Consider the following 56835-nt stretch of genomic DNA (forward strand, 5'->3'; position numbering starts at 1 on the left):
TCAACTGCTTCAGGTGCTGCGTAGCCGGCGCCTGTTGGTTCCCCGACGCCGGGCTTACCACAAGACCACGCACAGTCATCACCGCTTCCGACGTCACCCAAACCTGCTCAAGCCGGGCCCGGAGCAAGTCGTGGCCTGCCGGCCTAACCAGATCTGGGTGGCGGATATCACCTATCTGCCGACACGCTCCGGCATGAGCTACGTGAGTCTGGTGACCGATGCTTACTCCCGTAAGATCGTGGGTCATCATGTACATGAAAGCTTGCGTAGCGAGGATGTGGAACAGGCCTTGCGCAAGGCTCTGCGTGAACGGCCGGGGCGGCAGCCATTGATCCACCACTCCGACCGAGGTGTCCAATACTGTTGCGACAGCTACCAGAAACTGCACCGTCAACACGGCATTCAATGTTCGATGACCGACGGGTATGACTGCTATCAGAATGCGTTGGCGGAACGGGTGAACGGGATCTTGAAAACGGAGTTCCTGCTGATGCGGCCAGGGAATCTAGGGCAGGCTCGAACGATGGTTGATGAATCCGTGGATATTTATAACCGAGAGCGGCCTCATCTGGCCCTGAAATACAAAACGCCCGACGCAGTGCATCGGGCGTTTGAGACGAAATAGGTGTCAGCCTATTTCAGGACTAGACACTTTGCTCACTCGTCCTTACGCCGCACGAAGATCGACAACGCCGCCAGTCCGCCGGAGCCCGCCATCAATAACAGAGACACCGCGTTCAACACCGGCGTTGAACCTTCCCGCAGGCGGTCGAACATGGCGATGGTCAGAGGCGCGTCCGATCCCACCAGCATCAGAGTGGTGTTGAAGTTTTCGAAGGACATCAGAAAGCTGACGATGCCGGCGCCGACCAGCGCTGGTTTCAGGAACGGCAGCGTAATGGTGCGCAGCACGTCAAAATGGGACGCCCCCAGATTCAGCGCCGCCTCTTCCAGACTGACGTCGAACTTGCGTAGGCGCGCGGAGATCACCAGAGTCGCGATTGTCGTGATGAACGCAAACTGCCCGATCACCACCAGAACCAGCCCCGGACGGAGCGCTTCCAGGTCATAGGAAAAGGTTTCCTCCACCCAGTTGGCGATACTGCTGCTGAACACCAGCACCGACACCCCCAAAATCACTCCAGGAATCACCAGTGGCGTCAGCATCAACACATACAGCAGATTTTTACCGGGAAAGTCATGTCGCTCAAACAGGAATGCGTTACAGGTGGCCAGCGCCAGGCTGACGACAGTGGTGCACACCGCCACCTGCAAACTTACCAGGATGCTTTCCAACAGCTCAGTATCGTGAAAAATACCGAGCTGGGGCGATTTTTCTCCCAGAAACCAGCCCAGCGTCGCGCCTTTCCAGGGCATCGCCGGAAACAGGGAATCATTGAACGCAAACACCGCCACCACCGTCAGCGGGGCAGCCAGATAAACAAAGAACGCCGCCACATAGGCGTGATAAGCGCCGCGAAAATAGCGACTGGACGGAATTGAGGCCAGCATAAAAAGGCTCCTTAGCTCATCACTTTGGTGAAGGACTGCCGCGACAGACGCAACCCAATCCAGACTATCAACGAAGACAGGATCAGCAGCAATATTCCGAAAGCGGAACCCTGCTCCCAGTTAAATCGAGTAATGAACTGGGTGTAGATCTGTTCGGTGAACCAAAGGCTGTCTTTACCGCCCAGCAGGGTTGGCGTCAGGTAATTGCCCAGGGTGAGCATGAACACCACGATACAGCCGCTGACGATTCCCGGCGCCGCATGGGGAATCACCACATCGCGCATGACCCGCCAATGACTGGCGCCCAGGTCATAGGCGGCCTCAATCAGACTGTCGTCGAGGCTGTCCAGCGTCGACACCAGCGGCACTACCATAAACAGCATGGAGGTATACACCAGCCCGACCATGATGGTGGCGTCCTGATAAAGCATCTCCACCGGGCCGTCCACCCAGCCCAGCCATTGCAGCAGGGAACTGAGCACGCCGGTTTCCCGCAACAGGATCATCCAACCGTAGGTTCGCACCAGTTCGCTGACCCAGAACGGAACCAGACACAACAGAAACAGCAATGGCCGCAGTCTGCCTCGCGCCACCTTGGCGATGTAAAAGGAAATCGGAAATGCGATCAGCAGGGTCAAAGCGGTCGCCATAATCGACATCACCGCCGTACGCATGAAGGTGCGCCAATACAGGGGCTCCGTAAAAAAGGCGGTGTAATTACTCCAGCTGAACGCATAGGTCCCGGCGGACACGCGTTCACGCAGAGAGATCATCGCCATGTCCACATGAGGCAGCGCAATCAGCAGCGTCAGCCACAACAGAATCGGCGTCAGCAGCAACGCCAGTCCGAATTTGAAGTGTTGGGGTTTCATGGCGCCCCCTACACTGGAAAACAGCTACATTGGCCAGCCGCCCAGGACAACAGCACTCGCTGCCCTTTGCCAATATTGTGGAACATTGGCGTTTGCGGCAGCGCCACGGAAATGGACTCGCTGCTGTGATCCAGGCTCACCTGCACCTGACTGCGGGCGCCATCGAACAACACTGCGTCCACCACGCCGCTGAAGCAGTTTTCGCCTCCGCGGCCAGCTCCCGCATCGCCGTGAGACGATGCAGAGGCCAACTCAATTTTCACCGCCTCAGGCCGTAAGTAGACTTGCGCCTCCTGTCCCTGCTGCAGATTCTCCAGCGCGCCCTCCACACGAAACTGCAGCCCGCTCGCCGTGCGAATCGCCGCGCCTTCTGAGTCACGACTGACCAAGGTTCCGCGCCAGCAGTTGCTATCGCCGACAAAGCTGGCGACAAAGGCCGTATCAGGCTGGTAATACAGTTCCTGCGGCGTGCCGACTTGCTCAAAACGCCCTTTGTTCATCACCGCAATATGGTCGGACATCACCAGTGCTTCGGATTGGTCATGGGTGATATAGACAAAGGTGGTGCCGAATTTTTCCTGCAGGTGTTTCAGCTCTACTTTCATCTGTTCGCGCAATTTCAGGTCGAGCGCGCCCAGCGGTTCATCCAGCAGCAAAACATCCGGTCTCAGCACCAGGCAGCGGGCGATGGCGATACGCTGTTTTTGTCCGCCGGACAACTGGTCAATACGCTTGCCGCCGGAATCCGGCAATCCAACCCGCGCCAGCATATCCTTCACCGCCGTCTCAATCTCATGACGCGGCGCTTTTCTTCGCCGTAAACCATAAGCCACGTTTTCCGCCACCGTCATATTGGGGAACAGCGCCAGATGCTGAAACACCATATTCACCGGTCGCTTGTTCGGCGGCGTATCCAACACCGAGCGCCCCTTGATGAGGATATCCCCCGCATCAGGCTGCTGAAAACCCGCCAACATGCGCAACAAAGTGGTCTTGCCGCACCCGGAAGGGCCGAGGATGGAAAAAAAACTGCCTTGAGGTATTTGGAAGGAGACGTCGTTCACTGCGGTAAAAGCGGCGAAATTCTTGCGGACGTTGCGACACTCAAGGTCGAAGGAAGTCGTGACTGGATCGGACATAGGCGTACTTACACACTGAAGTTGGTCGGCGCATGGCGACAGCGGGCGCGCCCAACGACCATGTCATCAACCGGGCTCGCCTTTGTCGACCTCGCCAGAAAAAAAGCAACCCGCCACGATACAAACGCATCGTGGCGGGAGTTTTGTTATGACGACAGAGTAACGGAAGTTACAGTCTGGCGGCTTTCACCCGATCCAGAACTTTGCCTTCCATCTCTTCCAACCCGGGAGGAACCGGTGGATACCATTTGATGTTATCCACGGCTTGCGCAGAAAAGCTTTCCTGGAACTGCTTTTTGAGGGTGGCGTTGACATATTCGTCGCTGCCTTTGGATGCCGTGAAGTTGCCGGCGGATTCGGTGATTTTCGCCGCGATTTCCGGACGCATCACGAAATTGATCCACTTATAGGCGGCGTCTTCCGCTTTGGTTTTACGCGGCAGCGCAAAGGTGTCGATCCAGCCCAACGCTCCGGATTTCGGCGCTACGAAAGTGACGTCCGGTATTTCGCTGTTCAGTTTCCAGCCGCCGGAATCCCAGGCCATGGCCGCTTTGACTTCGCCGGAGCGAATCAAGTTGAGCAGGTCGTCGCCGCCGCTCCAGTAGGTTTTCACCGCGCCTTTGCAGGAAATCAGCTTTTCTTCGACTTTATTCAGAATGGCCTGATATTTGTTTTTGTCGTTGTAGGCGGAGAACGGGTCCTCGCCCATCGCGAAGGCGAATCCGATCAGCGTTGGACGCTTCAGGCGGTAGGACACGTCGCCGTTCAGGCCGGCGGCGCAGAGGTCGGTGTAGTCCGCCACCGCAGGCGCGCTTTTACGGTTGACGATCAGACCGCTGGTGCCCCAGACGTGAGGAACGCCGTACACTTTGCCGTCCAGCTGCGTGTTCTTGCGGGTCGCTTCCAGCATGGAGGGAATGAATTTGTCAGCGTCGATTTTAGACAGGTCGATGGGTTTGTAGATGTTGAAGTCCGCTTGGGCGCTGGTGACGCGATCCTGGCTCGGCTGCGCCAGATCGAATCCGGAGCCGCCGGTGGCGCGCAGTTTGGAGATCATATCTTCATTGTTGGATTTGGTGACTTCCACGTCGATGCCGGTTTCCTTCTCGAACTGCGCCACCACTTCATCCGGAGCATAACCGCCCCAGGTCAGCAATCGTAAAGCTTCAGCATTGGCGACACTACTTGCCAAAGCGCCGATTAATAACGTCAGGGATGCTCTCTTAAATACTTTCTTCATGATCTTTCCTTATTTCCCAGTAAAGCGCGGGACAAAAGACCCCGTCGCCGATTCAGGTCAGCAAACCACGTCAACCTAACAGTGTCATATGACTGAAATATGACAATTTATAGATGCTCACCCACTGACGCAATCCCTGAGGAAGCGTGCTAAAATTATACGTTTTGTGATACTGCGATCTTTTATTGATCGCCAACACGATTGTTATGCTCAGCGAAGACTTCGATATTATCAGCGCCCGCCTCGCCGCCGACGCACTCAAACAGGTGCTGGCTGCGCGCACCCACAAGAAAAAAGTGTGGGGCCAGGTGATCGTCAGGCCCGGGCAATTGGGCGACGCGCTGCGTCTTCCCACCATCACCTCCGAATTAAACAGCAAAGTCGCCGTTCGCCGCGAACGCGGTCTGGAAAATTTTCAGGCGCTTTGGGACACCCTTTCCGAGCATACCCGTCAGGCCGTGCTGCACAGCATCGGCTGGTATGATCCGAAAAATCTCAGCTGGGACGACAAACGCTCTAACCGACGCCCGGTCAACAGCAACGAGACGCCGGAAGGCGCCGGCAACAACGACGCAGGATAGTCTCCACCGCGCCGCCGGATACTGGCGCCTGAACGCATTTGCGGTTATAAACTTCATGCCGCCGATGCATCGCTGCATAACCAGAGCGGCGTTTCAATTTCAGATCAGGTTGTCAGGAGCCATTCATGTCCCTCGCCATTGCTTCAACGCCCACGCCCGCCGTCGCCGCGAATATTGCTTCGCCGCTGACCTTGCCCTGCGGAGCCGTGATTCCCAACCGTATCGCCAAATCAGCGATGACCGAGGGACTGGCGGACGGCGATGATCTCCCGACGCTGCAGCATAACCAGCTTTACCAACGTTGGGCGGAAGGCGGAGCCGGACTCCTGATCACCGGTAATGTCATGGTGGATCGCCGCTACCTGGAGCGCAGCGGCAACGTGGTGCTGGAGAATGCCTCCTCCCTCTACCGCTTTCGTCTGTGGGCGGAGGTGGTCACCGAGTGCGATATTCATCTGTGGATGCAGCTCAATCATCCGGGACGACAATGCTCCCGATTCAGCAATAGCAAGCCCGTCGCGCCCTCCGCCGTGCAATTGCGCATGGCGGGTAATTTCGCCATGCCCCGCGCCCTGCCGGGCAGCGAGATCAAAGCAATCGTTCGGCGCTTCGGCGTCAGCGCCGCCCTGGCGCGAGAGGCGGGCTTCACCGGCGTGCAGATACACAGCGCCCATGGTTACCTGGGCAGCCAGTTCTTATCGCCCCTGACCAACCAACGCAAAGATGAATGGGGGGGCTGCCTGGAGAATCGCGCCCGCTTTCTGCTGGCGACCGTGGCGGAAGTCAGAGCGCAGGTCGGCGCCGATTTTCCCGTGGCGGTGAAACTGAACTCCGCTGATTTTCAGCAGGGCGGCTTCGCGATTGAAGAATGTGTAGAAGTCGCGCGCTGGCTGCAACAGGCCGGCGTGGATTTACTGGAGCTGTCGGGCGGCGCTTACGAGAACCCTGCGTTCCTGGCCACAGAAAGCGACAAGCGTCCCGCCGGAGCATGGCGTCGGGAAGCGTTTTTTCTGGAATACGCGGAAGCGGTCGCCAAAGCAGTGACGACGCCGCTGATGGTCACAGGCGGCTTCCGCAGCCGTCCCGKCATGAATGACGCCATCGCCGCCGGCGCCACACAGATGATCGGCGTCGCCCGCCCCTTCTGCACGGACCCGGACTTCCCCAGCAAGCTGTTCGCCGGCGCCATCGCCCGGACGCACCCGACGGAGAAAGAGCTGGCCCTAGCCGGTTATTGGGGACCGCAAAGTCCGTCCAAACTAATACGGGCGCTCAACAATCAGGCTCAGGCGGCCTGGTATTATCAGCAGATTCTGCATCTGGCCAACCGCCGTCAACCGGATCTCAACCTGGGACTTGTCGGCGCGCTGCGCAGTCACCTGCTGAATGAAATGCGCCACTCGCTGCGCCGCTCAAGGTAACCTGCTTAGCCGCTGTAATTTAACGACTTTCAACCGCTTTTCCGATCCAGATCATGGATGAAAGCGGCATATTGGGCTAGATTGTTGTATTAGAGCGACAATAATAACCCCCAATGACAAGCGAGCGTTCAATCCCGGTGCTTTCCAACATACGGTGTCGCAGCGCATCCGTGGCGCCCAAAATTCTCGCCTCTGGAGTGCTCTGTCTCGCGTTGTGCGGCGACGCCCTCGCAGCGCCCAAGCTCTCGGAGGAAACCGTCTCCTATTGGTTGGACGGCGAGTTTTCCGTTTCCACTCTCAGCCGGAAAGAGCAGGCTGCGGAACTGGCCTGGTTTCATCAGGCGGCGGAGCCTTTTCGAGGCATGACCATTTATGTGGTGTCAGAAACCATCGACACGCACTGGTATGAAGCCAATATTCTCTCCAAAGCTTTCGAAGACGTCACCGGCATCCGCGTCGTGCATGAAATCACAGGGGAGGACGATCTTGTCCGCAAACTGCTTTCGCAAATCGAAACAGGCATCAATATTTACGACGCCTTCATCAGCGATTCCGATCTGATCGGCGCTCACTATCGCAGCGGCGCTGTCGTCGCGCTCTCCGACTATATCCAGCAGGACGGGGCCGCCGTCACTCTACCGACGCTGAATTTGCAGGACTTCATCGGCCTCAATTTTACCACGGCGCCGGACGGCAAGGTTTATCAGCTACCCGACCAGCAATTCGCCAATCTGTATTGGTATCGCTATGACTGGTTCAACCGCAAAGACCTGCGTGAGCGTTTTAAACGTCTCTACGGCTATGAGTTGGGGGTGCCGGTCAACTGGTCCGCCTACGAGGATATTGCGGAATTCTTCACCGTCCATGTCAAAGAGTTGGACGGCCATCCGGTCTGGGGACACATGGATTACGGCAAAACCGATCCCTCCCTGGGCTGGCGCATCTCCGACGCCTGGCTCTCCATGGCGGGCATGGGGGATCGCGGCATTCCCAACGGCGTTCCCGTGGACGATTGGGGCATCCGGGTGGATGGCTGCCGCCCGGTGGGCGCCAGCGTGCAACGAGGCGGGGCGCTGGACAGTCCGGCGGCGAACTACGCTATCCGCAAGTTCGTCGATTGGTTTAAATACGCACCGCCTCAGGCGGCGAACCTGACATTCACTGAAGCCGGCGGCTGGGTCGGCACGGGACAGATCGCGCAGCAGATTTTCTGGTACACCGCCTTCGTCGCCCAGGCCACGCAACCCGGTCTCCCCATCGTCAACGCCGACGGCACACCCAAATGGCGCATCGCCCCCTCCCCGGTCGGCGCTTACTGGGAGGAAGGCATGAAGTCCGGCTATCAGGACGCAGGTTCCTGGACCCTGCTGAAAAACACCCCCGCAGACCGTCGTCGGGCGGCCTGGCTTTACGCCCAGTTCACGGTATCCAAAACCGTCTCTCTCAAGAAAACTCTGGTGGGGCTGACGCCCATTCGTCTGTCGGACATCAACTCGTCAGTCATGTCGGAGAAGGCTCCGATGCTGGGCGGGCTGGTGGAGTTTTATCGCTCCAACGCCCGCAATTACTGGACGCCGACCGGCTCCAATGTGCCCAATTACGCCAAGTTGTCCCCTTTGTGGTGGAAATATATTTCTCTGGCTCTGGAAGGCGCCCGTCCGGTGGATGAGGTCATGCAGGATCTCGCCCGGGCGATGGACCGAGGCCTGGACGCAGTGGGACGGGAAGAGCCCGGCGTCTGTTCGCCCCGCCTGAACCCAGAGTCCTCCCGCGAATTCTGGCTGAAGGCGCCAGGAGCCCCCAAACCGGAACGCAACGAACATCCTCCTGGAAAGACGTTAAGCTATGAAGAGTCAATCAAAGTCTGGAACTAGTCCCATGACGCGACTGCTGGCCGCTTGCGTAACCTGGGTCCTGCTTCACTCCGTTCCAGCTCTTGCGGAGGGAGAGAAAATTCAAGTGCTGGCGTATGCGCAGCCGCCTTTTATGGAGCTGCGTCATGATCGGCCGGCGGGGCTGGCTATCGACATTCTCAACATGCTGTTCCAGCGCGCGGAGGTGGACTACAGTATTCTGTTTCTGCCGCCGAAGCGCGCTTACGTCACCGCCTTGTCAGAACCCAACAACTGCGTGCTGGCGATCGAACGCAGCCAGGCGCGGGAAGCCTTGTTTCAATGGGTCAGCCCTATTCTCATCACCCGGCACGGTTTCTATTCCAACCAGACGGACAATTACAATATTCGCACGCTGAACGACGCCAAGCCTCTAGTGATAGGCAGCTACCTGGGGAGCGGCGTGGGCGAATATCTGGAGAAGCTGGGGTTCAATGTGGATCTCACTTCCAGTAACGATCTGAACATCCGCAAGTTGCAGCTCAAACGGGTGAACCTGTGGGCCAGCGATACCGTTTCCGCCGCGGTGATCATCAATCAGAGCAACCTTCCCATCAAGCTGGAGCATGTCTTCCTCACCACGCTAAGGGCGATGGGCTGCAACCTGAGTACGTCGCCCACCCTGGTGGAGCGACTGCAAAACGAACTCAAGAGCATGTATCAGGACCAGTCTATTCGGCAGCTGTATCGCAACTACCTGGGCCAGGATGCTGACTGGCTGAGCAACTGACGCCGTTTTCAGGCGGCGTCTTCGCGTAGGGCTTGTTTGGGACGGAACAGCCGCTTCAGATCTTCGATGACCACGTAGTTCACGGGCACCAGCAGCAACGTCAGGAAGGTGGCGAACAGTATCCCAAAGCCCAGTGACACCGCCATCGGAATCAAAAACTGCGCCTGGGTGGACTTCTCGAACAGCAACGGCATCAATCCAATAAAAGTGGTCAATGACGTCAGCATGACCGGGCGGAAACGGGCCACGCCCGCATTCAGCACGGCGGTCATCAGATTACCGCCGTTCTCCCGATCATTGCGGTGCTTGTTAATGAAATCCACCAGTACCAGACTGTCGTTCACCACCACCCCGATCAGCGCCAGCATACCCAGCAAACTGGTCAGGCTCAGATCCATCCCCATGACCCAATGGCCCAGCACCGCGCCAATGCCGCCGAATGGAATCACCGTCATGACAATCAACGGCTGAACGTAGGATTTGAATGGAATCGCCAACAAGCTGTAGATCATAAACAGCACGAACAACAGCCCCCATTTAAGACTGCCGAAGGACTCCCTTTGCTCTTTCGCCTCGCCTTCCCAGCTGTACTGAATGTCAGGATGTTGCAGCATCAGATCGTCGAGGAAACGGGTCATGTCTTCCTGCAAGGCCAGCATATTGGTGTTCTGCTTATCGATATCCGCACGCACGTTCATGGTGCGATAGCGGTCTATGCGATAGATCGTGGTGGGGCTCAGGCCCGGCTTGAGTTCAGCGATTTCGCCCAGCGGAATCAAGCGCCCGTCAGAGGCGGCGATACGCAGGCTCTGCAAATCGCTGACGGACTGCCGATCGGAGCGTGGATAGCGCACCATGACGCGCACGTCGTCACGCCCCCGCTGGATACGCTGCACCTGATAACCATAGAACGCCTGACGGATCTGATTGATGACGTCTGACCGGTTCAACCCCAGGGCGTAGGCTTCGGGCTTCAGTTCCACCTGCAGTTCTTCTTTGCCGTCGGACAGGCTGTCGGTAATGTCGAATATCGTGGGATAGCTCGCCAAACGCGCTTTCACCTGCTCTCCTACCGCCTCCAGGGTCTCGAAATTATTACCGGAAAACTGGATATCGATAGGGTCGGAGACCCGCCCTATCTCTGCGCGGAATGTTAACGACTCAGCGCCGGGAACCACGCCGATCAGGCGACGCCACTCATTGACCAGTTCATTGCTGGTGACCGCCGTGTCGCGCTCCTCCGGGGCCACAATCTCGAAGATCACTCGCCCGACATGGGAACCGCTGGAGCCGCCGCTGGTAGCCAGCACATCCAGGATCAGGTCTTCTCCAGTCTGCGGATCGCAATACTTCTCCTTGAGCTTGAAGGCGGCGTCCGCCATTTTGGAGACATAGCGATCCGTCACCTCAAAAGGCGTGCCCTGAGGCATGGTCAGCGACGCCCTGGCGATCTCGCTCTGTACTCTGGGGAAGAACACAAAGTTGATCCAGCCGGACGCCACCAGCGTGCTCAGCAGGATAAAAGAGCCCACTGCGAACGACAAAAACAGATAACGATTGCGCAGGGTCCAGTGCAACACCGGGTGATAATAGCGCAGAATCGCGTTTTCAAATCCGTCCGCAAAAGCGCGCTGCCAGCGCTCCAGGCGCGATCCGGCGTTGGGATCGGGATTGATGCGTACATGCTTCAAGTGTGCGGGCAATATCAGTTTGGACTCGATCAGCGAGAACACGAAAATCGGCAGCACCACCACCACAATCTGCGCGAATAACTGACCGCGTACGCCTTCGATAAAAGCGATGGGCATAAAGGCGGCCATGGTGGTCAGTACGCCAAACGTAACTGGCGCCGCCACTTCCTGGGTGCCCTGAATCGCCGCTTGCAAGCCGTTTTCCGCACGCCGCAAGTGGGTATAAACGCTTTCGCCGGTGACGATGGCGTCGTCCACGACAATCCCCAGCACCAGAATAAAAGCGAACAGGGTAAAAATGTTAAGGGTGACGCCAAAGTACGGCATCACCAGGAACGCGCCCATAAATGAGATAGGAATGCCGCAGAAAACCCAGAACGCCACCGACGGCCTCAAGAACAGCGTCAACAGCAGCAACACCAGAATACCGCCCTGAATCGCATTGTCCGTCAGAGTCTGCAGACGCTTTTTCACCAGCTTGGAAAAGTCGCGCCAATAGGTCAGTTCTACTCCAACTGGCAGGCTGCTCTGCTTACGTTCGATATACTCTTTAACCTTGTCGGCGACGCCAATGGCGCTTTGATCTCCCACCCGGAATACATCCACAAACGCCGCCGGCTGGCCGTTGAAACGGGTGAGCACGCGCCCTTCTTCAAACCCGTCAACGACGGCGGCCAGATCTCTGACGCGCACGAAACTGCCGTCGCGCTGGGTCAGCACGACGATATCTTCAAAGTCATCGCGACGGTAGGCCTGACCTTTGGAGCGAATCAACACCTCGCCGCCATCGGTCTGGATATTGCCCGCCGACACGTCCAGGGAGCTTTTACTGATGGCCTGGGCGATGGTTTGCAGCGTAATGCCGTAGCGTTGCAGCGTCGCTTTGGGCACTTCAATGGAGATTTCATAGTTGCGCACGCCATCCAGAGCCACCTGCGTGACGCCGTCCAGACGCAACATGTCATCGCGCACATGCTCCGCCAGCGTGCGAATTTCCGACTCGGGATACGGCCCGGCGATAGCGACGGTAATCACCTCCCGGGTATGCTGCGCCAGACTGATAACCGGGTTTTCCACATCCCCTGGAAAGGAGTTAATGGAGTCCACCCGGCTTTTCACATCCGCCAGCAGCTCACGGGGATCGTAGTCGCTGTCCACTTCGACCGTGACCGATGCGCTGCCCTCAGAGGAACGGCTGACGATTTGCTCAACGCCCTCCAGGTCCTGCACCGCTTCTTCAATTTTGACGCTGACGCCCTCCTCCACTTCTTCCGGGGTGGCGCCGCGAAGCGAGACGGAAATCGAGATGGTGGAGGGTTCAACAGAGGGAAATACTTCCAACGGCAGACGCTGACTCAATGATCCCAGGCCCAAGGCCAGGATCGTCAGCATCAACAGGTTGGCGGCGACATGATTACGAGCAAACCAGGCGATCACTGCACGTCTCCAGCCGCTGCGTCAGCAGGCTTTTCTCCATTGCGGCGCGCCACCTTTTCCGATTCGTTCTGCGCGCGTTTGATACGCACGCCGCTATTAACCTGTCCCAATGGGGTGAGAATCAGTTCGTCGCCCGCCTGCAGCCCTTCGCTGATCAGCGCGGACTTCCCGCTCTGCCAGCCGATCTCAATGCTCTGTCGGTGCAACACCTCCCCTTTGGCGATGTACACGTAACTGCCCTGATAAATGGATGAAACGGGCACCACCAGGGCTTCCGGCAAGCGCCGCCCCTGAATTTCCGCACTGACGTACTGACCTATTTTTAAAGGATATCGATTTGTGTCCTGAAGCCCGAAAGGGTCATCGATCTGAGCGACCACATAAAGCTGCTGGGTCGTCGCGTCAATGGCGCCTTCCGTGCGCACGATTTTGCCGCGCCATTTTTCTTTTGAGCCGGCAAGGTTATTGAAAATCGTCACTTCTGGCGGCTCACCTCCCCGACGCTGCTCGGGCAGGTCAATAAATCCCAGATCGGTATTGTTCAGTGGCAAACGCACTTCGACATAATCCGTGGCGTAGATTTCCGCCAGTGTGGTCTGCGGCGACACGACTGACCCCAGGTCCACCTGTTTCTTCAGTACGCGGCCCGCATAAGGCGCTTTGATTTCGGTCCGCTCCAGATTGATGCGCGCCTGCGTATGCTGGGCGATCGCCGTTTGCACCCGGGCCTGAGCCGCGGCCAGCTGCGGCTTGCGCAACGCCAGATCCGAGGCGTTTTTGACGCCGCCGATTTTTTCCCAGTCCTTCTTCGCCTGCCGCACTCGCGCCTCTTCCTCCGCCAACGCCAACTTCGCTTCCGTTACGGCGCCTTCAGCAATGCGCAATTGCACTTGATAGTCCACAGGGTCGATTTTCATCAACACCTCGCCTTTAGCGAAAAAGCCCCCATCACGAAGATTTGGCGACACCTCGATCACCTGACCAGACACCTGGGCGACAATGGCGCTTTGCGTACGCGGTTGCACGATGCCGAACGTGGAAATACGCACTGGAAACACTTCGGTTTGCAGCGTTTGGGTTTCAACACTGATAGCGGGCTGCGGGTGCTCTTTCTGAGGTTTCGCCTGAGGTTTTAACTCAGTGGCGAGATAAGCAACGCCAACAAACAAGGCTAATACCGCTAACGGCAGGACTTTCTTTAACATCTGACTTCCGGGCAACTGTCTGGTCGAGGGGGACTAGGCCTATTTATACGCCGAGGCGCAAAGCGGCGTCCACCGCGAACGCAGAATGGGCGATTAACTTTGGTTAATTAAGTGTAGTGGGTTGGAACTGAATGGGTGATGAACAATGCTTCATGGATATTATGAAGAATCGCAGAGCGGTCTCTGTCAAACCGTAGCAGACTCATAAGAATGACTCTAAGATAAGCTCTTTCGAGGCGAGTTTTAAATTCATATTACTATAAATTGGCGCATTGAATATGACGGATGTTTGGATAGCATTCACAAAAAGCAGACCTTTATCAGGATGCTCCATTGATGTTGATGGCTGTGAATTTTATTTTGCGGAAGTATACGTGCCTATGGTCTCCGCTGGAGAGTCTCCATCCAACTTTGAAGCTATTCTGAGCAAAGTAAAGAGCGAGCTGTTGGAAAACCGCCTGGAGCTGGCAGACATCTCCGCGCTTATTCGCTATGAGGAAGATCAGTGGGAAATACATAGTAACAGTGAAAATGATGTGAACACGTTCGCCACGCTAGCGCGGCTTTCAGAATCTATTGTATTCAGTGGGTTTCGCTCAGAAGAAATAGAAGAGCTAACCTCGTACCGCTACTCAATCTCAGATTTGGATTACGACTAAAGAAACAATTAGTCAAACCAGCCAACTTTCACTTATCAATATTAAAAATAGTGTACGACGGAAAATATATAGAAAATAAAAACGCCAATTTTATTTGATATATCGTCATTATTCTCCATACCGCTTACTTTTATAGCGAAATGCAGAATAGCTTGAGACTTTCATGTAATCGAAAGTCTCAAGCTGAATAGCAAGTCTTGCTTTTTTATCTGCCAGGCTGAATCAATCGGCAGCCACCCGCGCCCCAGGATACTGAGGCAAGTCATCGCCAATCACGCACCATTTCGCCTTGAATGCGGTATAGATGTGGTCTTTCGGCAAGCGGTCCGGTTCTTCGTCCAGGGTTCCCAGTGCGATGTCGATATAATCGGGGTTGCTGAGAAACCGGAAAAATAAACTGGAGCCGCATTGGGGGCAGAAGCCTCGCTCCGCCTTTTCCGATGAGCGATATACCGCAATGCGGTCTTCACCTGCTGTCCAGGTGAAGTTCGCCATGCTCACCACGCCGTAGGTTCCCGTCGCCGCGCCATGGAACTTACGGCACTTGGAGCAGTGGCAGTGGGATACGTTTTCTTCAAAGGTCTTTACTTCGTATTGCACGGCGCCGCACAGACAACTTCCTTTCATATCCCACGTATCTCCAAGTTTATTCAGGTTAACGATGCATTCTCATCTATTTACGTCATTGAGCATCTTATGATGATGTTTCACATGATCGCGAATGAATGTCTTAATGAAAAAGTAGCTGTGGTCATATCCAGCGCGATAGTTCAGAGTCAGGGGGATGCCCTTCTCCGCACAGGCGGCCTTCAATAGCTCAGGGTTCAACTGTTCCGCCAGGAATTCGTCTTTATCCCCCTGGTCCACCAGGATCCCGCTTACTTTCGACCCGGATTCGATCAGCGCCACGGAATCGTAGGCTTTCCAGTCTTCCTGATTGGTTCCCAGATATCCCGCCAGGGCTTTCTTACCCCAAGGACAGGACATGGGCGCGCAAATCGGCGCCAGCGCAGACACAGAGCGAAACTTCTCCGGCTGCTTGAGCGCGATCGTCAGTGCGCCGTGCCCACCCATGGAGTGTCCGAATACGCCCGTACGCTCCGGGTCCATGGGCAGGTTGTCAGCCACCAGCGAGTACAGCTCTTCCGTCACGTAGGAGTACATGCGGTAATTAGCGCGCCAGGGTGCTTCCGTCGCATCTACATAAAACCCGGCGCCGGAGCCGAAGTCATAGCTAAGATCTTCGCCGTCCAGACCGACATTGCGAGGACTGGTGTCAGGCGCCACCACGATAAAGCCATATTCCGCAGCGGCGGACTCCACGTCCGCCTTCTGCACGAAGTTCTGGTCCGTGCAGGTGAGCCCCGACAGCCAGAATAAAGTGGCGCACTTTCCTTGTTCCGCAGCCGCGGGAACGAATACGGAAAAAGTCATCGGACAACCGCAGGTTTCCGAGTCGTGCTGATAGCGGCGCCAGTATCCTCCGTGGCATTTATTTTCCTGAATCAGGTGCATAGGGTTCCTCCCGGTGCTTTAAAAGAGAATGACGGAGCGAATGCTCTTGCCTTCGTGCATGTAATCAAAGGCTTTATTGATGTCATCCAGGGTCAGGCTGTAGGTAACCATCGGGTCCACTTTGATCTCACCGCTGAGATATTTATCCACGTACCCCGGCAACTGACTGCGCCCTTTCACGCCGCCAAAGGCCGTGCCTTTCCAGGTGCGGCCGGTGACCAATTGGAAAGGCCGGGTGGAGATTTCCTGACCGGCGCCCGCCACGCCAATGATCACCGAGGTTCCCCAGCCTTTATGACAGGACTCCAACGCCGCGCGCATCAATTGCACATTGCCGACGCATTCAAAGGAATAATCCACGCCGCCGTCGGTCATTTCAACCAGGGCTTCCTGAATTGGCGCTGACAGCTCTTTTGGATTCACGCAGTCCGTAGCGCCCAGGGCTTTCGCCATCTCGAACTTATCCGGGTTGACGTCAACGGCGATGATCCGCCCGGCGTTCGCCATTGCTGCGCCTTGAATGACGCTCAACCCAATGCCGCCCAGACCGAATACCGCAACGGTCGAACCCGGCTCTACTTTCGCCGTGTTCAACACCGCGCCAATGCCAGTGGTGACGCCACAGCCCAACAGACAGACTTTCTCCAAAGGCGCCTTGGGATTGATTTTGGCCAGCGCGATTTCCGGCAGTACGGTGTACTCGGAAAAAGTAGAGGTGCCCATGTAGTGGTAGAGCTGCTTGCCCTGATAGGAGAAGCGCGAAGTGCCATCCGGCATCAGGCCTTTGCCCTGGGTGACCCGAATCGCCTGACAGAGATTGGTTTTGCCGGATGAGCAGAATTTGCACTGCCCGCACTCAGGAATATAAAGAGGAATAACGTGATCGCCCGGTTTAACGGAAGTCACGCCTTCGCCGACCTCCATCACCACACCGCCGCCTTCATGGCCAAGAATAGCGGGAAAAAGTCCTTCGGGATCATCTCCTGAGAGCGTATAGGCGTCGGTATGGCAGACGCCGGTGGCGACAATCTTGACCAGCACTTCCCCGGCTTTTGGGCCCTGAACGTCCACTTCGACGATTTCCAGCGGCTGGCCGGCGGCGAATGCGACTGCTGCGCGTGATTTCATATTAAGCTCCCTGGGGTTAAGGTTATGGGTTGTTATGGATTCCAGTGAGACACTATAGGCGCCGCCCGAAGGCATCGCAATGCCCGCAGTCGGCTTCGCAGCCCTCCACCAAAAGGCGTACTTATATGATTCAAAACGGGAATTGTTCGACATTCCTGATGACGCGCTCACGCATTTCCCTTGCGAGACGTTGGGGACCAGTCGGATACTGAGCGCGACTCAGGACGTCGCGGCAATCATCATGATCCTCACAAGCAAACTGCAACCGCCTCAACTTCCCGCGCAACTTCTGCCTCGGGACGCCTTACAGCAACGACTTGGCGGCATAATAAGAAAGCCGGTCACATTGGTGTCGGCGCCGCCGGGCTTTGGCAAAACCACCGCGCTGGCGCAGTTCCTTCATCGCGAACAGCTTCCCTACCTGTGGTACGCCCTGGATGAACAGGACAATGCCCCCGGCATATTCTGGCGTTATGTATGCGCGGGATTCGAATCCGTCTTCCCTAAAATCGGGCCACGCAGCGCGCGCATCCTGTCCGTGGATGACGACGCCTTGAACGCTGTGCGCAGCCTGCTGGACGAGTTGACGCAACTGGGACGCACCTGGCGACGCCCGGAAAGCATGCTGGTGGCGATTGATGATGTGCATTACCTCAACGACCCAGCCTTGTTGCAGCAGCTGGATTACTTTCTGGATCACCTTCCGCCTTATCTTCACGTGGCTCTGATCAGTCGCACGATACCTGCGCTGCATATACCCCGTCGTCAGGTCCGCGACAGCGTTCTGTTGCTGAATGCGGAACATCTGCGCCTCTCTGAAACCGAAGCGCCGCAATTTCTGCAAACCCGCCTGGGGATAAGACTGGATGCATCGGACATGAAGAAACTGCATCGCCTTACCGAAGGCTGGATCGGCGCATTGCAACTGTATGGTTTGAACCTGCAGTCGCAACCCGCCAATCGGCTGCTGTCGCTAAGCGCGCCGCCGGAGAACGTGGCCGCCTATCTGGCGGAAGAGTGTTTTCAGCAGCAGGACGACTGGGTGCAGACAGGCTTGTTGAATCTGGCCCTGGTTCCCCGTTTCAACCTGCAGCTCGCCAACCAGCTTTGTCCCGGCCTCGACGCCGCCTTGTTGCTGGAAACTTTGTTGAAGCGACAGCTGTTTCTATCCGAAACCAGCGCCGACGGCGCCTGGTATCGCTTCCACGATTTGTTGAGGGATTGGCTGCAATTGCGCAATCAGGACCGCCCGCCCGGAGAACGGCAAGCTCTGCACGGACAGGCCGCACAATGGTATGCAGAGCAAGGTTACTTTTTAGAGGCTATGGAACAATGGACTCTGGCTGGCGACTGGGAGCAAACCGCTTTATGCGCAGGCCGCGCGCTGCCGGAAATTCTGCGCATGGGACATTATCCGCTGGTGGCGCGCCTGCTGGCGAAAATCCCCCAAGAGCAACTGCATCGTTATCCTAAACTCCTGGTCCAGAGGGCGTTTCTACAGTTGACGCGGATGCGTTTCGACGACGTAGAGGCCGACCTGGATCTGGCCGAACGCTATGTGGACGCCATGCTGGAGCAATCCGAGAATCCACACACACTGGCGCAGCTGAAACGCCAATATGGATTGCAGGAATCCGAGTCCGTCAGAGAACTGAAATGCATGATCATTCTCGGCCGCAGCCACATCGCCCGGATGACGGATAGACCCGAGCACGCCACCGAACAGCTTGAGCAAACCCGCGACTTTCTACCGGAACAGGATTCGCCCTTCACCGCCTGGCTGTTTCAGGGCCTGGGGGCGGACGAATACATCCGCGGCTCGCTGCATGCAGCGCAATATCTGCTGATGCGCGCCCTGCGCAGCAGTCGTAAATATGAGGAAGGCTTCTGCCTGCTCGCCACCCTATCCTGGTTGATCCCTGTGCTTCTGCAACAAGGCAAGCTGCAATTCGCCAAAGAGCTGCTGGAGGAACAGCAGTCCTGGCTGGAAAGCCGCCACATGCACTGTCTGCCAAACTGGGGCGCCTTGCACTATCTACGCCTGTTGATTCTGATTGAGTTAGAACAACCCGAGGCGGCCAATCAGGAGTTGGAGCGTCTGTGGGACGCCACCGACGACCGAGTCATGGCGGTGGACCGGGTGTATCATAAATGGGGCGAGTTCGCCCTGCGTCTGGCTCAGCAAGACTATCAGCAGGCGGAAAAGGCGCTGAATCAGTTGGACGCCTATTTTCAGCAACACTTCACGCAGTGGAATTTTGTCGTCCCCAGTCCCGCCACGCTCAAAGTTCTTCTCGACGCATTGTCAGGCAACCCCTTCCCTTTGGCGCAGTGGGCGGCGACTTATGATACCCAGGCGCCCATCGTCAATTTACAACGACAAACCATTGAGCTGATGATGTACGCTCGCATCAAAATCTATCAACAGGCGGACGAACTGGACCTGCTAATGGATCGTCTCACTCTTATCCAGAAAGCCGGCAATCTGTACTTTTCCATCAACCTGCTGGTGCTTTGCTGTCTCAATGAGCTGGCCCAGGCGCGCCCCAGCAGCGCCAGAGAGTTTCTCTCTCAGGCCGTCAACGCCGCAGCGCCTCTCGGTGTGCGTCGCCCCTTCCGGGAAGAAATCAGCTTCCTGCAACCGCTATTAATGAACATGGCGCGACGCGGACAGGCAGCGACTTTTATCTCAGAACTGATGGCTTATTCCCCTTCTCAGGTCCGCCCGCAATCTGGCCACAGCAAATCTCCGTTATTGGAGGAACTCAGCCAACGGGAGACCACCATTCTGAATCACCTGTCCGCAGGGCGCAGCAATGAGGAAATCGCACTCGCGTTAAATATCGCCGCCTCCACGGTAAAGACACACTTACGCAACATCTACGCCAAACTAGGGGCGCGGCGTCGAACGCAAGCGCTGGCCATCGCAAGGGAAAAAGGCTTGGTGTGAGACGCTGACGGGTTACATCGAAGCCAGGGTTTAAGCAGTCTCTCACGGAGATCGTCACCCCTAAATCCAGACAGGGAGTGCGGCCGAGCGTCAGTGGCAGCCAGCTCTCTATCCAGGATTGCCTGTATATCGCGCCCTTTGAATTTCATTCATTCGCCACTGTTACGACATTCTATGTCGTAGCAAAAGGTATCATTTCAGCTCTCTCTGGGAGAGAATCCCCGTCACTCAATATTCGTTCAACTCACTGAAGATAAAAGGCTTATGCAGTTCAAAGCAATTCTATTCATTGCGGCCTCATCGCTTTGCGCAACAGCGTCGGCGTCTACACTGGCGACGCAAGCCAACGTTGGCGATCAGACTCAGATCCCGGTTGAAGCCGAGACCCAATTACCGGGTGCGAACCTGCCGATTTACCACGCCAACGCGCAGTCGGCGCCGCAGCCGAATCTGGCCGCGCCAGAACCTGCTTATATCGCGCTTCTGGGGCTGGGAGCGATGGCGCTGTTTTTGCGCCGACGCCCCGCCCCCTGACGAACGCCATCAGGCGGCCTGTTTGCCATCATAAGGCGTCGTCTGACGCGCCCCTTGTAACGCCTGCGCCCACCAGACCAGTCGGTCCAACATAATGTCCATGGACGTTTGCGCGCGCGCAGGGGCCAACAGTTCGCCATGCTCATCAAACTGCTCCCAGGCGCTGGCGAAACTGACGGTATCCCTCACAGTCACCGCGTGCAGCTCCGCAAACACCAGACGCAACTGCTCCACCGCCCGCAGGCCGCCGGAAATACCGCCATAGGACACAAACGCCACCGGCTTGGCGCGCCACTCGCTGTTCACGGAGTCAATGACGAACTTCAAGGGCGCAGGATAGCCGTGGTTATATTCCGGCGTCACGATGACGAACGCATCCGCCAGTCCCACGCGATGACATAAGGCTTCGACCTCAGGAGGACGCTCACGCTGATGATAGGGGGGCAGCGCCAGTTCCGCCGGGTCGATCATATCCAGATTCAGCCCCTGACGACCAAGAATGCGTCCGCCAGCCCAGCGCGCCACTTTGTCGCAGAAGCGCCCTTCCCGAGTGCTGCCATAGATCAACGCCACGTTAATATCACCACCCATAAATCATTACTCCAAAGAGGTTGTTATCAAGTCTGCGGCAGTGTAAAACCTCAACTTAACTTTAGGTCAAGAGGTATTTTCATGGCGAAGCTCAACGCCAGTAACGCTTACAAAGAGCTCAGCGTCGGCGAAGTGGCGAAACGCAGCGGCGTCGCCGTTTCCACCCTGCATTTCTACGAATCCAAAGGATTGCTGAAGAGCAGTCGCAACTCCGGAAATCAGCGTCGTTATCCAAGAGGCGTCCTGCGGAGAGTGGCGATCATCAAGGTGGCGCAGCGTACCGGCGTGCCCTTGTCTGCGATCAAAGAGGCCTTATCCACTCTGCCCGAAGGTCGCGCGCCCAGCGCGGCGGACTGGCGACGCTTATCAGAACAATGGAAACAAGTGCTGAATGACCGGATACTCAAACTCACTCAGTTAAGGGATCAGCTGGATGACTGCATCGGTTGCGGCTGTCTGTCGATGGAGGATTGCCCGTTGCGCAATCCCTGGGACGAGTTGGCGGCGCAGGGCCCAGGGCCGCGTTTGTTAGAGCAGGATTGACCCCGGCTGACGCCGGGGGGATAAGATTATTTATCGGCGTTGAAGATCAGGGACGTTCGTGTAAAAACCAGCGGCGGGTTTTCATCAGCGAACGGGCGTGATCACGCAGGAGAACCCCCGCCAGCGCTGTGGTGCAAGGCGCCAGCGCTTCCTGTTCAAAGGCCAGATCGAAGGACTCGAAAATATCCTTTGGCCCCGACTTGGCGTTGAATTGCAGCATGGTGCCGTAATGGGCCACCAGCTCTGCGCCGTACTTGTCATGCCAGTGCCGCAACATGGCGATAGAGGCTTCCGACCCCACATTCTCGGCGCCATACCAATGCATATACGCAAGCGCCTCCCAGGGTTTTGTCGTCGGCAACAGTATCAATGCCTGCGCCTGACCCTGAGGCTCGTACCAGTCGATATGGTCGCAGTACTCAGGCTCCAGCACATCGCTGGCGCCTGAGTATTGAATCTCCCACTCCAACATCCAGCGCTCGAATTCAAAGTAGCTGGTGATCCGCTTCTCGGCGATCAACTTATTGATTTCATCCAGAGAAGGCACTTTGCCAAAACGCTCTTTGGTATGGCCGATGCTGTACTCGAAATTCTCCTCCAGATCTTCGGAGTACAGGCGATTATGGGCCACCAGGACCGCCTGTATGTCAGCCATCTCTACACCGGCGCAGATCGCCTGCGGCGAGAGATCCCGATCCGCTCCCGACGGCTCCCACCCATAAGGACGACGCATAAACGCATCCTCGTTGAGCACCGCCTCGCGCCAGCTGCCGGCGTCATTCAACCAGCATGCATGCAACACCGGCCACATGCCGGTCTGCTCGGAAATAGAACGAAATTCCGCCCACAAATCCATCGCCTCTCCGGCGGTAATTTCAACAGCGAAGGCCTTCCGTGCAACGCCCGGCACATCCATCATCACGACTTCATGTTCGTCATAACCGATCCCACTGAGAATCTCACATAACTGGTCTTCGGTTTCTAACATTGCGCAACCTTCCTTCACATCTAACAGGTTCTATATGTGGCCGACTTTTTTCTCATATCTTGAGTTTAGTAGCAGGAAAACTTTAAACCAAACCCCAGCGGGCAATCCTATGTAAACGATTGTGTAATCTGCGCAATACCGCAGCCGGACAATCCCCACGGGATATACTGTATTGAAAGCCAAGTCGTTGTAGATGAATGTATAGCGTCAGCCTATACAATGAAATCGGCTGATCGGACGCCGTAGCAGAAGTGATGCAAAAAAAACGGGTTATCGGGAAGGAAACCAAGCCTAATCACAAAAGCTTTCATGGTGCTTTTTGATACTCAGAGATACCGACTGAAAGCTCAGAATGTCATAAGTAACCGCGTAGTGATGAGATCACGGAATCTTATATTTGCTGCGACAAGAAGACGGAAGAAAAGGCCCGCGTCAAAGGGCCTTTATAAAGCTGTTGCTTACCAGTCTCTTCCCCCATGAAACCCACGTTTGCCGTGTTTTTCTATAAACTCTACCAGCGTGGCTTTCTGTTCTGGAGTCAGGGTGCTGTGGAGCCGGGTAAGAGTTGGCAGTACGCTGGCGACCGCTTCATTCATTTGCTGTTGATGCGCTTCGAACGCTGTCAGGACTTTTGCTTCATCCAGCTGCTCGCTGTTGATCTGCGCAATCAGAAAATCATGGGCGCCTTCCCGCTCTGATTTCATTTTCTGTTTCGACGCCTGGATCTGCGCAAGCAGTTCATCCAGGATGACCTGTTGTTCCGCATTGAGTTCAAGTTCATCGCTGACCCACTCTTTGGCGTGCTCCCAGCGTTTCTCTGGGTCATAGCGACAGGCCATCGCTCCTAAAGACATGGCGGCGACCAGTATCAACAACATTGGTTTTCTGACGTGCTTGCCCATTTTCATAGCGCGTTTCCTCGTGATGTTTAACATGATGATCAACGTGCCCAGTGTAGGATTACGCCGGCGGGKATTCTTTTCACCGCCGTATCGGCTTGTTTCACTTTGTAACGATTTATCCCCATGATAAAAAAGGAGTTTCCCGGCAGAGAAACAAATCCTTGAAACTTTGCCGCTACAGCGCCGGTTACAGTCGCACTATCATGTAATTCCGGTTTCCCCTTTTTCCGCTACGAATGCTTATGAACTTGTTGCTGATTGATGACGATAATGACCTGGCGCGCCTGTTAAACCGCTACTTTCAGCGTTTTGGCTGGGAGCTTCGACACGCTTCCGTGCCGTCAATCGCCTACGCGCAATTAAAGCAAAGCCAGCCCGACGCGATTATTCTGGACGTCATGTTGCCGGAGGAAGACGGATTTGCCGTGTGCCGTAAACTTCGCCACGACTACACGACACCAATCATCATGCTGACGGCCCGCGGTGAAGTAACGGATCGTATCGTTGGTTTGGAGTTAGGCGCCGATGACTACCTGCCAAAGCCCTTTGAACCAAGAGAGCTCGCCGCACGCATCCAAAGCATTACCCGTCGTCACGTCTCGGTGGAAAAGCCCTCGCCTCTAATGCAGTTCCGCGATCTGGAAATTAACCCGACGACCCAGGAGGCGCTTGTGGCTGGACGCCCGCTTACACTGACCACGTCTGAGTTTCGCCTGCTTCAATTATTCGCCTCGGCTCCCGGTAAAGTGTTTTCCCGCGACGAGATTATGAACAATCTCAAAGGTACAGAAGTAGAGCTGTTCTCCCGCGCTATCGATATTACGGTCAGTCGCCTGCGTCAAAAAATGAAGACTAAAAGTAAGAGGGAGTTCATAAAGACTGTCTGGGGGGCTGGCTACCGATTTACCGGAGAAGCGCTGTAATGCTCAAACATAAACGAAAACGTCGGCACTCTCTGTCAGTCAGGCTGATTTTGATATTTCTGGCCGCCGCCTTTGCAGTCCTGGTGCTTATCGTGGCGGCTTTCCAGAATATTTCGCAGGAACGCGCCCATGTTTTCTGGAAAGATATTTTTTCGGATTACTTTTACTCCCTCAGCAAAGACATTCAGCCTCCTTACGACTCGGCGCTCATAGCCTCCATAGAGAACCGCACCCATACTCAGGTCAGCATCCAGAATACCGATGGAGCCTGGATGTCCGAAGCGCCTCCATTCGCCAGTGCGAACCTGGAGTTTCGCGACGCCGGCGATGGACGTATCGAATATACCCATTGGAGACGCTACTTTGTCCTGCGTATTCCGCGCCCCGACGCCACCATCTATTTCTACGCTAGGCCATTTGAGGGCGAAAACGGCCTGACGTTCACCGGCGTCGCCCTGCTGCTGTCGATCTTACTGGTGATCTTTCTCTGCTTTCTGAGCATTAAACGGTTACTCAAGCCTATCGGCTGGCTGAACCAGGCTGCGCAAAAGGTGGCTGGCGGCGACTTCCAGCAACGCATCCCCACCCTGAGGCAGGATGAGCTGGGGCAATTGAGCGACACCTTCAACACCATGTCCGCGCAAATTGAATCCATGCTTAACGCCAAACGGCAGCTGTTGCTGGCTATCAGCCATGAGCTCAGATCCCCCCTCACCCGCATGCGCGTCGCTGGCGAAATGATCGATGACGAAGAACAGCGCGATGAACTGGTGCGTGAAATACAACATATGGACAGACTGATCGCAGAACTGCTGGAATGCGAAAGGCTGGAAACAGGCCATCACGCGCTCCAATTGCACGACGTCGACGCCGCCATACTGCTACGTGAGCTGATCGATGAACGCTTCGCCAGGCAGCGCGACATGATCAGACTGGATTGCTCCGCAAATAGCCAGACGTACCTGGACCCTGTTCGCTTCAAACTGTTGGCGGCCAATCTCATAGATAACGCGTTGAAGCATGGAGAGGGCAAAGACGTTGTCGCTAGTTGGCGACAGCTACCGGAATATGGTGAATTGATTGTCGAGGACAAAGGACAAGGCGTCGAATCGGCGCATTTAGCGGCGCTGACAGACCCCTTCTATCGCGGAGACCAGTCACGCGCTCACACTGGCGGCCTTGGATTGGGGCTCTATCTATGTCGACAAATCGCCAAAGCCCATGGCGGCGAACTGCGTATCGACAGTGAGAGAGGCAAGGGAACCCGCGTCACAGTGGGGTTCCCGTTAAACAGCGGTAGTTAGATTACAGGCTGGGACATTGAGGAATCGCACAGGAGGCGGCCGCCTTGCGCGCCAAAATATTCGCCACATCCTTCACCGTAGTAGAGATAGTGGCGTCGTCAGGGGCCAGCACACTGGCGCATTTCGCCGCTTCTTTCGCAACCTCGCATCCTTGCTGGGCAAGCGCATAAGACAGATTATTCCAGCCTTCCGCCTTCTTTGGTTGCAGCGCCACCAACTGTCGAAAAGCGGCCTCCGCCACAGCGTAATCTTTGGCGGCATAGGCGAGATTCCCCAACCCCAGTTGCAAAATAACGGAGTCCGGCCAACGCTTCACCGCCGCGGCGTAAGTGGCGCGGGCCTGCTGCGGGTGTCCGGTGTTCGCTAAGTCCTGCGCCGCCTTCGCGACAGGAAAAGGCTCTCCTGTGGCGGGCAACTCACTGGGGGGTAAAATGACCCGCGCCCAATAGCCGCCATTTTTCCAAGTACGCTCAAAGGTGCGCAGCAACAGCGTTTCACGCTCAGTGACGCCTGAACGCAGAATGATTTCCCCGCTGGCGAAGTCATATCCGATCACCACAGCGAAATGCCAAACCGGGCTCCAGCTCAACCCCAGATTTTGGAACACCAAAACAGGGTGTCCCGCAGCCACTTCGCGCAGGATATTCTCTATTTCAGGCTGCAATGGATAGGCGAGTCGCCCATAGCTGCGGGCCGCCGCTACCATTTCCACTTGAAAACTCCCCTGCCGGTCCGGCACATACACCAAACCAACCAGATCGTCAGGAGCAACGGGCTGTTCGGGTGTTGTCAGCACCGTCGCCAATGCCGCCGGGCCACACTGATATTCAGACTGGGGATAAAAAGGCGTTGCGGTAAGTTCCGCCTGAAAGGGGATATCGCTGGGCGGTTCCGCCATCAGCGCCGCCGACTGTGGCAGAGAGCCGCAGCCAGAGAGCGCCGCGGCGATTACAACTATAATCGCCACGGCCTGTGCGTGTATTTGCTTAAACAATGTCCGAACTACAAACAACGTTTATCGCCAAACCGCATAGAAGCTCAGCGCACCTTAACGGCCGATGGGCTTGATAACTGGAAAAATATTGGTGGCGCCCAGCAGATCCAGCACGATCAAGATCACAAAAATAACCAGAATCACGCCCAAAGCAGAGCTGGCGCCTGCAGGCATTTCATTGATTTGCTTGTTGAACTCCGCGATTTCATCCGCAGTCATGTTCGCTACGCGAGCTTCAACGTCTTCCTGGCTTACGCCCAGGCTCAGCAACACTTCTTTCGCCTCGTCAGAGCCGGTGATGCGCATAATCTGCTCGCGATCATAGTTTTGCTGCTCAACCTGAATCTGAGTATCAGTTGAGACCATCGCCGCACGCACCGCAGCACTCTGCAAGCTCAATACGAACATGCTCATGCTCAGCAATACAGCGGTAATTTGCTTAATCATGCGTTTGGATTTCATAGTCATTCCTCATTTCTTAAGTAAGAGATTCGTTGGAGTTATTACTGCGACATCGCGTCGCGTTGACGAAAGAAACAGAATTCTAAGTGTCGCAACGGAATTGCGAAAGTGCAAACGCCCTGCTGCGAGATATTTATTCACACCAGGGCGCTTACATGGTTTCCGACGCCGGACCTGCGGCGTCGGCAGCTCAGGTTACGCAATCCGTCGCGAACTCAGAGCTGATTAGAGGCTCGCGCCCTGTGGAACAATTTCCACGCGACGATTCATCTGACGGCCTTGCTCATTTGAGTTTTCAGCCAGAGGTTGTTCTTCGCCGTGAGGAACCACTACGAAATCAACCTGTCCGGAAACCAGATTGCGCAATGCCTGTACGGTGCTGTTGGCGCGATCAGCGGACAGCTTGCGGTTGTAGTCTGCGGAACCCGTGTCGTCTGCGTGACCGTGTACTTCAACACGGTTGTAAGCGCCTTCCTGAATATAGCTCGCCCACTGCTGCAGGTCGCCTTGCTCGCCAGCGCCAATCTTGGCGGAGTCGAAAGCAAATTCAATATTCGCGCTTGGCATTGGCGCTGCTTCCACTACGGGTTCTGGGGCCGGCTCAACCACAGGCTCTGGCTGTGCTGGTTCAATCACTACCGGCTCTTCAACCACAGGCTCCGGCTGGCTGGACGCACACGCGGACAGACCAATCACAGCAGCCGCCAACAAACTGAATTTAGACAGGTTTTTCATGTTTTTTCCTCATTTCTACTATCTAATTGCGGGGCAACCATTCCTTAGGCGGCTCCCTATCTTTGGGCGCCCGGTTAAATCACCAAGCGGTTTCTGTAATTTTCTTCCACCAGTCCCTCTCCTCATCCCAAACTCAGTACGGGGAGATATCCCCTCATCACGAGCCGGCTCAAAAGAGGGATCGGCTTCCTGGCGTTCTTCGCAAGTCAGCAGTCGATTATCCACCCGGGACACTCCATCGACTGAAAGCGCAACCTGCTCCGCCAGCACTTTTTCTATCGCGGTGTCGACATCGCCTTCTAACACGGCCCTGTCGCGAATCACCGTCACCTGGATTGCGAAGGCGCGCAATGCCGGGTTCAATAAATAGCGGGTTTGAATCACCCCTTCCTTCCACCCTTCGGCGAAGGGGCTGCGTCCGTTGTCATTGGCTTTGGCGACCATCGCTGCGGCGGTAAGCGCCACCAGGACGAACATCTTTAGCCATTGCGTAACCGTTCTCGAACACATATTGCTTCTCCCTTACAGCCAACCCGACGGCCCCTCCCGGGCTCGTTAGCTTCTTCAGCCGTATAACTCTTTAAGCACTACATAGCGCTACGAACTGATTTCCGGCGTGGCGTCAGACTTTACAGACGCCGACTTGTTATGCGCCGAAGACATAAAGTCCGCATATTCAACCAGGGAGATATCTCCGCTCCGATCCATATCGAACATCTCAAAAGCATCAATCAGATCCTGTCGATTCCGCGCCTCAAAGCGGGTGATCAAGGCGTCCGCGTCCTTGTCCATTTCCACAAACCCTGGGATGGTGATGTCGAACTGATTGTCGACCGTCGCCGCCTGCGCTCCGCTAACTGCAGCGCACAGCGCCAGAATTATGGTCAGCAGAGATTTCATGATGCGGCTCCTCTTAAGGTCGTGAACTAATAAAGTCATGGACAAGTATCAGTAAATGGATAAGCGACTTGGTTATCGCCAGTCCGATTAACAATACAAGAACACTAACAATTTTCGATCCACAAAAAACTTAACCATTTAAAATCAAATAGTTAAAAACATTTTCATTTGTTAACGCTTTTTCCTCAAGCTTGTAAACTGTTGCCTAACGGACACAGCCCGTTTTGCCATAACCAATAGAAAGCCATATATTTCAATAAGTTAATGCGTTGCTTTTTTGCAACTCTAGGAATAAAGAAGAAAACTCGGTATGGTTGCGAAAACTTTCCGGATTGCAAAAACGACCAATGGGTTTTCCTTTTTACTCTATCTCTCTTACCCGGCAGTGGGCCCTGGGCATGCTGCTGGCCGTGGCGCCGCTGATCGTGGCGGTTGGCTACGCGATCTGGTCGATGGACAAGCACAACCGTCGCCAGAACGAATTGGTGGAATCCACCGCTGCGATTAACCGGCAAATGTCAGCTTTACAAGAGTTGGTGAAAGAACTGGAACGCTCTGCGCGCCAGTTTGTCGTCTTGCAGGACGCGCGATTTGAGAAAATCTATGGAGAGAAGTACGCCAAGCTGCAGGAGCAGGCGACGGCGCTGGAGCGCAACATCGGCTCCGCCAAAATGAGCGACATGGTCAGTCAGTTGCTGCGGGTCACCCACCGGAGCGCGCTTTCCATCAACTCGCCTGCCAAGCGCGACGCCGCGCCTGAGCAACTGTCGACGCCCAAAGGGATTGCAGCCGAAGAAACCCTCAATGAAGTGGTAGGACCCGAATTTGAAGCAAACAGTCTGGGGCGTCTGACGGCTATTTTTAACAGCGCGGCGGAGATTACCTCCAATATCACGGCTCTCGCCAATGAGGCCATGAACGCCTCCCTGGCGGAGCAAAAAGAGGGCTTTCGCACCACCCAATGGTGGCTGGCGATTCTGGGCTTGCTCGCCCTGCCGGCCTCCTTTGTGATCATGGTGATCTGGTCCTACGTCATAACGCGCCCCCTGAACAACCTCTCGCAGACAATACGCCGCATCGGAGAGGGCGAACTGGAAGGCTGCGCCAAAGTGGAAGGACCGGAAGAATTTCAGGTACTGGGAAAGCGACTGGAGTGGCTGCGTGAGAACCTGGAGCTGATTGAGCAACAGAAAAGCGCGTTTTTGCGCCACGTTACTCACGAACTGAAGACCCCGCTGGCGGCGATTTTCGAAGCCAGCGCGCTGTTGACGGAAGAGATTCCCGGCCCACTGACCAGCGAGCAGAGAAAAGTGGTGGAGATCCTGTTCGATAACGCCATCCGTTTGCAGGAAATGATTCAACAGCTCCTGAATTTCAACAGCGTCCGCCTGGCCGCCGGCGGCCCACGCCAAACCCTGGAGCTGCCAGAGTTCCTGCATAAGTCGATTGAGCGCTACCGTTCGCTGGCCAACGCCAATCAGGTTTATATAGAAATACCCAAGACCTCCATCGAGGTGGAGAGCGACCCGGTTCTATTGGAGATGATCTTCAATAACCTGCTCAGCAACGCCATTCATTTTTCTCCACCCGGCAGCCGCATCGCTCTGGGGTGGGGGAAAGAAGAAACCGATGGCGAGCAGCCGGGATGGTGGTTGGAAGTTCGCGACCAGGGACCTGGAATTTCCAAACATGACAAAGAAAAAATATTCACGCCGTTCTTCCAGGGCGACAATAAGCGCCAGGGAGCGACGAAAGGAAGCGGACTCGGGCTGGCGATCGTCGCCGAGTGCCTGCGCCATCTTGGCGGCGATATACAGGTTATGGATGAAGAGCCCAATGGGACCCGCTTTTATATCAGTTTCACGGATTACACATGACAGCATTGAACTCAAGAAAAGTGATTTTTTCCCTTGGCGTCGCCCTGGGCCTGTTGGTCCAGTCAGGTTGTAAAAACCTGGCGTTGGTGACGAACGCGGTGGGAGGCGATCCCAACTCGCCGCTGTTGCTTGAGCGGGTTCCCAACCCTGACCTCGCCGATATCCTTGAGCAACGCGACAAGCACTGCCAAAGAAGCAAAGAAGCCCGCTCCCGACGCCTGGAGCGCATGACGTCTAAACACCGGGCGGAAGCGTTCGAGACCATTATGATCGCCAGTTGCGAGCCGGATTATTATCCCGGCGTCATGCAAACCGCATTGCAGTCACTGCGTAAGTATCAGGATTGGAATTGGGGCGCGCAGAGTTTCATCAAGCTCATGCAGGACGTATCCGACTCCCAGCAGCGCATGCTGGCTTATAACCAGAAACTGAAGTTGAAGCTCGAACAAACTATCGAAGCCATAGGCGCCATCGAAGAAGGCATTAACCAACGTACGGAAGAGTCTCCCAAATGAACGATCCTATCGCCAGCAACAACGATATTCTCGTCGTCGATGACGACTCCGGGTTACTGCAATTGATGTCTATGCGCCTGAAAGCGTTAGGATACGCCTCCCGACTGGTGGAAAGCGGCGAGGAAGCATTGCGGGAAATTCGCCGCAAGCAACCGATACTGGTGATCTCCGACCTGAAAATGGACGGTATGGACGGCATTCAGCTGCTGGAGCATATCCAACGGGACTGGCCTGGAACCCCGGTCATCATGCTGACCGCCCACGGCTCGATTTCAGAGGCCGTAGTGGCCACCCAAAAAGGCGCCTTCGCTTTCCTCACTAAACCCGTGGACCGAGAAGAGCTGCGCACCACCATCGAAAAAGCCCTGGTTGGCCACTCCGCCAACGAAAGCGCCGCCAATGTATTTCAATCCATCGTCACCCGCAGCGCCAAGCTCTACCAGCTACTGGAGCAGGCGAAAATGGTGGCGCAAAGCGACGTTAACGTCTTGATTCAAGGCGAAAGCGGCACCGGTAAAGAAGTGCTTGCGCAAGCGATTCATGACGCCAGCCCGCGCCGGGACAAGCCATTCATACCGATCAACTGCGGAGCCATTCCGGATGAGTTGATGGAATCCGAACTCTTCGGCCATAAAAAAGGCTCTTTCACCGGGGCCGTTCGCGATCATGTGGGTCTGTTTGAAACCGCTGACGGCGGCACCGTATTCCTTGATGAGATTGGCGACATGCCTATGCATCTGCAGGTCAAACTGCTGCGGGTGCTGCAGGAGCGCAAAATCAAGCCTATCGGCTCCACCACCTATATCGACGTGGACATTCGCATCGTTTCCGCCACCCACAAAGACCTGCTCAACATGATCGAAGAGCAGACATTCCGCGAGGATCTGTACTACCGGCTCAACGTCGTCAATCTGGTGCTGCCGCCTTTGCGCGAGCGCCGTGAGGACATTCCTCTGCTGCTGAACCATTTTATGGAGCGCGTGGCCCAGCGCTACGGCCAGAGCTGCAAGCGCATTGCGCCGGACGCTCTGGACGCCCTGATTTCCTACTCCTGGCCGGGCAATATCCGCGAATTGATCAACCTGAGCGAGAAATGTCACGCCCTTAATGCCGGCGCCGTTATTTCCCGCCAGTTGATCGAGCAGGCGTTGCCCCGCTTTCAGCGCGAGCAGAATCAGGAGGTGACGCTGTCCGAGGCCAAGCGAATCTTTGAGAAAGAGTACGTGGAAAAGCTGCTGAGCATGACCAACGGCAACATCCCGGAAGCCGCCCGCATGGCGGACCGTAATCGCTCAGATTTTTACAAAATCGTGAAAAAGCATGGTATTGATCCCGAACTGTACAAAGTGGGTCAATAAACCTCACCGCCTGGAGCAGCCTACCTCCCTTCCGGTATCCCAGGGGCGTCCGTTGACGTCCCCTCATTCGTAAAACATTGAAACAGTTCGTACCTGCGGGCTTCGTCGCCAAAACCCTTTGCTATACTGAAATTCATCAAGAGATTTAGGGTCTGTTGACGTTTCGGCGTCGTCACTGCTGCGCTTGGGAAACCGTCAATCAAGGCGTGAGGAACGAAGTTTGGTAATTCCAAATGAGCGACGTGTAATCAGGGGCCGCATCGACCCAACCCGAGCCGCTATATCCCCCGGTTGTCTCTGCCGAGCGTTGGCGCTGACATTCGCCCTGGCGAGTCCGATGGTCGCGGCGCAAACGCTTCATTTCCTGGCTTTGAGCGATAATGACGTTCCTGTGGCGGACGCGGTCATCAGCCTGCCTGCAGACCAAAGGTCGTCCCCCGCCCCGGCTTATGATGGAGCCCCCGCCATCATGGATCAGGTGAAGAAGCAGTTTCGGCCCAGAATTCTGGCCGTGGCGGCCGGCGCGCAAGTAGCGTTTCCCAACAGTGATAACGTTCGCCATCATGTCTACTCCTTCTCTCCCGCCAAGGTGTTTGAACTGAAGCTTTACAGCGGTCAGCCGGAAGCTCCTCTGCTGTTTCAGCAGCCCGGCGTCGTGGTGCTGGGGTGCAACATCCACGACAGTATGCTTGGCTATATCTATGTCGCGGAGACGCCCTACTTCTCCCAGACCGACGCATCCGGCAAAGCAACGTTGACCTTTCCGGACGCCAAGCCCGCGCCACAAGACATTTTGGTCTGGAGTCCCGAACTTTCCATTGATTCTCAAACCATATTGCGACTGTCTTTATCTGAGCTCCCTACCAGCGCCGCGGATCGCGACGCTTACATTATCCGACTGAACATGCAGGGAAATGGCGTGGAACGCACGCAGGGCAAGTCCGGCTTCGGCGGCAAATTCCGCAAGCAACAGCATGAATAGTCTGCGTAACCAGATACTTCTGCTCTCCGTCAGCTTAGTCTGCGTGGCGTCGCTCACTATCCTGGGCGCTTATTGGATATCTATCGGCCACTACACCAGCGACCGCATCAATCAGGATTTCAGCGGCGCCGCCAAGGTGTTTGGACAACTTCTTGAATCCCGGGAAGTGCAGCTGACCACCACCGCCGAGGTGCTCACCTCGGATTTTGGTTTTAAACAAGCCGTGGCCACCCGGGACACGCAAACCATCCAGAGCGTACTCAACAATCACAGCGAGCGCATCAGCGCCGACCTGATGCTGCTGCTTGATCTGAGCGGGACCCTGCAGGCGTCCACTCAGGATTCGCCATCTCCTATCGCCAAATTCGCCCATCAGGATCTGCTGCGACAAGCTTTAACTCACAGCGGCGCGGCGGCCTTTGTCGCCTACCAGGGAGAGCTGTACCAGATGATCATTCTGCCGGTCTACGCGCCGGCGCCAATCGGGTTCGCCGCCATTGGCTTCCGTTTGGACAGCGAACTGGCGGAAGAGTTGCGACAGATCACCAATGTGCACATTTCCTTTGTGTGGCGCGATCAAGGCGCCGCCAAGGTGGTGTCCACTCTGTCGCGTGATCAACTGGAAGAAGCGCTGCGCGCTCCGGAAACCATCCCTGACACGCTATTGTCCCTGATCCAGCAAAAGCAAACCTTCAGCAGTAAACGTCGTCCGCTGTCGGGGATGGGCGACAGCGCCATCGAAGCCGTACTGACCGTGCCCTTACACAACGCTTTTGCAGAGTTCTCGATACTGCGTGATCGCATCCTGTTGATATCCGCATTGACGTTCCTGCTGTCCATCGCCGGCAGCATGGTGCTGTCACACAACCTGACCAAGCCGCTTGGCCGCATGGTGAAAATCGCCAGCGACCTGTCTCGCGGCCAATATCGCAATCTCACGCCCATATCCATCGCCACCAGTGAAATCAAAACCCTGTTCCAGGCCTTCATCAAGATGGGATCGGATATCGAAGAGCGGGAATACAAAATTACCTATCAGGCCACCCACGACGGCCTCACCGGTTTGTTCAACCGCAACAAAGTGATCGCGGAAGTCGAAGACGCCCTCAGGCGGCACAACGCCCCTTTCCTGATTATCAGCCTGAACATCAACGGCTTTAAAAACATCAACGACACCTTTGGTCCGAAAGTCGGCGACGACTGCCTGCGCGCGGTAGGCCAAAGACTGGTCGAGTTCATTCCCAAAAACCCTATCTGCGCGCGCCTGGGCGCCGATGAGTTTTTGTGCCTGGTGGACGTCTTTGGCAACGAGAACGCCCGCACCATCTGCGATAAGTTGCTGGCCCATCTGGCCCGTCCGTTTAAGGTGGATGACTTACGTCTGGCCCTGTCATTCAGCATTGGAGTGGCCCAATACCCCGAGCATGCCGCGGCGGCCGAGGAACTGTTGCGTCGCGCCAGCATCGCTCTGGACAAAGCCCGCAGCGAACGTTGCGCCCTGCGCTTTTATGAGTCAGGCGAAGACGAAGCCCACCTGCGCAGACTGCAACTACTGCAAGACCTGAAGCTCGCCATTGCAGAGGACGACGGCCAGCTTTGCATGTATTACCAGCCCAAGATGCACCTTGCCTCTGGCCGGATCGACAAATGCGAAGCGCTGATTCGCTGGAGCCATCCCGAGCAAGGCTTTATTCCCCCGGATATCTTCGTGGAGCTGGCGGAGCAGGCCGGGCTTATCGCGTCCCTCACCGACTGGGTGACGCGCACCGTCATCAATCAGGTGGCCGAATGGCGTGACCAGGGCATCGATTTACAAGCGGCGATCAACCTGTCAGCCCAGGACTTGGAGCGCGATGAGTTACTGGACAACGTGCTGAGCCAACTGGAAACGTTGAAGCTGCCCACCCGCGCAGTCTCCTTTGAGCTGACCGAAAGAGACATGATGAGCGACGCGGACCACGCTATCGCGCTCATGCAACGTTTCCGTCAGCGCGGATTCACCCTGTCCGTAGACGACTATGGCATTGGCTATTCTTCCCTTTCCAAACTGAAGCAAATGCCGGTGTCGGAGATCAAAATTGATAAAAGCTTCGTAATACCTCTGGAACAATCCGCCAGCGACAAGATTATCGTCCGCTCCACGATTGAGCTGGGACATAGCTTTAACCTCAAAGTCATTGCAGAAGGCGTTGAAACTCAACGCAGTATGGATTTGCTGGCGGAAATGGGGTGCGACTATATTCAAGGTTACTTTCTATCCAAACCCATGCCTGCAAAGGAACTGGCTCCATGGCTACGACAACGCGCGCAGCAACTTCCCACTCAAGCTTTCGGCAAGGTCTAAGTCGTATTTTTCATCGATGGCTTTTCTCTCCTGGTGCACTAATTCGGATCTGCACGTTAATCATCACCGCAATTGCAATGCTTCCCATCGCCCACGCCGGAGAAGGCAAAATTCTGGCGGCCCCGGGCGTCACGCAGATCGAAGGCAGCGCTGGCGGCGGCCTGACGCCCTGGGCGGTGTTGGCGGGCTACGCCTCGCGGGACGACATCGCCGGCAGCGTCTTCAGCTCTCGCGTCGGCGTCGACGATTACCGCCTGGATGTCTGGGGTGGCGCGCTGAACTTCTATGACCGGGTCGAGATCAGCGTCGCGCATCAGAAGTTTGACCTGAAACAGGCCGGCGCGGAGATACGCCAGGACATTTATGGTGCCAAAGTGCGCCTTTACGGCGACCTCATATACAGCGAATGGCCCCAGGTCAGCACAGGCGTTCAGTACAAACGCCTGCAGGACACGGCGATCGCCAAGGCGGTCGGCGCCGCGGATGAGGAACATGGAACGGACTTTTATCTAACCGCCAGCAAACTGCATCTTGGCGCTGTCGGCGGATACAACCTGCTATGGAGCATCGGCGTGAGGGCCACCAAAGCCAATCAACTGGGCCTGCTCGGGTTTGGCGGCGACAAGCGCGACCGCTACAGCGCCCAAGTGGAAGCCGCCCTAGCCGTCCTGCTTAACGCCCATGTCGCAGTCGGGGCGGAGTACCGCCAAAAGCCCGATAACTTGGGATTCGCTGAAGAGGAAGACTGGAGCGATGTTTTTATCGCGTATTTTCCCAACAAGCACGTGAACATCACTCTGGCCTGGGTGGATTTGGGCGACATCGCCGGCCAGGATAACCAGCGGGGCGCTTATTTATCCCTGACCGGCTATCTATGGTGAGCCTCCTATTGACTCTCAGCGTGCGGAGAACACAGATGACGCAAGCCAACTCTCAAGCAAGTTCGATACTCCGTGATGCGACAAAAGCCATCGCTATCACACTCACCGCGGCGACGTTACACCTGACCGGCTGCGCAGGCGTCACTCAGGATGCCTCTTTATATCGCGCACTGGGCGGCGAACAAGGAATCGCTCGTTTGGTTGACCGCTTCGTGGAGGAAATCAGCTACTCCGAAGATATCGCGCCCTTCTTCGCCGACACAGACCCCGACCGCTTCAGAGAAAAACTATCTGAACAACTCTGCAATATCAGCGGAGGTCCCTGCGAATATACCGGCGACAGCATGCGCGACAGCCACTCCGGGATGTCGATTTCCGAAGCGGACTTCAACAAAACCGTAGACTTGCTGATCAACGTCATGAACAAGGAAGGCGTGCCTTATCCCACGCAAAATCGATTGTTGAAGCGCCTCGCGCCAATGAGGAAGGACATTATTTATCTGTGATGAACGCGTCTGCAAAATTGCTGTAACCGGCGCGCAATTGCGCTAAAATCCGGCCAGATTTTTACGGAGACCGATTATGGCGATTAGCAAAAATAAAGTGGTCCAGTTCCACTACGTCCTGAAAGACCAAGAAGGCAAAGAACTGGAAAACACCTACGAAGACGAAGTCATTACCTACTTGCACGGCTATGACAACGTGCTGCAAGGCTTAGAGGAAGCGCTGGAAGGCAAAGACGCCGGCAACAAGTTCGAAATCACCCTGCCCCCGGAAAAAGCCTTCGGTCTGCGTCAGGAAGACAGCATCAAGCGTATTTCCAAAAAGTATCTGAAGCATGCGGGCCGTTATCAGGTTGGCGACGCCATCCCGGTTAAATCAGAGCAAGGCGTGCAAGTGGTCACGGTCATGAAAATCGGCCACTCCATGGTCGACGTCGATATCAACCACCCTTACGCAGGTCAAACGCTGACATTCGCTTTGGAAGTCGTCAGTCTGCGTGATGCGGAGAAAGAAGAAATTGATCACGGCCACGTACATGGCCCTGGCGGACACCACCACTAAGCGTTGCCCGCTCCAGCCAGCGCTTCCGGCTCAACATTCACATTCGGATGTAGACCAATGGAGCGCTGGACAGTTTCAGCGTCGCATCAGCCAACGCTAAACGCCATCACCAGCCAAACAATCGTCAGCGGCGCCAACAACAGCAATGGAGCCACTTTCGACGCATATCGCAGTTGTTCATCGAAAGACTGCCGCACGACTTCAATAATTCCCGGATCCCATAACCGCGCCGGCTTGCCTTTGCTCTCATCGGGATGCGCAGTGATGCGGGTCTCGCTCAGTACGCCGCTTTCCAGAAACGCCTTCGAAAGATTTTTCCCCTTACCCACAGACGCCGCCACGATATGGTATCTCTGACGCAGCCAGTCCACAGGCTCAGATTTCGCGCATACGCCAAGCGTACGCGGCAGATCCATCCCCGCTTGTACGCATAACCCCAAATTCAGCAGATACTGATACACGCTGCGCGCCACGACCAGAGACCGAATCTGTGGGAAACGGGAGGCCGCGTTCCAGAAACGCGAATCCGGCTCCACCCAATTACGCAGGAAAACCGGCGCCAGCCGCACGCCGATAACCAGCCCCGCCACCGCCGCCGAGGCGCAAACACTCATGGAAGTCAGCGTTGTCTGGGCGCCAAATGCAAAGAAATACAGCAGGTAGGCCAACGTAAAGCAACACAATAACCAAGAACCCGCCAACCAGGCGGATAACTGACGGGATGAGCGCCCAATCAGCACGTAATAGTCACACAGGCGGGCGAAGACTTCCGCAATACGCAAAGTGGCGAGACCAAACTGAATAAAGCGCACTTCCCACGGTAAGAACACTCCACTCTCACGGATAAGCTCCAGCAATGGCTTATCCGCCTCTTGCCTGACGCTCTCCGCCAGTTGATTCAAATTAGCCGTGTAACAGCGAGGCGAAATGTCGGCGGCGGAGTCGAAAACTCCGGGAAATTTTTCGCCGTTCAGCATTGCCTGTCCCAGATTGGCAAACAGCACAGCCCGATTGGCGGGTAATAATTCTGAATATGACATTGAATGAGTATAGAAAAGGATTCTGCATGGAAATGCAGTTGAGTATAGAGTCGAGAAAGAAAAAAGGCACTGTAAAGCGCCTTTTTTCAAGAGTGAGCGTCAATCGGTTTCGACGTCGGTAAAGTCGCCGCCCTCGGACATAGCGAACGCCATGCCGGTGGTGTAGGACACGCGTTTGGTGCTGATATGCTTGAGATACTTGATCCACACCTTTTCAATGTCCGTCCCAGGCGCTCTTTCACCTCTCAACACTGTCAGAAGTTGTTCTTCCGCCGGTGTCGCAGGCTTGCGATTGCCGTTTGTGAGCTCTTGCAATGCATACCCGGAACGCTCCAGCAAATCCGCTTCTTTCTTGGAAAAGAAACCAGACCGGCTGAATCCTCTGGGAAAGTGCTTCGTATCGTAAAACACTTTACTGCTTGCAAAATCTTTTTGGTTCATAAATCAACCCCTTCCGCAAGAAGCATAAAACCAAAACCCGGATACTAAGCTAAACCGCTTGTTTCCCGGCGATTACTGTAAGGATAGTCCATATTGTTGGGCGCGATTATCTGCAAACAATGCTCTGAGTACAACCAAAAATTGCGCTTATAGGAAAAAAGTCTTGATTTTTTATTTTCTTTCTGTAACCAGACGCCGAAAAGCGCCTAAATAACTGGGCTGCGAGGAAATTTCGGAATTGGTTAAAATTCAGAAATAATCAGAATTAAATCGCCGTTAGAGCCAAATGCGCTAACTTTGAAACGAATGGATATATGAGCGGATAGATATAACTAATGAAAAGTGTGCGCTTCTAAGAAGCCAGCTCGCTCAACATAACGAGATCAACGTCGTCGTCCGTACGCACTTTGCTGATGATATCGGCCTTGCTCAGTCGACGAGACATATCGCGCAGCGTGAGACGCTCAAAAATCTCATTGACCGTCTGGTTGATGACCGACCAGTTGCTGTGCACCGTACATGCATGCATGACGTCGCAGACGCGTTCTTCAGCGCAGCAGTCAGTCAGCGCCACACCGCCTTCCACAGCTCGGAGAATGCGCGCAATGCTGATATTATAAGCCGCGTCGGAAAGACAGTAGCCGCCTTTAACGCCGCGCTCGGAATGAACGACGCCGCCATCCACCAGCAACTTCATGATTTTGCGCACGGTGGGTATGGGCAACTTGGTCTGATCGGCGACCTGATCCAGTTTGACCAGGTCCTTACCTGGCTCATCCAGAGCAGAGGCGATCAACAACCCATAATCGGCAAGTCTAGCTAAGCGCAACATAATTGAAGTCCTGTATCAGCTTCATAAACGCATGGCTCGGGATCGCCAAACGAACCCGCCGCGTAAGGAATACACGCCTTTTCGATTCTAACCGCATTCCCGATTGATTACCAATTTAGTATTGATTTGAAATGGGCTTTTCAGTACCCTAGCAATCAAGTCAAGAATAAGAAAACTCTGATTTGTCAGCGCTCTTAGCCATGGTGAAAAGGCTAAAAAATTCCAGGCGCGGATGACTCGGAGCTTTCTTTTATATGCGCGCTGTTAAAATACTCTTTTCGATCATCGAGGCCCTCTCATGAGCACGCCAGAAAACTCAGTTGACCAATACATCAAACGGGAATACCAGGCCGGCTTTATCACCGACATTGAAAGCGAAGCCCTGGAGCCGGGATTAAACGAAGACGTTATCCGCTTTATCTCCGCTAAAAAGAACGAACCCGAGTTCATGCTCAACTGGCGTCTCAAGGCCTATCGTGAATGGTTGAACATGGTTGAGCCGCAATGGGCTCACGTGCACTACCCCAAAATTGATTTCAACGACATCATCTATTACTCCGCGCCCAAGTCACAAAAAGACGGCCCCAAGAGCCTGGATGAAGTCGACCCTGAATTGCTGAAAACCTACGAAAAGCTGGGCATCCCCCTACACGAACGCGCCGCCCTCGCCGGCGTTGCGGTAGATGCGGTATTCGACAGCGTTTCCGTCGCCACGACCTTCAAAGAGAAACTGTCTGAAGCCGGCGTTATCTTCTGCTCCATTTCTGAAGCAGTCAGAAACCACCCCGAGCTGGTGGAGAAGTATCTCGGCAGCGTGGTTCCTGTCCGCGACAACTATTTCGCCGCCCTCAACTCCGCGGTTTTCAGCGACGGCTCATTTGTTTACATTCCCAAGGGCGTGCGCTGCCCGATGGAGCTGTCCACCTACTTCCGTATCAATGCGGCGAAAACCGGGCAGTTCGAACGTACGCTGATCATCGCCGACGAAGGCAGCTACGTCAGCTATCTGGAAGGCTGCACCGCCCCCATGCGCGATGAAAACCAGTTGCACGCCGCCGTGGTTGAACTAGTGGCGCTGGAAGGCGCAGAAATCAAATACTCGACCGTACAGAACTGGTATCCCGGCGACGAAGAAGGCAAAGGCGGCATCTATAACTTCGTCACCAAACGCGGCCTGTGCGCCGGCGCACATTCCAAGATTTCCTGGACCCAGGTGGAAACCGGATCGGCCATCACCTGGAAATACCCCAGCGTCGTGCTGAAAGGCGATCACAGCGTCGGCGAATTCTACTCCGTCGCTCTGACCAACAATCTGCAGCAGGCGGACACCGGCACCAAGATGATTCACATGGGTAAACACACCCGCAGCACCATCATCTCCAAAGGTATTTCAGCCGGCCGCAGCGACAGCAGCTATCGCGGCCTGGTGAGAATCGCTCCCAACGCCGAAAATGCGCGCAACTATACCCAGTGCGACTCGCTGCTGATCGGCAGCAAATGCGGCGCGCACACCTTCCCTTACATCGAAAGCAAGAACAACAGCGCCGTGGTTGAACATGAAGCCACCACCTCCAAAGTGAGCGATGAGCAGCTGTTCCTGTGTCGTCAGCGCGGCATTGACGCAGAACGCGCTGTGTCCATGATCGTCAACGGCTTTTGTAAGGAAGTATTTAAAGAGCTGCCCATGGAGTTTGCGGTGGAAGCGGGCAAGTTGCTGGAAGTCAGTTTGGAAGGCTCCGTCGGCTAATAAGCGGCGGAAGCATAAACGCCTGCGGCGGGCTGCGATGCGCAATCAAGCAACCGCCAAAAGCAGGCAGCGAATATTTGATGAGTTAAATTCCGCGACCTAATAGACCAATTAAAGCGGCGGTCGCAGAGTTGTCTTTCTGATACATGGGATCAAACATGCTAAGTATTAAAGACCTTTACGCTCGGGTAGAAGAAAAAGAGATTCTGAAAGGACTGACGCTAGACGTGAAGCCCGGCGAAGTCCACGCCATCATGGGCCCCAACGGCTCAGGCAAAAGCACCCTGACCCACGTATTGTCCGGGCGCGAAGGTTATGACGTCACTTCCGGCGAAATCAATTATTTCGGCCAGAATCTGCTGGACATGGAGCCAGAGGAACGCGCCCGCGAAGGCATATTCCTGGCGTTCCAGTATCCAGTGGAAATCCCTGGCGTCAGCAATATTCAATTCCTGCGCACAGCGATGAACAGCATCCGTAAGCATCGCGGCGAAGAAGAACTGGACGCGGCGACTTTCCTGAAACTGGCCCGTCAAAAGATCGGTATGGTCAACCTGGATCCTGACTTCCTCAAGCGCGGCGTCAACGAAGGTTTTTCCGGCGGCGAGAAAAAGCGTAACGAGATTCTGCAAATGTTGATGCTGGAGCCCAAGCTGGCGCTGCTGGATGAAACCGACTCCGGCCTGGACATCGACGCCCTGCAAGTCGTGGCCAACGGCGTCAATGCACTGCGCAGCCCTGATCGCGCCGTGGTTCTGGTGACCCACTATCAGCGTCTGCTGAACTACATCGTACCGGACTATGTACACGTTCTGGCCAACGGCCGCATCGTCAAATCCGGCGGTCGTGAACTGGCTCTGGAACTGGAAGAGAAAGGGTACGGCTGGTTGAATCTGGACGACGACAAAGTAGCGTAGGCGAGGTATTCATGGCGACCCAAAGCAACCCCTACGCAGACTTTCACCGCCAATGCGTGGAAGCCTCGCAATCCTGGAGCGAACAACTGGGCGACAATCTGCGCTGGCTTGACGACGCCCGCAGTGAAGGCCGCAGCCTTTTCGCCGGTCTGGAGCTTCCAACCCGCAAAACAGAAGCCTGGCGCTACACGCCTATCGCCCCCATCGTGCAGGGCGATATCCTGCGTTTGCGGACAACGGAATCTGCTGACGCTCCGCAAGGCATCACTGGCGACTTTTACACTCTGACATTCCATAACGGTCAGCTGGCCGCATCCAACATCGACGACTCCGCTCTGGAAGTGATCCCCTTCTCGTCAGCGGACGCAGCCGGTCAGGCGCTGATCAAAGAGTATCTGGGCAAAACATTCGACGCCGCCAGGCACCCCTTTGCAGCATTGAATGCAGGCACGCTGCAGGACGGCGCGCTTATCCGCGTCAGAAAAGACAGCAAAGCGCTCAAGCCAGTGCAAATCGTCCATACTGCGGACGTTTCCGGCGAAGCGGCTTCCAGCTATAACCGCGTGATCGTGGTGGTGGAGTCCGGCGCCAAACTGGAGCTGCTGGAAACTTATGTCGATACTCATGAGCGCAAAGTTTTCCAAAACACCGTGACGGAAGTGTTTCTCGCCGCCAACAGCACAATGACGCACTACGCGTTGAACTGCGAAGGCGCCAACCAGATTCACACCGGTTGCGTATTCATCGAGCAGCAAGGCGGCAGCCACTACGAGCAGCATGCTTTCGCCACCGGCGGCGCACTGAAACGTCGCGACATCAATGTGAAATTGCTGGGACAACTGGCGTCCTGCAAGCTGAATGGCGTTTATCTGGCGGGCGGTCGTGAGCATGTGGACTTCCACACGACAATCGAGCACGTGGCCCCGCATTGCGTCAGCGAAGAAACCTACAAAGGCATTATCAACGGCAAAGGCAAAGCGGTGTTCAACGGCCGCGTGCATATTCACCGTGACGCCCAGCAATCTTCCGCGGCGATGAACAACAATAACCTGTTGTTGACCAATACCGCCGAGGTGAACACCAAGCCCGAGCTGGAAATTTACGCCGACGACGTCAAATGCGCGCACGGAGCCACCGTGGGCCAGTTGGACGACATGGCGTTGTTCTACTTTCAGTCCCGCGGCATCACCCGGTCTGACGCGCACCGCATGCTGAGCCGCGCATTCGTGGAGTCCGTCATGGCGGAAATGGAGATCGAAACGGCTCACGCCTACGTACTCGAACTGGCGGAGCGTTTCTATAATGAAGGAGCGCAGGAGGCTACAGCATGACCCAGGCGATTAAACGTCCCTTTGATGTTCTGTCTGTCCGCGAGGACTTCCCTATCCTGCAACAGCAGGTGAACGGTAAACCTCTGGTATACATGGATAACGCAGCCACAGCGCAAAAGCCGCTGGCGGTTATCGAGGCGATGAACACGTATTATCGGGAGTTTAACGCCAACGTGCATCGCGGCGCCCACAGCTTGAGCGACCGCGCGACAGGCGAGTTTGAAGCCGCCCGCGATAAAGTGCGCGCCTTCGTCAACGCACCGTCTCGTGAAGATATCATCTGGGTGCGCGGCGTCACTGAAGCCATTAATCTGGTGGCGCAATCTTACGCCCGCAGCACCCTGCAGCCCGGCGACGAGATTATCGTCAGCCAGCTTGAACATCACGCCAATATCGTGCCCTGGCAGATCGTGGCGCAACAGACTGGCGCTCAGGTAAGGGTCATTCCGATTACCCCTGACGCCGAGCTGGACATGGCCGCCTATCAGGCCCTGCTGAACGAAAAAACCCGCATCGTCGCGGTGAACCATGCGTCCAACGCGATGGGCACCGTGAATCCCGTCAAAGAGATGATTCGTCTGGCGAAAAGCGTTGGCGCGGTGACGTTGATAGACGGCGCACAAGGCGCGCCGCACCTTGAAATCGACGTGCAGGATCTGGACTGTGACTTCTATGCGATTTCCGCCCATAAAGCGTTTGGACCTACCGGCATCGGCGCTCTATACGGCCGCAAAGCACTGCTGGAAGCCATGCCTCCATATCAAAGCGGCGGCGAAATGATTGAGCGCGTGTCCTTCTCCGGCACCACGTTCAACGTACCTCCTTTTAAGTTTGAAGCTGGTACGCCAGCCATTGCTGAAGCCATCGGTTTCGCAGCGGCGCTGGACTATCTGAACCAGTTCGATAAAGCGCAACTGAAAGCCCATGAAGACAGCCTGCTGCAACTTGCGGCGGAGCTGGCGCCGACCGTTCCCGGCTTACGTCCGGTGGGTACGGCGAAAAACAAAGTTTCCGTTTTTTCCTTTTTGGTGGACGGCCTGCATCCCAGCGACCTGGGCACACTGCTGGATCAACAAGGCATCGCCGTACGCACCGGACACCATTGCGCGCAGCCATTAATGGACTGCCTCGGCGTTCCCGGCACCACCCGCGCCTCTTTCGCGTTCTATAACACCCGCGAAGAGGTTGAAAAACTGTTCGCCGCCCTACAGAAGATAACCAGACTGTTTATTTAGGAGATAGACCACTATGTCCGCGCAAACCTTTACGCCTGAAGTGGGATTGCGTATCACCGACGCTGCGGCTCAACACATCCGCAAGCAGTTACGCCAGCATCCCGACGTCCAGGGTTTTCGCCTGGGCCTCAAAGCCAGCGGCTGCTCCGGCTTTAAATATATCGTGGATCTGGTTAAGGCCCCTTCCGACGATGATCGCAAGTTCGTACTCGCTGACGACATTCCTGTTTATGTTGACGCCAAGAGCCTGCCCTATATTAATGGCGCTGAGATCGACTTCGTCAAAGAAGGCCTGAATTACGCCTTCAAGTTCAACAACCCCAACGTAGACTCATCCTGCGGCTGCGGGGAAAGCTTTTCCATAAAAGAGGACGCCTGATCGATATGGAAAGAGAGGTTGTACTCACCAAACGGGACTGCATCGCGCGACTGGTTCCTGCGGGCACGGAGATCACCATCCCGGCGGATACATTCGTCACCATCACCCAGGCGCTGGGCGGCACGTTCACCGTTGTCGTCAACGGCAACCTGGCCCGAGTTGAGGGCAGAGACGCAGACGCGCTGGGCAAAAACGTCGCAGACTTTAACTTTGACGACATCACGGAAGGCGAAGTCAACGAACGTCATGTCTGGGAAGCATTACGCGCCGTTTTCGACCCGGAAATTCCCGTAAACATCGTTGACCTTGGCCTGGTGTACAACGTCGCCGTCAACAAAGAAGACGGCAAGAACTGCGTTAATGTGGAGATGACCCTGACGGCGCCCGGCTGCGGTATGGGGCCCGTCATCGCCGATGACGTAAAGCATAAACTCACGCTGGTGCCTAATGTGGACGAAGCGCGAGTAGAGTTGGTCTTCGATCCTCCCTGGAGCAACGACATGCTCAGCGAGGAAGCCAAACTCGAACTAGGCATGCTATAAGCTAACCGCAGGCGCCAAGTTCACCGCCTGCAGACAATGAATTAAGCAGACAGAACCGATAACCATGACCGCTGTAGACCAAGCCGATATTTTCACCGCCAACCCGCTGGGAAAAGACACCACCATCGCAGACATCAAAGACAGTTTTGAGTTTCTGGATGACTGGGAAGAGCGCTACGGCTACGTCATTGATCTGGGTAAACAGGTCCCCGCGATGCCGGCGGAACACAAAGTAGAGGAAAACTTTGTACACGGCTGCCAGAGTCAGGTTTGGTTTATTCATCATCTGGACGCCGCATCCGGCAAGATGTACGTCCTGGTCGCCAGCGACGCCATGATCGTACAAGGCCTCGCTGCTGTCGTAATGTGCGCCTTCAACGGCAAGTCCCCACAGGACATCGTAGGCTTCGATATGGACGCCCTGTTCACGGAGCTGGACCTGATGCGCCACCTGAGCCCCACTCGCGGCAACGGTCTGCACGCCATGGTGAAAAAGATCCAAGACGCCGCCCGCAGCGCTTTATAGCAGGTAGCCATGTGGACGGCTAGTTGTGGACGACCAGTTGCGGACTGGCTAATCATCCAAGGCGAGGAATCTGAGCAACGCCATGAATCTGGTTAAATGGATTTTTGACGACGAGATAGAAGTCGCCTTGGCCCAGGACTTTGATAAGGCGCAGCTGACTCAGTTGGGACTCAAGCTCAACAAAACCTCCAAGCACAGCCGCGCTACGCCAAACGTTTACTATATCCCCTATCCCGCTGACGACGCATTCAGCCCCACCACTTACGTGTTTACCCACAACGAGCGTCTCAGGGACATCTGCTTGCGTCTGCACGAACTCGGCTTCGTATTCTGGGGAACCTTCAAAACGGAAAAGTCTCCTATTGATTACATGCGGGAACTGCAATACCGCGGCGTGCTGACAACGCCCTTTCGCGCACTCAATGCGGGAGAACAAGAGAGCGTACTGATAGATGAGACACAACGGAGCATGTAGCTCCGCACAGCTCACCAGCGCCCTCTCTACTTTATCCACCACACTTTATCCGCCACTCCCTTATCCCAGCAAAAAGACAAAGCCTCTCTCAAGGCGCTTGCCTATGTCCCTATTCTGCATAGACTACGAAAAAACGACGATAAAAATGGGAGCACAACTCCATGGGATTCAAGCAACACTATCAACTTATGGCCGGATACAACCAGCGCATGAACAATCAGGTTTATGCGGCGGCGGCAAAACTGGACGAGAGCATCCTGACGAAAGATTCCGGTGCGTTTTTCGGTTCCATACTCGGCACCCTGAACCACATTATGGTGGCGGACCTGGTCTGGCTGGGGCGATATAGATCACTTTCCGACCGTTACCAGTCCCTGCAGGAACTGTCGCAGTTCTCCACGCCCAAAGCGCTGAGTGAGATTTTACATACGGATTTCAATGCGCTATCGGAGAAGCGACGTCAACTGGACGCCCTGATCATTCGCTGGCTTACCGACGAAGTAGCGGAAGAAGACTACGCTCTCAATCTCCACTACAGCAGCATGACCGGCGGGAAAAGCGTGCGTAACTTTGGCGAGCTGCTGGCGCACTTCTTCAATCACCAGACGCATCATCGGGGTCAGGCGAGCACACTGTTGTCACAGGCTGGGAAGGATATCGGCATCACTGATTTTGCGATTGATATCCCGAATCTCGCGGCTTCAGACTGAGGCTCAGTCGTCGGCTTCAGCCTGCGCGTGAATTCCGACGACAAACTGCTGCAGCCCCGTCTGCAGGGGGCCGGCAATTTCAGGGGATTGCACAATCCCCTCCACGTTCAGGTTTGAACTGAGCAGAGGCACAGAAACGCAGGCGTTGTCTATGATGCGGCCGGACATGGTGGCGACCACTTCGCGCAATGCCGCCTGGGCGTGGCTGGCCCGGGGCGAGGTGTTGATGAGCATGACAGGCAAGTATACAAACTCCTCGCCGCTCACCAGCCAATCAAGGGCGTTCTTCATAACGCCGCTGATTCCATGGGCGTATTCCGGACTGGCGATAATCAATCCTTGCGCTTGCGCCAATGCGGATTTCAACTCTCTTACAGCAGCGGGTAATTCATTTTCCAGGTCGGGATTAAACAGCGGCAGCTCGCCCAGCCCCTGGTAGACTTTCACCGTTACGTCCTTCGGGGCCAATCTGCTTAAGGCCTCTATCGCCGCGGTGTTATAGGAGACCTTCCTGAGGCTGCCGGAGATGGCCAGAATGTTAAGAGGTTTCACAGTACAGTTTTCCCGTCCGCCAAGTCGAATCAAGCAACGACGCCCTAAATACAGCGCCTATGAGCGACCTATTCTAACGACTCGTGCGAACATGGCCAGCCTTCAGCCGGTCTTGCGGGACCGCTCCATTCTTCTGGCGAAAAAATCCTCGTAGGTGCGCCGCCAGGTATCCAGTCCAGCTTCCCAGTGCAAGCAGATGATCAGACGTTCAAAGCTGTCCGCATATTTCACCAAGACTTCCAGACCCTCATGGGCGGCCATGGATTGCGGCGTTTTATTGGTTCCCGCACCGAGGGCGGGGAAAGCAATGGTTTTGACGCTATGTTCCAGCGCCAGCCGAACCACGCTCTCATAACAATTGGCCAACAAATGCAGATCAGAACCGCCCCATTGGTCGCCGCCCGTCCACTGCGGCGTCACCGTATGAATAATATGTTTGGCGGGCAGCTTGAAACCCGGCGTCAGGCAAGCGTCGCCCACCTTACACTCCCCAGCCTGAGAACAGGCCGCCTCCAACGCCTCTTCTCCCGCCTGCTCAAAAATCTGCGCGGACAAGCCCCGGCCTTTACTGAGATATTTGTGGGCGGGACAAACAATGGCGTCCACCTCCAACTCGGTGATGTCGCCGCATAGAAACTCAATCATTCCACTCACCCCGTGCAATATTGTCTACATGCAACCCTGAAAAACGCTCCTATAAACAAGTATTGCACAGATCGGGGGAATGTCTTTTCGCCGGGGCAAACCAGTGATCAGGCTCCCGGCTCTCCCTGCACAGCCTCACTGCGGCTAAACCCCTCGATGGATTGGGTGACTTCCGGGTTGCGGTTGCGGGTGATTTCGTAGTTCCAGACTTCGATGTAGCGGATACCGAGCTTTTTAGCTTGCTCGAACATGCCGCCGTAGCCGCCGGCGCCGAAACGGCGGCCCTGGTCGGAGCGTCCGATGGCTTGTGCGTATTTGTAGCCTCGAAAGTCGCGGACTTCCTGCAGCAGAGCGTTCTGGTAGTTTTCTCGTCCTGACAGCCACCAGACGGCGATGCCGACCCGATCGCGGTAGTTCTTTTCAATCAGACGCATGATGCGTTCCGGCGTTTCCACCGTGCCGATTTCATGCACTTCGAAAGCGAGGTATTTTTGCGGGAACGCCCGGTAAAAAGAGTCGATGGCTTCTCCCGCCGCGCGCACCCATTTGTCGGGGGTGAAACCCTGACGTTGCAGGTCTTCATAGCGGTTGCCGTTGAAGTGGCCTTCAATGCCATTGGAGGTGGCTTGCGGCACATACACCAGTTTCAGAGTTTCATCGTTCCCGTACTTCTTGCCCAGAGCTTCCGCCAGTAATTTCAGGCGCGCTTGCAAAAGCAGATCCCAGTAGGGAACGATACGCGTGCGCTCTCCGCGAAAACGTATTTCCATGGAGCCTGCGCCCTCATCGAACAGCCAGTCCGGCGCCCGGGGTCCCGCCAAAACGGCGAGGGACCATAATTTGCCATAGTGACGAACGCCCTGTAGCTGCGCTTCGATGACGGAGAAATCATACTGTCCGGGCTTGGGCTCTATATCCGACCAGAACACCCTGACCAGCCCCCCTTTCACGAACGCCGGGCGTAATGAATCCGCTTCCTTGCCTATCACATGACTGCTGAATATGCCCCGTGGCGGCGCGATTTTTTCTTTATCGGGTGCTGGCGTTTTTACTGAGGTGGACGGCGTTTGCGACGCAACGCCGGCATCCTCCGCCCAAGCAGAGAAAGGGATCAATCCCGCCAGTGCCGACAAAAGAATGATGAGTTTTCCAATCTGTTCCATGACAGCGCTCCTGTCTCCATCCGTTATGTCAGATTCTGCAACTGGCCTCTTGCAAAATAAAGGCCTAAGGCCGGTTGTTAAGGGGATTTAATGCCGGGCTTTGTCGCCTCATAATAGTGGGGCATACTGACGGCATAAGACCGCAATGACCTCTCCAAGGAGTTTTATGGGGACCTTTTCCTACTTGGCGTTCAAGCGCAGATTCCCGTTGTTGTCACGCATGGCGACGCTGAGCGCGCTGACTCTCCTCACTACATTCGCACACGCCGAGACCATCGCGACAGGCGACATGGGCCAGTGTCAGGGCGGCATTGAATACAACGCCAAAACGCTGACGTTCCGTCTCTCCCACGGTGACGTCTTTTATTGCGGCGCCACGCAAGAGGAAACTCTCGCACTACTGAACACTGCGCTGAATGCGTTGCCTGAAAACGCTCAGCTTGAGCACCTCGTCATTGGCAGGCTGATCGACTACGACTGGATCGGCGCTCATCTGGTCTCCACCCTGAAGCAGGATAAAAACTGGAACGCCGCCCAGGCGCGCCCGCACAAGTCCGAAGGTAACGCGCCAAACGCCTACGCCTATGTAAGCAACGTGCTCTCAGGCGAACCTATTGCGGCCACATGGAACAGAACACTGCACACACGAGGCGTGGAAATCGCTGGCGCCAGCATCGAAAAACTGCTGATCAGCGGCCCGGACGTTCACCAAGATCCTGCCTGGGTTCCCTCGCAAAAAGGCTATCCCTTCGATGCGATTCTGTATTACCGGCTGCGCCCGCTGAGCGCGCCCAGTGCAACGGAGTAAGTCGCCATGACGCAACCTTCCGCAACACAAACCAGCATACCGCCCTACATGCAAAGCGACGATCGGGTCGTCCTGTTCGACGGCGTCTGCAAGCTCTGTAACGCCTGGTCAAAATTCCTGATCAAATACGACAAGCGCAGACAGTTCAAAATGGCCTCCGTGCAATCCCCTGAGGGACAGGCGATTTTGGCCTGGTTTGACATGCCGCTGGACCGCTTTGACACCATGCTTTATGTCGAAGGCGACCGCGCCTTTGAGAAATCAGAAGCCTTCCTGCGCATCATTGCGCAATTTCCCGCTCCCTGGCGCTACTTGAGAGTTTTCCGCATACTGCCGCGGGCTCTGAAAGACTGGGGCTACGATCTTATCGCCCAGAACCGGTATCGCCTCTTCGGCAAATATGATCATTGTCTGCTGCCTACGCCGGACCATAACAGCCGCTTTCTGCAAGGCGCGCCAACGCAGCCCATGGCCGAAAATCCAACCAATAAATGACTCAATACGAGCGGACAGGAACGTACTCATAATGGATGTATTGCAACGTATTCACTGGGTTGCGCGCCTCAGCGTAGCCGGCGTCTTTCTTTATCACGGCCTGGTTCCCAAAATACTGTGGCTCAGCCCAACCGAGCTGGCCATGATTGAAGCCCAGGGCCTGGGCCAGTACGCCCCGCAGATCGCCATGGCCGGCGGCGTGGCGGAAATCATTCTGGGGTTGCTGATCGCACTGCCGCTGCGCAGCAGCCTTCCGCTGTTGGCCGCTGGCGTCGCGCTGGTCGGTCTCCTGGCGGATGTCGCGTTGTTTTCCCCGGGCTTATTGGTGGACGCCTTCAATCCGGTGACCGTCAATCTCGCCACTCTGGCGCTGGTCTGGATCGCCTGGATAAGCAAAGAGAGTCACAAAAATATCCCCTAAGCGGAATTTATTTTTCTCCCGCCCTGGATTTCCGCCTGCTTTTGCTATGCTGTTAGGGATAAAAAAGCGCTTGATGTCTGTGAGTAGGGTTTGTTGAACGCGTCGATAGCGTCAACGAGCCCACTAGTCCCCCCCAAGAAAGACGCCGCACCGATGGGCTCCGCGCCGATATGCCGGAAATTGAGCCCAGGTGGGGTTTCGCGCCTGTTGTTTAACTTTTTCAACACAGGACAACGCCCATGGAATCAAAACCCCTTATTACCCAAACTGGTCGGACCAACGCGATCAGTTGCGCAGAATTAATTGTTAAATATCTCAGTCTGCTAAAAGTGCCGTTTGTATTCGGCGTGTCCGGCGGCAACATCGACCCGCTGGGCAGCGCCCTCGCCCGCCACGAGGAAAATACCCACGTACGCTGGATACTGACGCGCTCCGAAGCCGGCGCGGGCTTCATGGCGGACGGCTTCGCCAGGGAGAGCGGCGTCATTGGCGTGTGCAGCGCCACCTCCGGCCCTGGCTGCACTAATTTATTGACGCCTGTGAGCAACGCCTTCGTGGACGGCGTCCCCATGCTGGTCATCACGGGACAAAGCACCATCAGCACCTTCGGCCGCGGCGCCATGCAGGAGAGCAGCGCTTCCGGCGTCGACACCATACTTATGTTCAAGGGCTGCACCCGCTACAACACGCTGGTATCCCATCCCGAACAACTGGAGCACAACCTGCTGGCGGCCTTGAGCCACGCCACCGGCCCGACTCCCGGCCCCGTGCATATCAGCATTCCACTGGATATTTTCGAAACACCGATTCCATCCAGCCGCAACCCCATCTCCCTGCATACCTTTCTGGGACAGGAGATCACCCCGGACAGAGTCGTACTGCAACGCCTGAACACCATCTTGCGAGGCTACCAGCGCGGCGTCATCGTCATCGGCAACGGATGCGCCGGCGCCATGCGGGAGATTCTCTGCTACGCGGAGCGACGCGCCTGGCCCATCGTCACCACGCCGATGGGGCGCGGCCTGATGTCCGCTGATCATCCCCTGTATCGGGGCGTGTTCGGCACGGCGGGACATGAGTCCGCCCGCAAAACCCTGACGGCGGAGGAAGCGGACATCATTATGGTGGTATGCGCCAATCTGGACGAGCACGCCACCTGCGGCTGGGACGGCAGCACCATCCTGTCGCGGCGTCTGGTGCACATCAACAACAATCCGGAGTACCTGGCCAAATCCCATATGGCGCAAATGAATCTGATGGGCAGTCCACGCATCGTCTTCGACTATCTCAACCAGGAAAACCAGGCCGCTCCCGCTGCGGACGCCAGCGAAGAAATCCTCCCCGCCCTACGCAATGAAAACAACCTGCCCAAAAATATCAGCGTGCTGCATATCGAGGACTGCAATACCGACACTACCCCTATCAACCCGCGCCGACTGTTCTGGCGGCTGAGCCAATGCGCGCCCAAAGGCGTGCATCTCTATGCGGACGCCGGCAACGCTTTTTTCTGGGCCACCCATTACTGGCATCCTCGCTCAGCCTCGGTCATTGACGTGAATAAAATGCCGATCTCCATGGGATTCGCCGCCATGGGCTGGGCGATCGGCGCGGCCATCGGCGGCAAGTTCGCCAACCCGCATATTCCGGTGCTTTGCATCACCGGGGACGGCAGTTATTTGATGACCGCGCAGGAAATCACCGTCGCCAAGCAGCACAACCTAAACGTGGTGATTCTGATATTGAATAACGGCGTGTTGGGCACTGTCATGCACGGGCAACGCATGCGCGGCATGAAGAGTTTCGGCAATGAGTTACCGCAAACCAACTTCGCCATGCTCGCCCAATCCTTAGGCGTGGAGTCCTATCGCATCAGGGACTTTGAAGAACTGGCGCGTCTGGACATTGCCTCCCTGTTTAAACGCCCGGGGCCTGTCCTATTGGATGTCTTGGTGGACAAAGAAGTCCCTCCGCCGATAGGACAACGCGTTAAAAACCTGGAGGCGTCACGTCCCGCTCCCCGGGCGCCGACATTGACCAGCGCCTGATCCGCTGTCGCCCGTAAAGAACGAAGCGAAGCGCTATTTCGTGCCGTATATCCGATCCCCTGCGTCGCCCACGCCGGGTCGGATATAGGCATGGTCATCCAGATGACTGTCGATCACTCCTGCATATACCGGCACGTCCGGGTGTTCTTCACGAAACAGGCTGACGCCTTCCGGCGCGGCGAACAGACAGATAAAGCGGATATCCTGCGCCCCCAGATCCTTGATTTTATGCACCGCCGCCGTCGCGGAGTGACCTGTGGCGAGCATGGGATCAACGCAGATCACCGTCCGTTGATCCAGATCCGGCGGCATCTTGACGTAATACTCAATGGGCATTTTGGTCTGCGGATCGCGATAGAGTCCGATGTGCCCCACTCGCGCCGACGGCGACAGTTGCAGCACGCCTTCGGTCATGCCATTGCCCGCCCGCATGATGGTGACGATACAGAGCTTCTTGCCTTTCAATGTCGGCGACATCGTCTTCTCCAGAGGCGTTTCCACTTCCACCAGTTCCGTCTCCAGGTCGCGGGTGGCTTCATAGCCAATCAATACGCCCAACTCCTGCACCAGCATGCGGAATTCCCGGGTGGAGGTGTTTTTGTCACGCAGACTGGTGAGCTTATGCTGCACAAAGGGGTGATTGACCATGTACACGCCGGGATGCTTTTCCACTAATGAAGTCATTGTCATAGCTGTCTCTCAACCATTGCTGATATAGATTTGCGGGAAGTCTGCAGCGACTTCCCTCGCCTCAAAATAAAGTGCCGTCCGCACGGTATCGGATTGGCGGCGCGCCGTTTGGCGAGCGCGCGAAGGCCAGTTTACGCCCAGCGCTCCAGGTTCCGCCTTCCAGTATTTGCGACATCGTCAGCGCCACGCCACGCTCCCTAAGCTGCGTATTCAAACGCGCAGCGAGCTGATCAACGACAGCGACGGTCATCGCCCGTAACTCCACCACTTCCGGCGCACCCGGTTCATACTCCGTCGCCGCGAAGGCGGGATCTTTCGGCGCCAGCACGCCCATATCCAGCAGCAGCCCGCCATTGCGATATTCCGCCAGCGCCGTCAGCGTATCGTCCTCAATGACCTCCATACCGGAGATGCGCCAGGCTTCCGTCAGGGAGTACATCATCCATTGGGAAAGCTTGTGGAAAGGGATAAGCCCTGCGCCCGGCTCATTCGCTCCGACACCAGGGTACGCCCAGACATCGCCGAGCGCGCCTAACTCAGGGTTTCGCACTGGCCAGACGCCGGACAACAGTTTCAGCAACTCACGAAAAGCGAAGTCCACAGACAGACCACCTGCCACTCCCGCTCCTCTGGCTACACTGGCCGCCGCACTGGCCCCCTCCAGATACGGGGCCAAGGCGCCAAGCCGACCCTCTCCGCCGAAGACGCCCGGCGCGCTCGCCACAACATCGCCTAATCGACGCAACAAGGTCACCCGTTCCTGCAGACCTATCAGCGGATTGTGTTCACTGACTTGAAAGCAGGCCGCCAGTTGCGCAGTCGTCAATTTCCTTAAGCCGTCCGCATCCACTCGGAAAGGCGTCCCCGCTGAGCACAACGCCCCCTGCGCGTAAAGCGCCACGCTGGCGGCCCCCAGCCCTTCAGAACGGGATAACGTCAGCCCGCTGGCGGACTCGACATAGCGCCAATCGGCGCCAGCGCCGGCATCCAGCAGCACGCTGATCATGGTTAGCTCCGTCGCCCGCATTTTCAGCTCATTCAGATCTCCTGCGCCATTAGCGATAGGAGACCATCGGTCCACGCCGCCGCAGGAAAAGTGGCGCCAGCGGCTGTGTGGCGGTATGTTCAGATCAGGATAATTCTCCAATATGACGCCCATGACGTACTCTGCCGCCGCCTCAACTCTATCGGACCGATAGTCGTACGCGAGCAACTCGCCAGCGCATGCGCGATCAAAGATTTCGCCGCAGCGCGAGCGCACGGTTTCCGCGCGCCACAGGTGTAATTGCGTTGCCGTATAGACGGACGCTTCCTGCGCCGTCGCGAAGTTTTCCTGCAAGTTCGACATCAATAGGCCTCCAGATCCCTGCCGGATTTAACGCTTAGCGCGTCTTTGGAAAGCGGAGCGCCTGGTGAGAAATAGCCCGCCGCCACTTTGGCGTCGATCTCCACCTTGGCGTCCTCTGGAATCATGTCATCGGGAATCGTAATGCGATTGACGATCTCGATGCCCTGACTGGTCAGCGCCTCAAACTTCATATTGCTCATGGACGCCATATGGTCGATGCGCGTCACGCCCAACCAGTGCAACGGGTCCGGCATCAATGGCTGAAAGCGCATATCCTCGACGCCGGCGATACACTCGGTACGTTCAAAGTAGGCGTCCGCACGGTCGCCGCCCACTTGCCGTTTACGGGCGTTGTACACCAGAAACTTGGTCACCTCTCCAAGGGCTCTTCCCTCTTTGCGGTTATACAGGATGATCCCCACACCGCCGCGCTGGGCGACGCGAATGCACACTTCAATGCCGTGGGTGAGATAGGGGCGACAGGTGCAAATATCCGAGCCGAAAACATCGGAGCCATTGCACTCGTCATGCACCCGGCAGGCGACTTCCCGCTCGGGATCGGAGATAGCCGTATGGTCGCCGAACAGATATAACGTCACGCCGCCGATGGGAGGCAACAACAC

General features: G+C 55.9%; 58 protein-coding genes (1 of these 58 only partly in view). 32 read left to right on the plus strand and 26 right to left on the minus strand.

Annotated elements, in window-relative coordinates; all coding sequences use genetic code 11:
- Positions 1 to 625 (plus strand): IS3 family transposase (locus tag KP814_RS20490; RefSeq protein ID WP_216738521.1); only part of this gene is annotated, 625 nt, incomplete at its 5' end.
- Positions 626 to 657: 32 nt separating this feature from the next.
- Here the strand turns inward: KP814_RS20490 and KP814_RS20495 are convergent.
- The 4 genes from KP814_RS20495 to KP814_RS20510 form a co-directional block, all read right to left on the minus strand.
- Entirely contained in the window at positions 658 to 1512 is an 855-nt protein-coding gene (locus KP814_RS20495; RefSeq protein ID WP_216738522.1) for an ABC transporter permease, read from the minus strand.
- Positions 1513 to 1523: 11 nt separating this feature from the next.
- Positions 1524 to 2384 carry an ABC transporter permease gene (locus tag KP814_RS20500; protein WP_216738523.1) on the minus strand — a complete coding sequence of 287 codons (861 nt, stop codon included), beginning with the start codon at positions 2382 to 2384 and terminating at the stop codon, positions 1524 to 1526.
- An 8-nt stretch (positions 2385 to 2392) separates the two neighbouring features.
- The gene (locus KP814_RS20505; protein WP_216738524.1) at positions 2393 to 3523 is read right to left on the minus strand and encodes an ABC transporter ATP-binding protein; all 1131 of its coding nucleotides are present in this window, start codon (positions 3521 to 3523) and stop codon (positions 2393 to 2395) included.
- Between the two features lie 169 nt (positions 3524 to 3692).
- Entirely contained in the window at positions 3693 to 4763 is a 1071-nt protein-coding gene (locus tag KP814_RS20510) for an extracellular solute-binding protein (protein WP_216738525.1), read from the minus strand.
- Positions 4764 to 4969: 206 nt separating this feature from the next.
- Between KP814_RS20510 and KP814_RS20515 the strand changes: the two genes are divergently transcribed.
- The 4 genes from KP814_RS20515 to KP814_RS20530 all read left to right on the plus strand — a co-directional run bounded on the left by KP814_RS20515 (position 4970) and on the right by KP814_RS20530 (position 9387).
- Positions 4970 to 5344 (plus strand): hypothetical protein, encoded by a 375-nt coding sequence (locus tag KP814_RS20515; RefSeq protein ID WP_206617951.1) that lies wholly within the window; start codon positions 4970 to 4972, stop codon positions 5342 to 5344.
- 125 nt (positions 5345 to 5469) lie between these two features.
- Positions 5470 to 6765 carry an NADH:flavin oxidoreductase/NADH oxidase family protein gene (locus KP814_RS20520; RefSeq protein WP_216738526.1) on the plus strand — a complete coding sequence of 432 codons (1296 nt, stop codon included), beginning with the start codon at positions 5470 to 5472 and terminating at the stop codon, positions 6763 to 6765.
- Positions 6766 to 6878: 113 nt separating this feature from the next.
- Positions 6879 to 8639 carry an ABC transporter substrate-binding protein gene (locus KP814_RS20525; protein WP_216738527.1) on the plus strand — a complete coding sequence of 587 codons (1761 nt, stop codon included), beginning with the start codon at positions 6879 to 6881 and terminating at the stop codon, positions 8637 to 8639.
- Between the two features lie 4 nt (positions 8640 to 8643).
- On the plus strand, positions 8644 to 9387 hold the full coding sequence (locus tag KP814_RS20530) for an ABC transporter substrate-binding protein (RefSeq protein ID WP_216738528.1): 744 nt from the start codon (positions 8644 to 8646) through the stop codon (positions 9385 to 9387).
- Between the two features lie 8 nt (positions 9388 to 9395).
- Here the strand turns inward: KP814_RS20530 and KP814_RS20535 are convergent, their stop codons facing one another.
- Both KP814_RS20535 and KP814_RS20540 read right to left on the minus strand, forming a co-directional pair.
- Entirely contained in the window at positions 9396 to 12515 is a 3120-nt protein-coding gene (locus tag KP814_RS20535) for an efflux RND transporter permease subunit (protein WP_216738529.1), read from the minus strand.
- Positions 12512 to 13720 carry an efflux RND transporter periplasmic adaptor subunit gene (locus tag KP814_RS20540; RefSeq protein WP_216738530.1) on the minus strand — a complete coding sequence of 403 codons (1209 nt, stop codon included), beginning with the start codon at positions 13718 to 13720 and terminating at the stop codon, positions 12512 to 12514. Before KP814_RS20540 ends, KP814_RS20535 begins: the two co-directional genes overlap by 4 nt.
- A gap of 278 nt (positions 13721 to 13998) precedes the next feature.
- Between KP814_RS20540 and KP814_RS20545 the strand changes: the two genes are divergently transcribed.
- Complete coding sequence (locus KP814_RS20545) at positions 13999 to 14379, plus strand: hypothetical protein (RefSeq protein WP_216738531.1); 381 nt, start codon at positions 13999 to 14001, stop codon at positions 14377 to 14379.
- A 222-nt stretch (positions 14380 to 14601) separates the two neighbouring features.
- Here KP814_RS20545 and KP814_RS20550 read toward each other — a convergent pair whose 3' ends face one another.
- The 3 genes from KP814_RS20550 to KP814_RS20560 are packed head-to-tail and all read right to left on the minus strand — an operon-like array spanning position 14602 to position 17022.
- Positions 14602 to 15006, minus strand: a complete 405-nt coding sequence (locus tag KP814_RS20550; RefSeq protein ID WP_216738532.1) for a GFA family protein — start codon at positions 15004 to 15006, stop codon at positions 14602 to 14604.
- Between the two features lie 42 nt (positions 15007 to 15048).
- Positions 15049 to 15894, minus strand: a complete 846-nt coding sequence (gene fghA / locus KP814_RS20555) for an S-formylglutathione hydrolase (protein WP_216738533.1) — start codon at positions 15892 to 15894, stop codon at positions 15049 to 15051.
- Between the two features lie 18 nt (positions 15895 to 15912).
- Entirely contained in the window at positions 15913 to 17022 is a 1110-nt protein-coding gene (locus KP814_RS20560; protein ID WP_216738534.1) for an S-(hydroxymethyl)glutathione dehydrogenase/class III alcohol dehydrogenase, read from the minus strand.
- A 79-nt stretch (positions 17023 to 17101) separates the two neighbouring features.
- Here KP814_RS20560 and KP814_RS20565 point away from each other — a divergent pair, with 79 nt between their 5' ends.
- Positions 17102 to 19972: a LuxR C-terminal-related transcriptional regulator gene (locus tag KP814_RS20565; RefSeq protein ID WP_216738535.1), complete on the plus strand. Its 2871-nt coding sequence runs from the start codon at positions 17102 to 17104 to the stop codon at positions 19970 to 19972.
- A gap of 264 nt (positions 19973 to 20236) precedes the next feature.
- Positions 20237 to 20506: a PEP-CTERM sorting domain-containing protein gene (locus KP814_RS20570; RefSeq protein WP_216738536.1), complete on the plus strand. Its 270-nt coding sequence runs from the start codon at positions 20237 to 20239 to the stop codon at positions 20504 to 20506.
- A gap of 9 nt (positions 20507 to 20515) precedes the next feature.
- Here KP814_RS20570 and KP814_RS20575 read toward each other — a convergent pair whose 3' ends face one another.
- Positions 20516 to 21097 carry an NADPH-dependent FMN reductase gene (locus KP814_RS20575; RefSeq protein WP_216738537.1) on the minus strand — a complete coding sequence of 194 codons (582 nt, stop codon included), beginning with the start codon at positions 21095 to 21097 and terminating at the stop codon, positions 20516 to 20518.
- A gap of 81 nt (positions 21098 to 21178) precedes the next feature.
- Between KP814_RS20575 and soxR the strand changes: the two genes are divergently transcribed.
- On the plus strand, positions 21179 to 21640 hold the full coding sequence (soxR, locus tag KP814_RS20580) for a redox-sensitive transcriptional activator SoxR (RefSeq protein WP_216738538.1): 462 nt from the start codon (positions 21179 to 21181) through the stop codon (positions 21638 to 21640).
- A gap of 46 nt (positions 21641 to 21686) precedes the next feature.
- On the opposite strand, the gene KP814_RS20585 is transcribed toward soxR, so the two are convergent.
- Together KP814_RS20585 and KP814_RS20590 are read right to left on the minus strand one after the other, a co-directional pair.
- A complete protein-coding gene (locus KP814_RS20585; protein WP_216738539.1) occupies positions 21687 to 22628 on the minus strand; it encodes a DUF4253 domain-containing protein in 942 nt (313 codons plus the stop codon).
- 458 nt (positions 22629 to 23086) lie between these two features.
- Entirely contained in the window at positions 23087 to 23536 is a 450-nt protein-coding gene (locus KP814_RS20590) for a Spy/CpxP family protein refolding chaperone (RefSeq protein ID WP_216738540.1), read from the minus strand.
- Positions 23537 to 23772: 236 nt separating this feature from the next.
- On the opposite strand from KP814_RS20590, the gene KP814_RS20595 reads away from it, so the two are divergent.
- Both KP814_RS20595 and KP814_RS20600 read left to right on the plus strand, forming a co-directional pair.
- Complete coding sequence (locus KP814_RS20595) at positions 23773 to 24453, plus strand: response regulator transcription factor (RefSeq protein ID WP_216738541.1); 681 nt, start codon at positions 23773 to 23775, stop codon at positions 24451 to 24453.
- Positions 24453 to 25757, plus strand: a complete 1305-nt coding sequence (locus tag KP814_RS20600) for a HAMP domain-containing sensor histidine kinase (protein ID WP_216738542.1) — start codon at positions 24453 to 24455, stop codon at positions 25755 to 25757. The genes KP814_RS20595 and KP814_RS20600 overlap by 1 nt, the downstream gene beginning before the upstream one ends.
- Before the next feature lies 1 nt (position 25758).
- Here the strand turns inward: KP814_RS20600 and KP814_RS20605 are convergent, their stop codons facing one another.
- The 5 genes from KP814_RS20605 to KP814_RS20625 all read right to left on the minus strand — a co-directional run bounded on the left by KP814_RS20605 (position 25759) and on the right by KP814_RS20625 (position 28848).
- Complete coding sequence (locus tag KP814_RS20605) at positions 25759 to 26724, minus strand: PA2778 family cysteine peptidase (protein WP_216738543.1); 966 nt, start codon at positions 26722 to 26724, stop codon at positions 25759 to 25761.
- Positions 26725 to 26805: 81 nt separating this feature from the next.
- Positions 26806 to 27213, minus strand: coding sequence for a PA2779 family protein (locus KP814_RS20610; RefSeq protein ID WP_216738544.1), 408 nt, complete (start codon positions 27211 to 27213; stop codon positions 26806 to 26808).
- 225 nt (positions 27214 to 27438) lie between these two features.
- Positions 27439 to 27948: an OmpA family protein gene (locus KP814_RS20615; protein ID WP_216738545.1), complete on the minus strand. Its 510-nt coding sequence runs from the start codon at positions 27946 to 27948 to the stop codon at positions 27439 to 27441.
- A gap of 18 nt (positions 27949 to 27966) precedes the next feature.
- Complete coding sequence (locus KP814_RS20620; RefSeq protein WP_216738546.1) at positions 27967 to 28458, minus strand: BON domain-containing protein; 492 nt, start codon at positions 28456 to 28458, stop codon at positions 27967 to 27969.
- Between the two features lie 87 nt (positions 28459 to 28545).
- Complete coding sequence (locus tag KP814_RS20625; protein ID WP_216738547.1) at positions 28546 to 28848, minus strand: hypothetical protein; 303 nt, start codon at positions 28846 to 28848, stop codon at positions 28546 to 28548.
- 347 nt (positions 28849 to 29195) lie between these two features.
- Here KP814_RS20625 and KP814_RS20630 point away from each other — a divergent pair, with 347 nt between their 5' ends.
- The 8 genes from KP814_RS20630 (at position 29196) to KP814_RS20665 (ending at position 37870) form a co-directional block, all read left to right on the plus strand.
- Positions 29196 to 30725 (plus strand): HAMP domain-containing sensor histidine kinase, encoded by a 1530-nt coding sequence (locus KP814_RS20630; protein ID WP_216738548.1) that lies wholly within the window; start codon positions 29196 to 29198, stop codon positions 30723 to 30725.
- Positions 30722 to 31240, plus strand: coding sequence for a hypothetical protein (locus KP814_RS20635; RefSeq protein WP_216738549.1), 519 nt, complete (start codon positions 30722 to 30724; stop codon positions 31238 to 31240). Before KP814_RS20630 ends, KP814_RS20635 begins: the two co-directional genes overlap by 4 nt.
- Positions 31237 to 32598: a sigma 54-interacting transcriptional regulator gene (locus KP814_RS20640; protein WP_127973037.1), complete on the plus strand. Its 1362-nt coding sequence runs from the start codon at positions 31237 to 31239 to the stop codon at positions 32596 to 32598. Before KP814_RS20635 ends, KP814_RS20640 begins: the two co-directional genes overlap by 4 nt.
- 220 nt (positions 32599 to 32818) lie before the next feature.
- A complete protein-coding gene (locus KP814_RS20645; protein ID WP_216738550.1) occupies positions 32819 to 33580 on the plus strand; it encodes a methylamine utilization protein in 762 nt (253 codons plus the stop codon).
- Positions 33573 to 35924 (plus strand): bifunctional diguanylate cyclase/phosphodiesterase, encoded by a 2352-nt coding sequence (locus tag KP814_RS20650; protein ID WP_216738551.1) that lies wholly within the window; start codon positions 33573 to 33575, stop codon positions 35922 to 35924. The genes KP814_RS20645 and KP814_RS20650 overlap by 8 nt, the downstream gene beginning before the upstream one ends.
- A 77-nt stretch (positions 35925 to 36001) precedes the next feature.
- Entirely contained in the window at positions 36002 to 36805 is an 804-nt protein-coding gene (locus KP814_RS20655; protein WP_253938520.1) for a DUF3034 family protein, read from the plus strand.
- Positions 36806 to 36840: 35 nt separating this feature from the next.
- Positions 36841 to 37311 carry a group 1 truncated hemoglobin gene (locus KP814_RS20660; RefSeq protein WP_216738553.1) on the plus strand — a complete coding sequence of 157 codons (471 nt, stop codon included), beginning with the start codon at positions 36841 to 36843 and terminating at the stop codon, positions 37309 to 37311.
- A gap of 76 nt (positions 37312 to 37387) precedes the next feature.
- Positions 37388 to 37870: a peptidylprolyl isomerase gene (locus KP814_RS20665; protein WP_216738554.1), complete on the plus strand. Its 483-nt coding sequence runs from the start codon at positions 37388 to 37390 to the stop codon at positions 37868 to 37870.
- 86 nt (positions 37871 to 37956) lie between these two features.
- Here the strand turns inward: KP814_RS20665 and KP814_RS20670 are convergent, their stop codons facing one another.
- The 3 genes from KP814_RS20670 to KP814_RS20680 form a co-directional block, all read right to left on the minus strand.
- Positions 37957 to 38847: a hypothetical protein gene (locus tag KP814_RS20670; RefSeq protein ID WP_253938521.1), complete on the minus strand. Its 891-nt coding sequence runs from the start codon at positions 38845 to 38847 to the stop codon at positions 37957 to 37959.
- A gap of 162 nt (positions 38848 to 39009) precedes the next feature.
- Positions 39010 to 39351, minus strand: a complete 342-nt coding sequence (maoP, locus tag KP814_RS20675; RefSeq protein WP_127973044.1) for a DUF413 domain-containing protein — start codon at positions 39349 to 39351, stop codon at positions 39010 to 39012.
- A gap of 352 nt (positions 39352 to 39703) precedes the next feature.
- Complete coding sequence (locus tag KP814_RS20680; RefSeq protein ID WP_216738556.1) at positions 39704 to 40183, minus strand: SUF system Fe-S cluster assembly regulator; 480 nt, start codon at positions 40181 to 40183, stop codon at positions 39704 to 39706.
- A gap of 298 nt (positions 40184 to 40481) precedes the next feature.
- On the opposite strand from KP814_RS20680, the gene sufB reads away from it, so the two are divergent.
- The 9 genes from sufB (at position 40482) to KP814_RS20725 (ending at position 48045) form a co-directional block, all read left to right on the plus strand.
- Positions 40482 to 41930 (plus strand): Fe-S cluster assembly protein SufB, encoded by a 1449-nt coding sequence (gene sufB / locus KP814_RS20685; protein WP_216738557.1) that lies wholly within the window; start codon positions 40482 to 40484, stop codon positions 41928 to 41930.
- 158 nt (positions 41931 to 42088) lie between these two features.
- Positions 42089 to 42847, plus strand: coding sequence for a Fe-S cluster assembly ATPase SufC (gene sufC / locus KP814_RS20690; protein WP_216738558.1), 759 nt, complete (start codon positions 42089 to 42091; stop codon positions 42845 to 42847).
- 11 nt (positions 42848 to 42858) lie between these two features.
- A complete protein-coding gene (sufD, locus tag KP814_RS20695; protein WP_216738559.1) occupies positions 42859 to 44178 on the plus strand; it encodes a Fe-S cluster assembly protein SufD in 1320 nt (439 codons plus the stop codon).
- Positions 44175 to 45413 (plus strand): aminotransferase class V-fold PLP-dependent enzyme, encoded by a 1239-nt coding sequence (locus tag KP814_RS20700; RefSeq protein ID WP_216738560.1) that lies wholly within the window; start codon positions 44175 to 44177, stop codon positions 45411 to 45413. The genes sufD and KP814_RS20700 overlap by 4 nt, the downstream gene beginning before the upstream one ends.
- Positions 45414 to 45426: 13 nt before the next feature.
- Complete coding sequence (locus tag KP814_RS20705; protein WP_216738561.1) at positions 45427 to 45792, plus strand: iron-sulfur cluster assembly accessory protein; 366 nt, start codon at positions 45427 to 45429, stop codon at positions 45790 to 45792.
- A gap of 5 nt (positions 45793 to 45797) precedes the next feature.
- Positions 45798 to 46334 carry a putative Fe-S cluster assembly protein SufT gene (gene sufT, locus KP814_RS20710; RefSeq protein WP_216738562.1) on the plus strand — a complete coding sequence of 179 codons (537 nt, stop codon included), beginning with the start codon at positions 45798 to 45800 and terminating at the stop codon, positions 46332 to 46334.
- A gap of 64 nt (positions 46335 to 46398) precedes the next feature.
- Positions 46399 to 46860 carry a SufE family protein gene (locus KP814_RS20715; RefSeq protein ID WP_216738563.1) on the plus strand — a complete coding sequence of 154 codons (462 nt, stop codon included), beginning with the start codon at positions 46399 to 46401 and terminating at the stop codon, positions 46858 to 46860.
- An 82-nt stretch (positions 46861 to 46942) separates the two neighbouring features.
- Complete coding sequence (locus KP814_RS20720; protein WP_216738564.1) at positions 46943 to 47335, plus strand: hypothetical protein; 393 nt, start codon at positions 46943 to 46945, stop codon at positions 47333 to 47335.
- Between the two features lie 161 nt (positions 47336 to 47496).
- Positions 47497 to 48045 carry a DinB family protein gene (locus KP814_RS20725; RefSeq protein WP_216738565.1) on the plus strand — a complete coding sequence of 183 codons (549 nt, stop codon included), beginning with the start codon at positions 47497 to 47499 and terminating at the stop codon, positions 48043 to 48045.
- A 3-nt stretch (positions 48046 to 48048) separates the two neighbouring features.
- On the opposite strand, the gene KP814_RS20730 is transcribed toward KP814_RS20725, so the two are convergent.
- The 3 genes from KP814_RS20730 to KP814_RS20740 all read right to left on the minus strand — a co-directional run bounded on the left by KP814_RS20730 (position 48049) and on the right by KP814_RS20740 (position 50405).
- A complete protein-coding gene (locus KP814_RS20730; protein ID WP_216738566.1) occupies positions 48049 to 48597 on the minus strand; it encodes an NADPH-dependent FMN reductase in 549 nt (182 codons plus the stop codon).
- A 102-nt stretch (positions 48598 to 48699) separates the two neighbouring features.
- The gene (locus KP814_RS20735; RefSeq protein ID WP_216738567.1) at positions 48700 to 49242 is read right to left on the minus strand and encodes a macro domain-containing protein; all 543 of its coding nucleotides are present in this window, start codon (positions 49240 to 49242) and stop codon (positions 48700 to 48702) included.
- Positions 49243 to 49349: 107 nt separating this feature from the next.
- The gene (locus KP814_RS20740) at positions 49350 to 50405 is read right to left on the minus strand and encodes a beta-galactosidase (protein ID WP_216738568.1); all 1056 of its coding nucleotides are present in this window, start codon (positions 50403 to 50405) and stop codon (positions 49350 to 49352) included.
- Positions 50406 to 50571: 166 nt separating this feature from the next.
- On the opposite strand from KP814_RS20740, the gene KP814_RS20745 reads away from it, so the two are divergent.
- The 4 genes from KP814_RS20745 (at position 50572) to KP814_RS20760 (ending at position 54174) form a co-directional block, all read left to right on the plus strand.
- A complete protein-coding gene (locus tag KP814_RS20745) occupies positions 50572 to 51213 on the plus strand; it encodes a hypothetical protein (RefSeq protein ID WP_216738569.1) in 642 nt (213 codons plus the stop codon).
- Positions 51214 to 51219: 6 nt separating this feature from the next.
- Positions 51220 to 51708 carry a thiol-disulfide oxidoreductase DCC family protein gene (locus KP814_RS20750; protein ID WP_253938522.1) on the plus strand — a complete coding sequence of 163 codons (489 nt, stop codon included), beginning with the start codon at positions 51220 to 51222 and terminating at the stop codon, positions 51706 to 51708.
- A gap of 31 nt (positions 51709 to 51739) precedes the next feature.
- A complete protein-coding gene (locus tag KP814_RS20755; protein ID WP_253938523.1) occupies positions 51740 to 52129 on the plus strand; it encodes a DoxX-like family protein in 390 nt (129 codons plus the stop codon).
- A 239-nt stretch (positions 52130 to 52368) separates the two neighbouring features.
- The gene (locus KP814_RS20760; protein ID WP_216738570.1) at positions 52369 to 54174 is read left to right on the plus strand and encodes a thiamine pyrophosphate-binding protein; all 1806 of its coding nucleotides are present in this window, start codon (positions 52369 to 52371) and stop codon (positions 54172 to 54174) included.
- 33 nt (positions 54175 to 54207) lie between these two features.
- On the opposite strand, the gene upp is transcribed toward KP814_RS20760, so the two are convergent.
- The 3 genes from upp to KP814_RS20775 form a co-directional block, all read right to left on the minus strand.
- Positions 54208 to 54864, minus strand: coding sequence for a uracil phosphoribosyltransferase (gene upp / locus KP814_RS20765; protein ID WP_127973062.1), 657 nt, complete (start codon positions 54862 to 54864; stop codon positions 54208 to 54210).
- A 61-nt stretch (positions 54865 to 54925) separates the two neighbouring features.
- Complete coding sequence (locus tag KP814_RS20770; RefSeq protein WP_216738571.1) at positions 54926 to 56212, minus strand: DUF1688 family protein; 1287 nt, start codon at positions 56210 to 56212, stop codon at positions 54926 to 54928.
- Positions 56212 to 56835, minus strand: the end of a protein-coding gene (locus KP814_RS20775) for a GTP cyclohydrolase II (protein ID WP_253938524.1). It continues 696 nt past the right edge of the window; the window shows 624 of its 1320 coding nt (coding positions 697–1320); its start codon lies off the right edge, out of view — the gene reads right to left on this strand; the stop codon is at positions 56212 to 56214. Before KP814_RS20775 ends, KP814_RS20770 begins: the two co-directional genes overlap by 1 nt.

The organism is Hahella sp. HN01 (assembly GCF_018986435.1).
GTDB lineage: Bacteria > Pseudomonadota > Gammaproteobacteria > Pseudomonadales > Oleiphilaceae > Hahella.

Coding starts and splice junctions, on each gene's coding strand:
- KP814_RS20495 (WP_216738522.1), bottom strand. CDS start 1,512: ATGCTGGCCTCAATTCCGTCCAGTCGCTATTTTCGCGGCGCTTATCAC.
- KP814_RS20500 (WP_216738523.1), bottom strand. CDS start 2,384: ATGAAACCCCAACACTTCAAATTCGGACTGGCGTTGCTGCTGACGCCG.
- KP814_RS20505 (WP_216738524.1), bottom strand. CDS start 3,523: ATGTCCGATCCAGTCACGACTTCCTTCGACCTTGAGTGTCGCAACGTC.
- KP814_RS20510 (WP_216738525.1), bottom strand. CDS start 4,763: ATGAAGAAAGTATTTAAGAGAGCATCCCTGACGTTATTAATCGGCGCT.
- KP814_RS20515 (WP_206617951.1), top strand. CDS start 4,970: ATGCTCAGCGAAGACTTCGATATTATCAGCGCCCGCCTCGCCGCCGAC.
- KP814_RS20525 (WP_216738527.1), top strand. CDS start 6,879: ATGACAAGCGAGCGTTCAATCCCGGTGCTTTCCAACATACGGTGTCGC.
- KP814_RS20530 (WP_216738528.1), top strand. CDS start 8,644: ATGACGCGACTGCTGGCCGCTTGCGTAACCTGGGTCCTGCTTCACTCC.
- KP814_RS20540 (WP_216738530.1), bottom strand. CDS start 13,720: ATGTTAAAGAAAGTCCTGCCGTTAGCGGTATTAGCCTTGTTTGTTGGC.
- KP814_RS20545 (WP_216738531.1), top strand. CDS start 13,999: ATGACGGATGTTTGGATAGCATTCACAAAAAGCAGACCTTTATCAGGA.
- KP814_RS20550 (WP_216738532.1), bottom strand. CDS start 15,006: ATGAAAGGAAGTTGTCTGTGCGGCGCCGTGCAATACGAAGTAAAGACC.
- fghA (WP_216738533.1), bottom strand. CDS start 15,894: ATGCACCTGATTCAGGAAAATAAATGCCACGGAGGATACTGGCGCCGC.
- KP814_RS20560 (WP_216738534.1), bottom strand. CDS start 17,022: ATGAAATCACGCGCAGCAGTCGCATTCGCCGCCGGCCAGCCGCTGGAA.
- KP814_RS20565 (WP_216738535.1), top strand. CDS start 17,102: ATGCCCGCAGTCGGCTTCGCAGCCCTCCACCAAAAGGCGTACTTATAT.
- KP814_RS20570 (WP_216738536.1), top strand. CDS start 20,237: ATGCAGTTCAAAGCAATTCTATTCATTGCGGCCTCATCGCTTTGCGCA.
- KP814_RS20575 (WP_216738537.1), bottom strand. CDS start 21,097: ATGGGTGGTGATATTAACGTGGCGTTGATCTATGGCAGCACTCGGGAA.
- soxR (WP_216738538.1), top strand. CDS start 21,179: ATGGCGAAGCTCAACGCCAGTAACGCTTACAAAGAGCTCAGCGTCGGC.
- KP814_RS20585 (WP_216738539.1), bottom strand. CDS start 22,628: ATGTTAGAAACCGAAGACCAGTTATGTGAGATTCTCAGTGGGATCGGT.
- KP814_RS20590 (WP_216738540.1), bottom strand. CDS start 23,536: ATGAAAATGGGCAAGCACGTCAGAAAACCAATGTTGTTGATACTGGTC.
- KP814_RS20595 (WP_216738541.1), top strand. CDS start 23,773: ATGAACTTGTTGCTGATTGATGACGATAATGACCTGGCGCGCCTGTTA.
- KP814_RS20600 (WP_216738542.1), top strand. CDS start 24,453: ATGCTCAAACATAAACGAAAACGTCGGCACTCTCTGTCAGTCAGGCTG.
- KP814_RS20610 (WP_216738544.1), bottom strand. CDS start 27,213: ATGAAATCCAAACGCATGATTAAGCAAATTACCGCTGTATTGCTGAGC.
- KP814_RS20615 (WP_216738545.1), bottom strand. CDS start 27,948: ATGAAAAACCTGTCTAAATTCAGTTTGTTGGCGGCTGCTGTGATTGGT.
- KP814_RS20620 (WP_216738546.1), bottom strand. CDS start 28,458: ATGTGTTCGAGAACGGTTACGCAATGGCTAAAGATGTTCGTCCTGGTG.
- KP814_RS20625 (WP_216738547.1), bottom strand. CDS start 28,848: ATGAAATCTCTGCTGACCATAATTCTGGCGCTGTGCGCTGCAGTTAGC.
- KP814_RS20630 (WP_216738548.1), top strand. CDS start 29,196: ATGGGTTTTCCTTTTTACTCTATCTCTCTTACCCGGCAGTGGGCCCTG.
- KP814_RS20635 (WP_216738549.1), top strand. CDS start 30,722: ATGACAGCATTGAACTCAAGAAAAGTGATTTTTTCCCTTGGCGTCGCC.
- KP814_RS20640 (WP_127973037.1), top strand. CDS start 31,237: ATGAACGATCCTATCGCCAGCAACAACGATATTCTCGTCGTCGATGAC.
- KP814_RS20650 (WP_216738551.1), top strand. CDS start 33,573: ATGAATAGTCTGCGTAACCAGATACTTCTGCTCTCCGTCAGCTTAGTC.
- KP814_RS20655 (WP_253938520.1), top strand. CDS start 36,002: ATGCTTCCCATCGCCCACGCCGGAGAAGGCAAAATTCTGGCGGCCCCG.
- KP814_RS20660 (WP_216738553.1), top strand. CDS start 36,841: ATGACGCAAGCCAACTCTCAAGCAAGTTCGATACTCCGTGATGCGACA.
- KP814_RS20665 (WP_216738554.1), top strand. CDS start 37,388: ATGGCGATTAGCAAAAATAAAGTGGTCCAGTTCCACTACGTCCTGAAA.
- KP814_RS20670 (WP_253938521.1), bottom strand. CDS start 38,847: ATGCTGAACGGCGAAAAATTTCCCGGAGTTTTCGACTCCGCCGCCGAC.
- maoP (WP_127973044.1), bottom strand. CDS start 39,351: ATGAACCAAAAAGATTTTGCAAGCAGTAAAGTGTTTTACGATACGAAG.
- KP814_RS20680 (WP_216738556.1), bottom strand. CDS start 40,183: ATGTTGCGCTTAGCTAGACTTGCCGATTATGGGTTGTTGATCGCCTCT.
- sufB (WP_216738557.1), top strand. CDS start 40,482: ATGAGCACGCCAGAAAACTCAGTTGACCAATACATCAAACGGGAATAC.
- sufC (WP_216738558.1), top strand. CDS start 42,089: ATGCTAAGTATTAAAGACCTTTACGCTCGGGTAGAAGAAAAAGAGATT.
- sufD (WP_216738559.1), top strand. CDS start 42,859: ATGGCGACCCAAAGCAACCCCTACGCAGACTTTCACCGCCAATGCGTG.
- KP814_RS20700 (WP_216738560.1), top strand. CDS start 44,175: ATGACCCAGGCGATTAAACGTCCCTTTGATGTTCTGTCTGTCCGCGAG.
- KP814_RS20705 (WP_216738561.1), top strand. CDS start 45,427: ATGTCCGCGCAAACCTTTACGCCTGAAGTGGGATTGCGTATCACCGAC.
- sufT (WP_216738562.1), top strand. CDS start 45,798: ATGGAAAGAGAGGTTGTACTCACCAAACGGGACTGCATCGCGCGACTG.
- KP814_RS20715 (WP_216738563.1), top strand. CDS start 46,399: ATGACCGCTGTAGACCAAGCCGATATTTTCACCGCCAACCCGCTGGGA.
- KP814_RS20720 (WP_216738564.1), top strand. CDS start 46,943: ATGAATCTGGTTAAATGGATTTTTGACGACGAGATAGAAGTCGCCTTG.
- KP814_RS20725 (WP_216738565.1), top strand. CDS start 47,497: ATGGGATTCAAGCAACACTATCAACTTATGGCCGGATACAACCAGCGC.
- KP814_RS20735 (WP_216738567.1), bottom strand. CDS start 49,242: ATGATTGAGTTTCTATGCGGCGACATCACCGAGTTGGAGGTGGACGCC.
- KP814_RS20740 (WP_216738568.1), bottom strand. CDS start 50,405: ATGGAACAGATTGGAAAACTCATCATTCTTTTGTCGGCACTGGCGGGA.
- KP814_RS20745 (WP_216738569.1), top strand. CDS start 50,572: ATGGGGACCTTTTCCTACTTGGCGTTCAAGCGCAGATTCCCGTTGTTG.
- KP814_RS20750 (WP_253938522.1), top strand. CDS start 51,220: ATGACGCAACCTTCCGCAACACAAACCAGCATACCGCCCTACATGCAA.
- KP814_RS20755 (WP_253938523.1), top strand. CDS start 51,740: ATGGATGTATTGCAACGTATTCACTGGGTTGCGCGCCTCAGCGTAGCC.
- KP814_RS20760 (WP_216738570.1), top strand. CDS start 52,369: ATGGAATCAAAACCCCTTATTACCCAAACTGGTCGGACCAACGCGATC.
- upp (WP_127973062.1), bottom strand. CDS start 54,864: ATGACAATGACTTCATTAGTGGAAAAGCATCCCGGCGTGTACATGGTC.
- KP814_RS20770 (WP_216738571.1), bottom strand. CDS start 56,212: ATGTCGAACTTGCAGGAAAACTTCGCGACGGCGCAGGAAGCGTCCGTC.